Origin of the sequence: Marinobacter arenosus, from assembly GCF_019264345.1 — a bacterium.
Taxonomy (GTDB): Bacteria; Pseudomonadota; Gammaproteobacteria; order Pseudomonadales; family Oleiphilaceae; genus Marinobacter; species Marinobacter arenosus.
This window is the reverse complement of the sequence record NZ_JAHVAO010000001.1, coordinates 229802-287472: the sequence shown is the minus strand read 5'-3', so window position 1 is coordinate 287472 and position 57671 is coordinate 229802. Positions and strand designations below refer to the sequence as shown.

54 protein-coding genes and 2 tRNA genes (1 of these 56 cut by a window edge) are annotated in these 57671 nt (G+C 57.3%); 27 read left to right on the top strand and 29 right to left on the bottom strand.

Features of this window, described 5'->3' with window-relative positions:
• Both KXD86_RS01345 and KXD86_RS01340 read left to right on the top strand, forming a co-directional pair.
• A protein-coding gene (locus tag KXD86_RS01345) for an MbcA/ParS/Xre antitoxin family protein (protein WP_218634294.1) crosses the window boundary here: on the top strand, positions 1–340 show its 3' portion. Its footprint begins 26 nt before the window's first position; 340 of the gene's 366 nt are visible here — the last part of the coding sequence; its start codon lies beyond the left edge, outside the window; it ends in the stop codon at positions 338–340.
• A complete protein-coding gene (locus KXD86_RS01340; protein ID WP_218634293.1) occupies positions 337–1131 on the top strand; it encodes an RES family NAD+ phosphorylase in 795 nt (264 codons plus the stop codon). Before KXD86_RS01345 ends, KXD86_RS01340 begins: the two co-directional genes overlap by 4 nt.
• Before the next feature lie 51 nt (positions 1132–1182).
• On the opposite strand, the gene KXD86_RS01335 is transcribed toward KXD86_RS01340, so the two are convergent.
• The 15 genes from KXD86_RS01335 to KXD86_RS01265 form a co-directional block, all read right to left on the bottom strand.
• Positions 1183–2109, bottom strand: a complete 927-nt coding sequence (locus KXD86_RS01335) for a tetratricopeptide repeat protein (protein ID WP_218634292.1) — start codon at positions 2107–2109, stop codon at positions 1183–1185.
• Between the two features lie 66 nt (positions 2110–2175).
• Complete coding sequence (locus KXD86_RS01330) at positions 2176–3138, bottom strand: type II secretion system F family protein (RefSeq protein WP_218634291.1); 963 nt, start codon at positions 3136–3138, stop codon at positions 2176–2178.
• A gap of 12 nt (positions 3139–3150) precedes the next feature.
• Positions 3151–4134: a type II secretion system F family protein gene (locus KXD86_RS01325; protein ID WP_218634290.1), complete on the bottom strand. Its 984-nt coding sequence runs from the start codon at positions 4132–4134 to the stop codon at positions 3151–3153.
• A 3-nt stretch (positions 4135–4137) separates the two neighbouring features.
• Entirely contained in the window at positions 4138–5499 is a 1362-nt protein-coding gene (locus KXD86_RS01320; protein ID WP_228739290.1) for a TadA family conjugal transfer-associated ATPase, read from the bottom strand.
• Positions 5500–5509: 10 nt separating this feature from the next.
• Positions 5510–6694, bottom strand: coding sequence for a CpaE/TadZ family protein (locus KXD86_RS01315; protein ID WP_218634289.1), 1185 nt, complete (start codon positions 6692–6694; stop codon positions 5510–5512).
• Positions 6695–6718: 24 nt separating this feature from the next.
• Positions 6719–7207 carry a TadE/TadG family type IV pilus assembly protein gene (locus KXD86_RS01310; RefSeq protein WP_218634288.1) on the bottom strand — a complete coding sequence of 163 codons (489 nt, stop codon included), beginning with the start codon at positions 7205–7207 and terminating at the stop codon, positions 6719–6721.
• Positions 7204–7665, bottom strand: coding sequence for a TadE/TadG family type IV pilus assembly protein (locus KXD86_RS01305; RefSeq protein ID WP_218634287.1), 462 nt, complete (start codon positions 7663–7665; stop codon positions 7204–7206). The genes KXD86_RS01310 and KXD86_RS01305 overlap by 4 nt, the downstream gene beginning before the upstream one ends.
• 53 nt (positions 7666–7718) lie before the next feature.
• Positions 7719–8927, bottom strand: a complete 1209-nt coding sequence (locus KXD86_RS01300; RefSeq protein WP_218634286.1) for a pilus assembly protein TadG-related protein — start codon at positions 8925–8927, stop codon at positions 7719–7721.
• A gap of 35 nt (positions 8928–8962) precedes the next feature.
• On the bottom strand, positions 8963–9235 hold the full coding sequence (locus KXD86_RS01295; RefSeq protein ID WP_218634285.1) for a hypothetical protein: 273 nt from the start codon (positions 9233–9235) through the stop codon (positions 8963–8965).
• 10 nt (positions 9236–9245) lie between these two features.
• Positions 9246–10739: a type II and III secretion system protein family protein gene (locus KXD86_RS01290; protein ID WP_218634284.1), complete on the bottom strand. Its 1494-nt coding sequence runs from the start codon at positions 10737–10739 to the stop codon at positions 9246–9248.
• Positions 10740–10786: 47 nt separating this feature from the next.
• Positions 10787–11590 carry a Flp pilus assembly protein CpaB gene (gene cpaB / locus KXD86_RS01285; RefSeq protein WP_218634283.1) on the bottom strand — a complete coding sequence of 268 codons (804 nt, stop codon included), beginning with the start codon at positions 11588–11590 and terminating at the stop codon, positions 10787–10789.
• Positions 11591–11595: 5 nt separating this feature from the next.
• Entirely contained in the window at positions 11596–12918 is a 1323-nt protein-coding gene (locus KXD86_RS01280; protein ID WP_218634282.1) for a DUF8689 domain-containing protein, read from the bottom strand.
• A 33-nt stretch (positions 12919–12951) separates the two neighbouring features.
• A complete protein-coding gene (locus KXD86_RS01275) occupies positions 12952–13473 on the bottom strand; it encodes an A24 family peptidase (RefSeq protein ID WP_218634281.1) in 522 nt (173 codons plus the stop codon).
• Between the two features lie 76 nt (positions 13474–13549).
• A complete protein-coding gene (locus KXD86_RS01270; RefSeq protein WP_218634280.1) occupies positions 13550–13744 on the bottom strand; it encodes a Flp family type IVb pilin in 195 nt (64 codons plus the stop codon).
• A 142-nt stretch (positions 13745–13886) separates the two neighbouring features.
• Positions 13887–14717, bottom strand: coding sequence for an AraC family transcriptional regulator (locus KXD86_RS01265; protein WP_218634279.1), 831 nt, complete (start codon positions 14715–14717; stop codon positions 13887–13889).
• A 550-nt stretch (positions 14718–15267) separates the two neighbouring features.
• Here KXD86_RS01265 and KXD86_RS01260 point away from each other — a divergent pair.
• Positions 15268–16314: a Gfo/Idh/MocA family protein gene (locus tag KXD86_RS01260; protein WP_218634278.1), complete on the top strand. Its 1047-nt coding sequence runs from the start codon at positions 15268–15270 to the stop codon at positions 16312–16314.
• 39 nt (positions 16315–16353) lie between these two features.
• Positions 16354–17172, top strand: a complete 819-nt coding sequence (locus KXD86_RS01255; protein ID WP_218634277.1) for an SDR family NAD(P)-dependent oxidoreductase — start codon at positions 16354–16356, stop codon at positions 17170–17172.
• Here the strand turns inward: KXD86_RS01255 and KXD86_RS01250 are convergent.
• The 7 genes from KXD86_RS01250 to KXD86_RS01220 all read right to left on the bottom strand — a co-directional run bounded on the left by KXD86_RS01250 (position 17159) and on the right by KXD86_RS01220 (position 27489).
• Positions 17159–18529: an NADH:flavin oxidoreductase/NADH oxidase family protein gene (locus KXD86_RS01250; protein ID WP_312846239.1), complete on the bottom strand. Its 1371-nt coding sequence runs from the start codon at positions 18527–18529 to the stop codon at positions 17159–17161. The two genes, KXD86_RS01255 and KXD86_RS01250, sit on opposite strands and share 14 nt — an antisense overlap.
• Positions 18530–18587: 58 nt before the next feature.
• Positions 18588–21227: an AAA family ATPase gene (locus tag KXD86_RS01245; protein WP_218634276.1), complete on the bottom strand. Its 2640-nt coding sequence runs from the start codon at positions 21225–21227 to the stop codon at positions 18588–18590.
• The gene (locus KXD86_RS01240; RefSeq protein ID WP_218634275.1) at positions 21224–22345 is read right to left on the bottom strand and encodes a metallophosphoesterase family protein; all 1122 of its coding nucleotides are present in this window, start codon (positions 22343–22345) and stop codon (positions 21224–21226) included. Before KXD86_RS01240 ends, KXD86_RS01245 begins: the two co-directional genes overlap by 4 nt.
• A gap of 137 nt (positions 22346–22482) precedes the next feature.
• On the bottom strand, positions 22483–25353 hold the full coding sequence (gene fdhF / locus KXD86_RS01235) for a formate dehydrogenase subunit alpha (RefSeq protein WP_218634274.1): 2871 nt from the start codon (positions 25351–25353) through the stop codon (positions 22483–22485).
• 10 nt (positions 25354–25363) lie between these two features.
• Positions 25364–27079 carry an NAD(P)H-dependent oxidoreductase subunit E gene (locus KXD86_RS01230; RefSeq protein WP_218634273.1) on the bottom strand — a complete coding sequence of 572 codons (1716 nt, stop codon included), beginning with the start codon at positions 27077–27079 and terminating at the stop codon, positions 25364–25366.
• A gap of 169 nt (positions 27080–27248) precedes the next feature.
• A tRNA-Cys gene (locus tag KXD86_RS01225) sits at positions 27249–27322 on the bottom strand.
• A 91-nt stretch (positions 27323–27413) separates the two neighbouring features.
• A tRNA-Gly gene (locus tag KXD86_RS01220) sits at positions 27414–27489 on the bottom strand.
• A gap of 187 nt (positions 27490–27676) precedes the next feature.
• Between KXD86_RS01220 and KXD86_RS01215 the strand changes: the two genes are divergently transcribed.
• Genes KXD86_RS01215 through KXD86_RS01200 form a run of 4 tightly spaced genes read left to right on the top strand, consistent with a single transcriptional unit; the run spans position 27677 to position 31271 of the window.
• Positions 27677–28843 (top strand): MlaE family ABC transporter permease, encoded by a 1167-nt coding sequence (locus KXD86_RS01215; protein WP_376770942.1) that lies wholly within the window; start codon positions 27677–27679, stop codon positions 28841–28843.
• A 6-nt stretch (positions 28844–28849) separates the two neighbouring features.
• On the top strand, positions 28850–29677 hold the full coding sequence (locus KXD86_RS01210; protein WP_218634272.1) for an ABC transporter ATP-binding protein: 828 nt from the start codon (positions 28850–28852) through the stop codon (positions 29675–29677).
• Positions 29678–29682: 5 nt separating this feature from the next.
• Positions 29683–30621: an MlaD family protein gene (locus tag KXD86_RS01205; protein ID WP_218634271.1), complete on the top strand. Its 939-nt coding sequence runs from the start codon at positions 29683–29685 to the stop codon at positions 30619–30621.
• Complete coding sequence (locus KXD86_RS01200; protein WP_218634270.1) at positions 30618–31271, top strand: ABC-type transport auxiliary lipoprotein family protein; 654 nt, start codon at positions 30618–30620, stop codon at positions 31269–31271. The genes KXD86_RS01205 and KXD86_RS01200 overlap by 4 nt, the downstream gene beginning before the upstream one ends.
• On the opposite strand, the gene pgsA is transcribed toward KXD86_RS01200, so the two are convergent.
• The 5 genes from pgsA to KXD86_RS01175 form a co-directional block, all read right to left on the bottom strand.
• Positions 31229–31777: a CDP-diacylglycerol--glycerol-3-phosphate 3-phosphatidyltransferase gene (gene pgsA, locus KXD86_RS01195; RefSeq protein ID WP_218634269.1), complete on the bottom strand. Its 549-nt coding sequence runs from the start codon at positions 31775–31777 to the stop codon at positions 31229–31231. The genes KXD86_RS01200 and pgsA overlap by 43 nt on opposite strands.
• Positions 31778–31784: 7 nt before the next feature.
• On the bottom strand, positions 31785–33644 hold the full coding sequence (gene uvrC, locus KXD86_RS01190) for an excinuclease ABC subunit UvrC (RefSeq protein WP_218634268.1): 1860 nt from the start codon (positions 33642–33644) through the stop codon (positions 31785–31787).
• A complete protein-coding gene (gene uvrY, locus KXD86_RS01185; protein WP_218634267.1) occupies positions 33628–34287 on the bottom strand; it encodes a UvrY/SirA/GacA family response regulator transcription factor in 660 nt (219 codons plus the stop codon). Before uvrY ends, uvrC begins: the two co-directional genes overlap by 17 nt.
• A 100-nt stretch (positions 34288–34387) precedes the next feature.
• A complete protein-coding gene (locus tag KXD86_RS01180) occupies positions 34388–34639 on the bottom strand; it encodes a YheU family protein (protein WP_218634266.1) in 252 nt (83 codons plus the stop codon).
• A gap of 83 nt (positions 34640–34722) precedes the next feature.
• Positions 34723–36342 (bottom strand): methyl-accepting chemotaxis protein, encoded by a 1620-nt coding sequence (locus tag KXD86_RS01175; protein ID WP_218634265.1) that lies wholly within the window; start codon positions 36340–36342, stop codon positions 34723–34725.
• Between the two features lie 176 nt (positions 36343–36518).
• Between KXD86_RS01175 and KXD86_RS01170 the strand changes: the two genes are divergently transcribed.
• The gene (locus KXD86_RS01170; protein WP_218634264.1) at positions 36519–37223 is read left to right on the top strand and encodes an AzlC family ABC transporter permease; all 705 of its coding nucleotides are present in this window, start codon (positions 36519–36521) and stop codon (positions 37221–37223) included.
• The gene (locus KXD86_RS01165; RefSeq protein ID WP_218634263.1) at positions 37216–37554 is read left to right on the top strand and encodes a branched-chain amino acid transport AzlD family protein; all 339 of its coding nucleotides are present in this window, start codon (positions 37216–37218) and stop codon (positions 37552–37554) included. The genes KXD86_RS01170 and KXD86_RS01165 overlap by 8 nt, the downstream gene beginning before the upstream one ends.
• Here the strand turns inward: KXD86_RS01165 and KXD86_RS01160 are convergent.
• The gene (locus KXD86_RS01160) at positions 37551–37955 is read right to left on the bottom strand and encodes a DUF1330 domain-containing protein (protein ID WP_218634262.1); all 405 of its coding nucleotides are present in this window, start codon (positions 37953–37955) and stop codon (positions 37551–37553) included. The two genes, KXD86_RS01165 and KXD86_RS01160, sit on opposite strands and share 4 nt — an antisense overlap.
• A 162-nt stretch (positions 37956–38117) precedes the next feature.
• On the opposite strand from KXD86_RS01160, the gene KXD86_RS01155 reads away from it, so the two are divergent.
• From KXD86_RS01155 to KXD86_RS01145, 3 genes are all read left to right on the top strand, one after another.
• Complete coding sequence (locus KXD86_RS01155; protein WP_218634261.1) at positions 38118–38579, top strand: (2Fe-2S)-binding protein; 462 nt, start codon at positions 38118–38120, stop codon at positions 38577–38579.
• Complete coding sequence (locus KXD86_RS01150; RefSeq protein ID WP_218634260.1) at positions 38576–40909, top strand: xanthine dehydrogenase family protein molybdopterin-binding subunit; 2334 nt, start codon at positions 38576–38578, stop codon at positions 40907–40909. Before KXD86_RS01155 ends, KXD86_RS01150 begins: the two co-directional genes overlap by 4 nt.
• A gap of 165 nt (positions 40910–41074) precedes the next feature.
• On the top strand, positions 41075–42022 hold the full coding sequence (locus tag KXD86_RS01145) for an AEC family transporter (RefSeq protein WP_218634259.1): 948 nt from the start codon (positions 41075–41077) through the stop codon (positions 42020–42022).
• Here the strand turns inward: KXD86_RS01145 and KXD86_RS01140 are convergent.
• A complete protein-coding gene (locus KXD86_RS01140; RefSeq protein WP_218634258.1) occupies positions 42019–42792 on the bottom strand; it encodes a fructosamine kinase family protein in 774 nt (257 codons plus the stop codon). The two genes, KXD86_RS01145 and KXD86_RS01140, sit on opposite strands and share 4 nt — an antisense overlap.
• 83 nt (positions 42793–42875) lie before the next feature.
• Here KXD86_RS01140 and KXD86_RS01135 point away from each other — a divergent pair, with 83 nt between their 5' ends.
• The 14 genes from KXD86_RS01135 to KXD86_RS01070 all read left to right on the top strand — a co-directional run bounded on the left by KXD86_RS01135 (position 42876) and on the right by KXD86_RS01070 (position 57361).
• Positions 42876–43154, top strand: a complete 279-nt coding sequence (locus tag KXD86_RS01135) for an acylphosphatase (RefSeq protein ID WP_218634257.1) — start codon at positions 42876–42878, stop codon at positions 43152–43154.
• Positions 43155–43164: 10 nt separating this feature from the next.
• Positions 43165–43764 (top strand): DUF938 domain-containing protein, encoded by a 600-nt coding sequence (locus tag KXD86_RS01130; protein ID WP_218634256.1) that lies wholly within the window; start codon positions 43165–43167, stop codon positions 43762–43764.
• Positions 43765–44420: 656 nt separating this feature from the next.
• Entirely contained in the window at positions 44421–46079 is a 1659-nt protein-coding gene (locus tag KXD86_RS01125) for a sensor histidine kinase (protein WP_228739289.1), read from the top strand.
• Positions 46079–47467 carry a sigma-54-dependent transcriptional regulator gene (locus KXD86_RS01120; RefSeq protein ID WP_218634254.1) on the top strand — a complete coding sequence of 463 codons (1389 nt, stop codon included), beginning with the start codon at positions 46079–46081 and terminating at the stop codon, positions 47465–47467. The genes KXD86_RS01125 and KXD86_RS01120 overlap by 1 nt, the downstream gene beginning before the upstream one ends.
• Positions 47464–48753, top strand: coding sequence for an ABC transporter substrate-binding protein (locus KXD86_RS01115; protein ID WP_218634253.1), 1290 nt, complete (start codon positions 47464–47466; stop codon positions 48751–48753). The genes KXD86_RS01120 and KXD86_RS01115 overlap by 4 nt, the downstream gene beginning before the upstream one ends.
• Positions 48754–48989: 236 nt before the next feature.
• Positions 48990–50270, top strand: coding sequence for an ABC transporter substrate-binding protein (locus KXD86_RS01110; protein WP_041645274.1), 1281 nt, complete (start codon positions 48990–48992; stop codon positions 50268–50270).
• 135 nt (positions 50271–50405) lie between these two features.
• A complete protein-coding gene (locus KXD86_RS01105) occupies positions 50406–51302 on the top strand; it encodes a branched-chain amino acid ABC transporter permease (RefSeq protein ID WP_092029951.1) in 897 nt (298 codons plus the stop codon).
• A complete protein-coding gene (locus tag KXD86_RS01100) occupies positions 51302–52252 on the top strand; it encodes a branched-chain amino acid ABC transporter permease (RefSeq protein ID WP_218634252.1) in 951 nt (316 codons plus the stop codon). Before KXD86_RS01105 ends, KXD86_RS01100 begins: the two co-directional genes overlap by 1 nt.
• The gene (locus KXD86_RS01095) at positions 52249–53052 is read left to right on the top strand and encodes an ABC transporter ATP-binding protein (protein WP_218634251.1); all 804 of its coding nucleotides are present in this window, start codon (positions 52249–52251) and stop codon (positions 53050–53052) included. The genes KXD86_RS01100 and KXD86_RS01095 overlap by 4 nt, the downstream gene beginning before the upstream one ends.
• Positions 53039–53695, top strand: coding sequence for an ATP-binding cassette domain-containing protein (locus KXD86_RS01090; RefSeq protein WP_218634250.1), 657 nt, complete (start codon positions 53039–53041; stop codon positions 53693–53695). The genes KXD86_RS01095 and KXD86_RS01090 overlap by 14 nt, the downstream gene beginning before the upstream one ends.
• An 8-nt stretch (positions 53696–53703) precedes the next feature.
• A complete protein-coding gene (locus KXD86_RS01085; RefSeq protein ID WP_218634249.1) occupies positions 53704–54861 on the top strand; it encodes an iron-containing alcohol dehydrogenase in 1158 nt (385 codons plus the stop codon).
• 33 nt (positions 54862–54894) lie between these two features.
• Positions 54895–56364 carry an NAD-dependent succinate-semialdehyde dehydrogenase gene (locus KXD86_RS01080; RefSeq protein ID WP_218634248.1) on the top strand — a complete coding sequence of 490 codons (1470 nt, stop codon included), beginning with the start codon at positions 54895–54897 and terminating at the stop codon, positions 56362–56364.
• A 71-nt stretch (positions 56365–56435) separates the two neighbouring features.
• A complete protein-coding gene (locus KXD86_RS01075; protein ID WP_376770941.1) occupies positions 56436–56876 on the top strand; it encodes an acyl-CoA thioesterase in 441 nt (146 codons plus the stop codon).
• 20 nt (positions 56877–56896) lie between these two features.
• Positions 56897–57361, top strand: coding sequence for a DMT family transporter (locus KXD86_RS01070; RefSeq protein ID WP_218634247.1), 465 nt, complete (start codon positions 56897–56899; stop codon positions 57359–57361).
• Positions 57362–57671: the final 310 nt, after the last annotated feature.

Below are 57671 nucleotides of genomic sequence, written 5' to 3'. Positions count from 1 at the left end.
ATCCACCCAGGACAAGGTACTGCTCTCGAAAGCATTACTGAATGCCGGAAAGGCCTTTGGCTTCAATCAGACCGAGCTGGCAGACATTGTTGGCCGAAACCGGACGGGACTGGTTCGGGACGGCATTGACCCGGAGAGCAAGTCCGGAGAACTGGCCCTGCTCTTTATCCGGCTCTACCGCAGTGTCTATGCGTTGACGGGTGGCGAGCCCGACGCCATGAAACACTGGATCAACACCGAGAACCGGTATTTCGAGGCGATCCCGCGTGAGTTGGTCAAATCCGCGGAGGGGCTCGTCCGGGTCAATCACTACCTGGATGCCATGCGGGGTAAGCTTTGACGCACGAAGCCCGGATTGCCCGGTGTCTTGAACCGTTACAGGGTACCGTCTATCGGGTTGTTGAATCCCAGGAAGAGATCGCCACCACCCGGCTTGTCGACAACATTCCGGAGCAGGCACGGCTGGAGGAACTGCTGGAAAAGACCAAGCCAGCCCGCGCCAGGGGAACGGGCCGCCTCCACTACCTGCTCGCCACACCCTTTCGCTACCCGCCGCTAAAACACGGCTCGCGCTTTGGGCAGGCCTTCGAAAAAAGCCTTTTCTATGGCGCCATGACCGTAAACACCGCGCTGGCTGAAACCGCGTTCTATCGGTTCGTATTTATCAGTCACGTCGCCGTGCCCTTTCCCAAACCCTTGCGGACACTCCATACCGTGTTTGGGGCCAGAATCCGAACCGAGCATGGCGTTCGGTTGCAGGGCAAGGCCTGGAACGAGCTTCACGAAGATCTGACGCACCCATCCAGTTATGCAATGACCCAATCGTTGGGCAGCGAAATGCGTGCGTGCGGGGTAAAGGCGTTTCAGTTCCTGTCAGCCCGCGCCCTTCAGGCCGGATTGTACTCCTTGCCCTACCACGCCCGCGACGGCATGGAGGGAGTGAACGCCGCCCTGTTTGAGCCCGGCGCACTGAAGGACCACACGCCACGGGAAAAGATGCGTTTAATCGTTGTGACTGCCACCGACTCGGTGTCGATGAGTCTCACCGCGGAGGATGGCTCCAGGGAGGTACTGGAATTTTCCCGGGGCCAATTCCTCATCGACGGACGGTTGCCCGATCCGGCCATCTGAAACGATCAGATGGCCGGATACGATCGATAGGCTGGCTGGGTGACGAGACAATCAGGGATCGTTCCTGGCGATCAGCCGCCGGACCTGCTCCAGATTTTCATTGGCCGTGACGTAGTAACTCGGCGACGCCTCTGCAGCCAGGGTAAAGAACCGCTCCGCATCCGCGAATTTTTCGCCGCTCATACAGATGTAGCCCACGGTGTTAAGAGCCTCCGCTTCGGACATCACCTCTCTTAGCACCTCAAGCGCCTCATCGTAACGCTCCTGGCGTGTGTAGAGTTGCCCCAGATTTTGCCAGGCTCGCTTATGCCAGGGATCAACATTGAGGGCGGCAAGGTAGGCCCGCTCGGCCAGATCCCATTGGCCCGCCAGGTAATGCGAATAGCCCAGGTTATTCTGAATGCGCGCACTCAAGGGAGACAGCATCAAGGCGTCGTTATAGTGCTCGCCCGCCCGGACGAAATCGCCACGAAGATCGGCAAGGATGCCAAGCGCGTTATGGGCTTTACCCAACTTTGGATCCAGACTGACCGCTTTCTCCAGCACGATACGGGCCCGATCTGGCTGGCGCATCTGCATCAGTACCAAACCCATGCCCTCCAGGGCGCCAGCGTGGTCGGGGTCATGTTCCAGGGCACTCTGGAATGCGGTATGAGCCTTGCCCAACTCCTCTTTCTGGAGGTTAATGGCGCCGATTTTATAAAAACTCTCCGGATTGTCCGGTTCCAACTCAAGGGTTCGGATGTACTCGAAAATGGCCTGGTCAAGCTCACCCCTGGCGCGGGCGGCGTCACCGCGGGCAATGCCCTCGGCCGCCGATTCAATCGGCATCAGTGTCGAAAATGTCAGCTCCGATTTGCCACTGTACAAACCGGAGAAATCCCCCTCCGCGCCTGTGGGCGTCGATGCGCATCCGGCCAGAAACGCGCACGTCAGAACGATACTGCTTCCTTTCATCATCCAGTTCATGCCTTTCATGGGGCGTTACTCCTGTGTCCTATTGAAAGTCTCATACCGTTTCGGCACGGCTTTGAATCAGCCCTGTCATTGAATGTTAAAATGATCCATCAGCCCGACAATCGCCGGCCCAATGGCCACCACAAAGAACGCCGGGAACATGCAGAAAACCAGAGGGAAAATCAGCTTCGTGGAAATTTTTCCGGCTTCCTCCTCGGCTTTCTGCATCCTTTTGTCGCGAAACTCTTCGGAATAGATCCTCAGGGAATCCGCAATGCTGGTGCCAAACCGAAGACTCTGGCTCAAGAGGGTGACGAGACCCGCAATTTCCTCCAGGCCGGTACGATCCGCCAGGTTGTGGAGGGCCTCCGACCGTTCAACACCCGCCCTCATTTCCGCATTCACCAGGGCGAACTCCTCGGCCAGTTCCGGATGGCCCACGGACACCTCGTCAGCCACGCGCTGAAGGGCCGGCTTGAGGCCAAAGCCGGCTTCTGTGCAGACCACCAGAAGGTCGAGAGCGTCCGGGAACCCGTGGTAAAGCAGCCGCTTACGGCGCTGAATCAATTTCGCCAACACATAGTTCGGGGCCGCGACACCGATGAGCACCGCCGCTGCGGCGGACTGCAGGGCCAGGGCCGACGTCACTGAAGGTAGCCAGTTAATGACCAGCAGAATCAATAAGGGAAGGCCTATGAACAACAATGTCTTGATCGCATAGAAGTTGGCCAGGGCGTTATCGCTCCGAAATCCCGCATGCATCAGCTTTTCCCGGGTCCGGCTGCGCTCTCCTTCCTTCTTGGGCAATACGAAGGGAGCCACTTTGCCCATCAGGATGACCATGGCCCCCGTTTTAGCCGGCGCGCCCTCCTGCTCGGTGCCAACTACCTCTTGCAGGCGGTTCCGTACCGGATTGAAGATCGTCGAGATGAGGAATATCCCGGCGAGGCCAGCGCAGAACACCGTCGCCCCCATCAAAGACACAAAGACCCATTCCGCTATCTGCTGGTTTTGCAGCGTAGAGTTGAGAAGTCCAATCAGATAATCCATGGCGTTTCTCCTTCACACCTTGAGATTAAGGATCTTCTTGATCCAGAACACACCGAGCACGATCAGAACCAGCGCAACCAGGATGATATCCCCGCCCCGCGGGCTTTCCGTGAGCATCGGCATGTAATCGGGATTCACCACGGAGATGACCAGAAACAGGACAAACGGGGTGAGCGTAAGAACCCAGGCAGAGATCCGGCCTTCCGCCGAGAGTGTTCTCACTTTGCGCTGGAAGCGGAATCGTCCCCGGATGACGGCAGCAATTTTCTCCAACACCTCCGCCAGGTTGCCACCGGACTCACGCTGCACCAGAACTGCCGTGATCAAGGCCATAACCAGAATGCTCGGAACGCGTTGTAACAGTCCCATCAACGCCGTGCGGACGTCGCCTCCGTAATTGATCTCGTTGAAGGTGGTCCTGAATTCTTCCTTGACGGGACTGGGCATTTCCGTGGACACGAGCCGGATGGCTTCAACGAACGGGTGACCGGCCCTGAGCGCCCGGATAATGACGTCGACAACGTCCGGTAACTGCTCCTCGATCCGTGCGATTCTGCTTGCCCTTTTTTTGCGGATGTGGAGAAACGGCAGAATCGATCCCAGTGGTGCTCCCACGGCCGGTGCCCAGTACGCCTTGTTCAGACTCCAGGCAATACCGGCAGTCAGGGCGCCCATTAGCAGGGCAAGCAATACCACCCGGTAGGCTGGTGTCTTCATACCGCTCTGGGCGATAAGATTTCGCAGGGGCTCGAGTACATCGAGCATTTCGAGACGCTTTTCCAGCGGGTTCAGGTTCCGCGTGTAATGCTCTCGAAGCAGGGATACCCGTTGCTGGTTGACAGCATCGTCCATCATCGTTTTCATGCGCCGTCGCATGCGTTTTCGGGCACTCCGACTCTCACCGAAAACGGGAATGACCAACCCCTGGGAAAGCAGGAACACCGCGGTAAACACGAGTGCGACAAATATCCATAGATTCTCGCCGAGCACTTCCATGGCTCAGTCCTCCAGGTCCGGGTTATAGAGAGACAACGGGACCACAATCCCGCGTTGTTGGAGGTGTTCCTGGAACCGAGGCACGATGCCGGTTGCGGCGTAACTGCCGATAACCTTGCCCTTCTCGTCCTTGCCGCGACGGCGGAACGTGAATAGCTCGGACATGGTAATGACGTCGCCTTCCATGCCGTTGATTTCCTGGACACTCACCAGCCGTCGGGTGCCGTCCTCCTGACGCTCGACCTGAAGGACCACATCAATGGCAGAGGCGACCTGGGTTCGAATCGCCTTCATGGGCATGCTTGCACTCGCCATGGACACCATGTTCTCGATCCTGGTCAGGGCATCGCGGGGGGAATTCGCGTGCAGGGTCGTCATGGAGCCATCGTGCCCGGTGTTCATGGCCTGCAACATATCCAGGGCTTCAGCCCCCCGGACCTCGCCAACAATGATCCGGTCCGGCCGCATACGGAGACTGTTTCTGACCAGATCCCGCTGATTCACCTCACCTTTGCTTTCAATGTTGGGAGGACGAGTTTCCAGCCTTACCACGTGGGGCTGCTGTAGTTGCAGCTCGGCGGAATCCTCAATGGTCACGATCCGCTCGTCATGGGGAACAAAACCGGAAAGCACATTCAGTAATGTGGTCTTACCCGAACCTGTGCCACCAGAGATCAGGACATTAAGCCTGCCCTGGACGATGGCCTCGAGAAGTTCGGCAATCGGTGGCGTCAGGGTGCTTTTCTCAATCAGGGCATCCACAGACAGGCGGCCAATCGAGAATCGTCGAATCGACAGTAACGGTCCGTCGACAGCCAGCGGCGGAATGATTGCGTTGACCCGCGACCCATCCTGCAGTCGGGCGTCCACCATCGGCGAGGATTCGTCGATCCGTCGCCCAACGCTCGAAACGATCCGGTCGATCACATTGAGCAGATGAGCGTCGTTGCTGAACGTGACGTCCACCTTCTCAAGCTTGCCGTTTCGCTCCACGTAGACGCTGTTGAACCCGTTTACCAGGATGTCCGCTATGCTTTTGTCCGCCAGCAGAGGCTCCAGTGGGCCGAGCCCCAGGATGTCGTCGAGGATCTGTTTGAGTACCCGCTGCCGGGAGTTCAGGCTCAGGGGCACCGAATCCTCGTTCATGATTTGTTGACCGATCGCCAGAATCTGGTTTTCGGCCTCCTCACGGCCCAGCGTGCTTATCAATGAAAGATCCAGCACCTTCATCAACTTCTGGCGCAGGTTTTTCTTGCAGATGCGCTCCTGCTCCTCTTCGACCCGCCGGGCCTGCTCACCATCGTTGCTGTGGCCATTGATGCCGAATCGCGCGTAGGAGATATCGTTCATTCCGTTGGTAGTCATGTCATCCACCTCATGTCCGGGCCAGTTTGCGAAGAACCCTGCCTAGCCCGAACTGGCCAGATTCGGCTTTCTTTCCACTCAGACTTTCGGCCAGGTTCACGATGCTTCTGCTCACCGGTGAAGATGGCGCGAATTCCAGAAGAGGCGTACCGAGATTGGCGCTCTCGGCCACCTTCGAAAAATCATTCGGGATGCAGCAGATGTCCTCAATTTCGAGACTCTTCCGGATATCCTCGAAACTCAGGTCGAGACGCTTATCCCAGCGATTCACCACCACTTTCATGCGAGTCGGGGGGATGCCCAGATAGGTGTTGAGGTACCGCACCATTTGTCGCGCATCCTGCACGTGGGCAATGCTCTGCTGAACCACCAAAAGAATGACGTCGGCGGATTCCAATACCACCCCGGCCACCGGATCGATCTGTCTTGGAAGATCCGCAATCACATGGTCGTAACCCGACTGAACGACCGAGATCAGCTTCTTCAATTGCCCTTCTTCGATGTCACCAGGCACGATCAGTTGCTGCGAGGTATCGCCCAGAATGTGAAGCCCGCTTTTGTGTTTCAGCATGTGGCCTTCAAGCGCCATGGCATCCATGTTGTCCGAGCGCACGATGGCATCAACCAGACCACCGTCGGGAGGAAGATCGAACAGGGAGGACAGGTGACCAAACTGGAAATCGAGGTCCAGTAATGAAACACGCTGCCCGATCCGAGCGACAAGGCTGTGTGCCAGGGTTGCCGCGATGATGCTGGCCCCGGAGCCACCCTTGGCGTTAATGACGGCGGTTAGTTTGGCGTTATTAATACCCGCATCGGCCCGGAGGCCCTCCGCAATGCGGTTCAGCGAGTTCCTGAGATCGTATTCCGGCATCGGGAAACTGAAGTAATCTCGCGCACCCACTCGTAAAGCCATTCTCATGACTGCAATGTTCTCCGGCCCGACGACAATCGTTGGCGGGCGTCGGGCCATGGGCCGCTCATCCAATGCCCTGAGCTCCTCCTCCCAGGCACCCGTGAGACAAAAAACAAGGGTTTCCGGCATCTCTGGCAAATTATAGAGAGGGTCCGAATTGCCATTGCTGATATGGCGCAGGCTCAGGATGTGCGAGGTTCCGCTGACCATCAGCTTTTCCATCTCTGCTAATTGGCTGGCATCCCTTCCCGCCAGCAACACTCTCATACTTGGTTTCATACAGCTTTCCTCATCCCTGCTGATTCAGCTCACTGTTCCGAAGCAGCCAGTTCCTTCAGGTGAAACGCCCAGGCTTTCCCGGGGCAAAACAGTCACGAACGACGGCAAATCAAATTCCTGGAAGAAGAACGGAATGATCAACCGATGGCGCACTGAGTTGACCTCACTCCGCACAAACACGATATCGAGGTAATTGATGGCGGGATCGACAGGCGTGCCATTGGCATCCAGGTAATCGATCTGAATGTTTGATTCGTTCAGCGCCGGCAGGACGGGACTGGAGCCGGTGGAACCCGCCACATCGAACATCCCGATGCGGCGAATCGCACTGTGATTTACCGGGCAGACCACCGCCACCCGGGCGCTCTGTCGGCTGACCTCGCCAAGGGTGTTCCAGACAAACATCAGTCGGCCGAACTCAACGGATCCGAACAGCAATACAAAGAAGAGAGAACCAACCAATGCGAACTCAACAGTATGGGCACCACGCTGTGCCCTGGCGCAGATAGTCATAAGGCCCTCATCTCTACAGTGCTTTGCATTTGAAAAGACAGGGTCAGGGGCTCGCCGCCATAGAAAGCGGGGATCCTTCCGACCAGCGGGACGTAGTTGTAATTGGCCGAAACCCGGATATGGCTTGCGTCTGGGCTGGAAACCGTCACATCGGCGGCTGACCACTGTGGTAGCAGGGGATCCCCCGTTCCGGCAACGTTGCCATAAACCACCAGATTTCCGGTTTCCTGAACGCGCCCGGTTTCGAGGTAGATGATTCCGACACTGCCAATGAGGGCCCCGGAGGCCATATGCCTGGCGCCATCGCGGGTAGCCCGCGTCATGGTGTGGTATTGATGGAACGCCCAGCCTAATTCGGTGACGGCAAACACAACCACAATCAGCAAGGGCGCGGAAACCATGAACTCGATCGCCGCAATACCACGCTGCTTACGTTTGTCCGTTGATAACTTTTTCATCGCCTGGCCACTCCCTTGAAAACAGATCCTGTCCTTTTCGTCTCAAAAACTCGTCAACTGTCCCGAGTGTCCGGATCCTTATACAACTGAATCACGTGGGGACCTGGCCCTGTCACCGGGTTCGGCCCGGGGACACCGCTGCCGCCACAATCATCCTTGAATTGCCCAAAAAACACGGCCTGCCCCGTTTGCTCCATCTTTGTGATCATGTAGAAGCAGGCGAAGCCGAGGAGGTCGACAGAGCTCTGTCCGCTGGCAAGACCATCACAGTGTCCGACCGGAAGGGTCAGAATTCGGCGACCGGGAACGCCCGATGGTGGCAGGGCCGGATCAACGTTGGCCATTTGGCCGAGGTACCAATCGAGGTCGAAATCTGGGGCTACACCGGTCTCGTAGTCCGATTCGGTATAAGCTGCATGGTCCGGGAACCAATCGGGCGGGTATTCATCGGCACTGACAGGTCCGTTGTAGACACCCACACGGGTATTGATGCCTTGCGCAAAGGGGCCCACGGTATTGCCGGGCTCTGTCTCAATGGCCTCCCCGGTGCTCAGGCAACTGTCGTATTTGCCCGCTGCCGATTCCCGCACATCCGCTCCGCCAGCATCTCCATCAAGGCGCACGAGATAGAAGTTCCCGTTTCCCACCGACGAGGCGTCCCCAGCGCCGATTTTCAGCATTTCAACGTCACCTCGGGAATAGCCGTAGGTGGTGCCTGTCGGGGCGGTCTCTGGAGGCGTACCACACACCATCATTGGCGCAACATTGCAGACGTTGCCGAGGGTCGGGCTCGGACCAGCGACGGCTGATCCTGGTATATCCGTGCTGTTGACGCCAAGCAGAGGGGCAAACCAGTGATCGACATCAAATCCTGTAGCCCGTACCCGGACGTACTGCGCCGGCACGGTGGCGGGAATGAACGGATTCAGTGTTGATGAGAACTCGACAGCGAGTGTGAGCGTTCCGGCGGTAAGCGCATTCCCTAAGGCCGTATTTCCCGGTTCGTCCGCATTGCTCGCAAAGGTATCAAGACCGGCCGCCTCGGCAACCAGTGTGTTACCGGTTTGGTCGAGCACCTTGGCCGCGCTGAGCGCGGCGGCATCAAGGCTATTCTGCAACCGCGTTTTCTGGAGGTGGGCATGGCTCATATCCAATGCCAGCCCTGCCATTCCGAGAATGGCCAGCAACGATATCGCGACCAGCGGCAAAATAGCGCCCTGCTGTTTACGATATTCCGGTTTCATCCAGCTGATACCCTGCATGATGCTGCCTCCTTGTCATCATCCACCCACTGGTTTTACAGCTCAGCGCCACCCATTCCGTCATAGATGCGTTGCGGTGAAGGTGGAGTTGTTCGGTTGCGTTCCACCGCACCGGTGGCACGAGCGCCATCCATCGTGGGAATCGCGGGCGGCTCCTGGCCCGGCGGCACATACTTCTGAGAGGCCACCATGGTGCGAACAGAGTTTCCGAAATCCCACTCGGAGGACGGCGATGCACATCCACCCAAGGACACCGCCACAACGATGGCGGACAGTACGAATCGTGGTTTGCTATTCATCAGTTTCATGGTGTCCACCTTAGAGTTCGTGTCCGAATTGACCTTCAACGCCGCCCTTACGCATGGGTTTGGATTGCGGGCGATCCCCTGCTCCCCAGCCCTCGGTAAATCCAAGCAGGTAGAATTCGAGAGAACTGGGTTCAACAAAGCGGTCGGTCGGGAGGGTGAATTTTTCGCGATCGACGGGCTTGGCAAAGTGCGGCGTCACAAGAATCACCAACTCGGTTTTGCCCTGGATGTATTCCTGACTCCGGAAAAGCTGTCCAAGCACCGGAATATCGCCAAGGCCCGGGAATTTGTTCACGCGCTCCCGGAGCGTTTCGTTAATCAGACCAGCGACGCCGATGGTTTGACCGTTACCCAGCTCAACCGTGGAAGAAGCGCTTCGGCTAGTCAGTGAGTTAATAAAGAAAGTTGCCCCGGCGTCTTCGATATCCAGCGCAATCGAGTTCTGGTTACTCAGCTCACTCACCTTGATGTTGAGCTTCAGACTGATGGTGCCGGAGTCAAGAACGGTGGGCAGAAAACCGAGACTGATCCCGAAGTCCTTGAACTCAATGGTGACCCTATTTTCATCGCCAGCTACCGGAACCGGGAACTCGCCACCGGCGTGAAACGTGGCTTCCTGTCCGGTGAGGGTCGTCAGGGTTGGTTCGGCCAGCACTTTCGCCAAGTTGTTCTCTTCCGCGGCTTCAATCACCAGGTCAAACAGCGTGGTACCGTCGAGGAAACTGGCGAACAGGCCGCTGGTGTCATAGCCAAGTGGCTCCCGGACGATCGCGGTGACATCACCGGTAATTCCGGCACCCCCACCGGCAATCGGTGCCCCGATCAGAGCGGTCGCGCCTCGACTGGCGCCCGAGGTGACGTTCTTGGCCACGTTGAGAACCTCGAACCGCGCGCCAATGTTTTTCAGGAGATCCCGGGACACTTCGGCCACCTGAACCTCGAGCATCACTTGTTGGGCACCACCCACCTGCATCATGTTCAGGACATTGCCCGGGACCTCACCACCGCCCTGAAAACTGCGAGCCAACTGGACGGCAGTATCAACCCGGGGCGCACTGCTCACCTCCCCACTCAGGACGATATCTCCCTGGGCGGAGCGAACTTCGATGGTTTCATCGGGGAGAATCTGGTGCAGCCGGGCTTTCAGCCCCTCCAGATCGTGGGTCACCTCAATTCCGAGGACACTGACGACGGTATTGTTGTTATCCCAGAGGGTCACATTGGTCGAACCCAGCTTCTTACCAACCACGTAGAGTTGCCGTGACCGGAGAATAAGGATATCCGCTATCTCCGGATTCCCCAGCGACACTTTCGCAATGGGCTCATCGAGATAAAGAATCTGGGACTGATTGAGAGCCACATCGACCATCTGCCGCTCAATGCCGGAGGACACCATGACCTGGGCGCCCAGACCCGGAGCCAATGCCAGCAGGCAGAGCCCCATCACTCCGGCTTGAAGCCACTGCGTCCGGTTCTTCCTTGCCATTTTCATGATTGTTTTCATCACCAACTTCTCCCTGCGTGACGTCCTTTTCTTCGCGGACAGGTCTCTTACATCGATACTTTTGAGGTGCTTACATCGGTTCCCCGGATTACAGTGACCCGCTGAGAGGTCGCAACCACCCGCTTTCTGGGGGCTGGCTTTGGCTTCGGTGCTTCAGCGACGACTTCCGGCTTGACTTCAGGTTTTGGCTTTTTGCTGTCATCCAGAGGGTTTCTCAGCGCCAGCTGAACCATGCCTTCCTGGGTAGCTTCAACGAGGAGCTCAGCTTCGACCGGTGAGAGTTCGAGAGTCACTGCCCGTACGATGACCGGCTTGTCCTTTTCGGGCGAGGCGCTTTGATCGACCGCCAGCACTTTGACGTCTTCCAGCAGCGTTTCGGTCCGGTAGTCTCGGCGATTACCCTCCGGCTTGGCCGCAACGACATCGACACGGTTACCCGGCATCAGGAAGCCGGCGACCCCGACAACATCATTCACCCGAACGGTTACCGCTCGCTTGTTGCGCCCAATGACTGCGGATAACGCACTGCCCCCACCAAATGGCGCGACCTTTTCCTTCATCACAATCTCATCGGGATAGATCGTTCCCATTGCGACGGTCCCGGTCAGGCTCTCAATGTCGTTGTAGGCGCTTGAAGGCACCAAGTGGCTTGGCATGGTTTCGATCCGCAGATCGGTTTCCTCGAGCTTTTTCCCAAAGGGTATCTGCATGGACGCCACCACCACCGCTATTCCAGCCTCCTCTTCTGAGACGGTCAGCCGTTTTATCGCCCAGCCCTTGGCCACAAACGCGGCTGCAAGGCCCATGGCAAGGGCAAAGGTCAACATGACAAAAGTCCGTTTTTTAAACATAGCGATCACCTCTCATCCGCAAACTGCACAAAGTAGGTTTTCCAGGCCCAGCGAATGGCTTCGATACTCAATTCCGGAGGCTCGCCCCGGTAGCGACAATAGTCACTGACCAGGCTCAAGAGATCCCGGGGATGGCATGGCAGCAAAGCGCTTCCCTGCATGGGGTACAGCTCCGTCATCATGTAACGGGTTACTTCAGGGTTGTTTTCAATTCCGTACTGCTCACACACCTGCGCCCACAGTTGCAGGTATGGGGCACTTTCCAGGGTGTTGAAGCGGATCTTGTGACCAATCCGACGCAGAAACGCTTCATCGGCCAGATCCAGAGGGTTCAGGTTGGTGGAAAACACCAGCAGCATGTCGAAAGGCACAGCAAAGTGTTGGCCGGCCCGGAGGTGGAGAAAGTCCCGCTTCTCCTCCATCGGGACGATCCAGCGATTCAGTAAGGACAACGGAGGCATTTTCTGACGCCCCAGGTCGTCAATCAGGAACATGCCGTTGCTTGCTTTCAGTTGCAGCGGCGCCTGGTACTGTTTTCGGTCGGCATCAAAGGTCAGGTCCAGGAGATCCATGGTAAGCTCGCCGCCGGTGACAACCTCCGGACGATGGCAGAGTTGATAGCGGGGATCGTGGCCATCCATCAAGTGAACGGGATCCTGCTCCGAGCGGTTTACCGGATGGTGGAATTCCGGATCAAAAATGGCCACCACACTGCCCCCAACCAATATGGAATAAGGCACAAAGATCGGACCGTTCAACAGCTTGACCAACTGCCGGGTTATGTAGCTCTTTCCACTCCCGGGAGGTCCGTAGATAAACACGGCACGGCCGGAGTGTACCGCCGGGCCCAATTGATCAATGAGCGACTCTTCCAGAACCGTGTTCTGGAACAGGCGCCGAATATCCGCAGACGTCACCGAGCAATCGGAAACAGATTGCGCCCGGATCAGCCTGGCGTAGTCGTCCAGGGGGACCGGCGCAGGCCCGGCATATCCGTCCCGTGACAAGGCATCCAAAGCAGCCGAGAAGCCTCGGTCGGTCAACGCATAGCGAATGCCCTGGCCACCGGAATCGGCGCCCTTTGCCTCTACCCGGGCTTCCTTTCGGAGCATCAGGAGAACCGGTTCGACGACTGCGCCCGGAAGACAAACGTTTTTGGATAGTTGGGCCAGAGTCTGGTTGCCAAGGTGATGAAGATGCTTCAGCACCAGGTCGGCAATGAAGTAGGTGTCGAGCCCGGTCTCTTCGATGTTGTGAGGACGTGGGCATCTGGCCGCACGGTGAACAGAAAGAGAAGGCTCATCCAGAGATAGATAGTCTGCGTCCATTGCTAAACACTCCCAGAGGCTGCCGTGCCGGTATCAGGCCAAATACCAGATTGAAAAGAACGATCCACAGGCAATGGCCAGGGCGTATGGGAAACGCTCAGCTGCCGCTTCCCCCACGGCCGGCGCCAGATAGACGGGCTTTCGCGATGCCAGCATGACCGCCATTCGGCCATAACGGCGACAAAACGCACCGAGCCCACCCCGCAACCCGATAAAAACCAGAGCAATCCCGCCACCAAAGGCAATGGTCGCCAACACACTGACGAAGGCGGTCTGGGGGCCTAACAGCACGCCCACGGCGGTCATGAGCTTCACATCGCCGGCTCCCATTGCTCCAAAAATGTGGAGGGGCAGAAAGCACAACAGCCCCACCAACCCGCCTCCAAGACCGACCAGCAATCCCTGCCAGTGCCCTACTACAGCTTGTCCAGCCAACCCCACTACAACCAGACTCAGCGTCAACCAATTCGGAATTCGGTGAGCGGTCAGATCGGTTACGACGGCAATCACAAGCGCAACAGCGAGGACGGGCAACATCCAGTTTGTATCGGTCATGAGAGTCCACACTCCTGTGAGCTGGCGGTACGGAATCTGGATGATCCCGTAGCCACCCCTTCCTTGGTTTAGCTCCTCATGGAGCCGCCGGCGCTCCGTCTCTGATCACACCGGTGATCTCGTCGATCGCCAGACCGATTTCAGTTGACAGAGCGGCAAAGGCCGCAACGGTTCCAATGACGATAAGAGAACCCGCTACCGCATACTCGGACAGTTCCAGACCTTCTTCATCGCGAAGAAACTGAGCAATTTTTGACTTGAGGTTTTTCATCATCTAGCTCCTGCTATTGATTATCTGAGTTTCCTTACGGCGGCGTTTCCGTTCGCCGTAAGGTCAGATTAGTCAGGAGTGTTACAGGTGGGTTAGGACTATTCTGGGCAAAAAACAGGAGAATCTTGCAGAAAGTTAATGTTCAGGGACGCAGGGCCACCGGGACATTAAGGTCGGTTTGTTCATGCTCAACCCGTGTATTCAGCCACTTACGTCGATACTGGGACGGTGTCATCCCGGTGTGGCGGTGAAACATCCGGGAAAAATAGGACGCATCCCTGAAACCAACCGTCCAGCAAACATCCGAGACGGTCGCACTGGCATTACGAAGAAGCTCACCGGCTCGGTCCAGCCGGCGGCGCATGATGTAATCCTGGAACGTGATTCCATAGAGCTGCTTGAACGCCCGACTCAAGTGATAGCTGGTTGTGTTGCACCGGTCTGCGATGTCGCTCTGGCACAATTTCTCGTGCAAGTGTTGCTCTATGTGGGCAACGGCCAATTCAACAAGCTTGTCCTCTGCCCGATGCTTCTGAAAACGGGCATCGTCCGGCAAACGCTGCGGCGGGATAACGAGATTCCGACAATCTCGTATTCTCGGCGTGGCCATCATGCTGGCCAGAATCGATAGCGACGACAGAACCGCCTCCGGTGCAACCGGTTTGACAAAGTAATTCCACACGCGTGCCCGCAATGCCCAGACCGCCAGCGCTTCAGAGTGCTGTTCGGTAAACATCAGGATTGGGATCGAGGGATGATCGTGTTTCGTCTCGTTGAGAAGAGAGAGTGTCGAGATATCGGGAAAGTCGAATTCAAAACAGAGAATGACATTCTCACCGTTTGCACCAATGTCATCCAGTCCGGCATTTTTGTCACGGCGCTCCAAAGGGAACCTTGTATCAATAATTCTGGCAAGCTCTTGGTCAGCTCCGTATTGGGTGGCATCCAAAAGCACAATGGTAGCCTTTTCCATGGTACGCACTCCGTCGCATTGACCCTGACATCTGTCAACTTTCTTTACGACCGGTTCTTTTTGTTGTTAACCAGCCGTTATATAGGCATAGGTAGTGCCCAGCTACATGTCAAGCTGAATATTGATGGATCTGTCGCATTGGTTTCGCTGGAATGGTTGAGCGAGAAGCCCTTCTGCGGGCGTATCAACGGGTTAGTAACAATCACAAAACAGGAATCCTGAGGAGCCGTTCAATGAGAAGTGGCCAAAAAAACAGCGACTGGAACGTCTGGACAATCTTGGCAAGGTCAAAGGTCGTCGTTCAAGGGCGTACCACCGTTACTCCGGGGCTGGTTTTTCGGTAATGTGGTTAGCCAAGAGGACAACTCATACCCATCAGAAAACGAGTCCCATTGGGTATGTCATGGACCCGAGCGATTGGCAGCAGAGTGTTAACTCGGGTTCAGAGTCAGGATGCCCAGAATGCCTTCCAATACCGGGGGCAGTATCGGCTTCCGGGGTATAAGCTCAAACGGATCGTGGACCAGGAAAACCTGATTGGAGACTGACTATGGAAAATCGCAAAATCCGCTGGGGAATCATTGGTACCGCCGAAATTGCCACCAAGGTGGTGGCGGGAATGCACGATGCCAAAAACGCTGAGGTCGCCGCCGTTGCGAGCCGTGCTCTCGACCGTGCCCAGGCCTGGGCAGACGAGCACAACGTGCCGCAGGCTTTCGGTTCCTACGATGAGCTTCTCGCTGATGACAGTATCGACGCCGTGTATCTTCCTGTTCCGACAGCGTTGCGTAACGAATGGATCAAGAAAGCAGCCCGCGCCGGCAAGCACGTTTACGCCGAAAAGCCCCTGGCTGACGGCATCGAAAAAGCCATCGAAGTCTGCAAAGAGAACGGCGTCCAGTTCATGGACGGAACCATGTGGCTGCACAGCACGCGCACGCAAGAGATCGAGAAGCGTATTGCAAACGGCGACATCGGCGATGTCAGGCGTGTGACCAGCGCGTTCACCTTCAAGGCACCCTCCAGGGAATGGTATGAAGGCGGCAACGGCCGCACCGACAAATCCCGGGAACCCATGGGCTGTTTTGGTGATCAGGGCTGGTATCCAATCAGTGCCACACTGTGGAGCTACGGGTACGAACTGCCCGAGCGCGTCCAGATGAACTTCGTCTCAAAGAACTCCATCGATACCATCGTCGCCTGTGGTGGCACCCTGTGGTTTGCCAACGGCCGTATGGCAACCTTTGATGCGGGTTGCGAACTCGCGCACCGCTCGCAGGTAGAAATGGTTGGCGACGCCGGCCTTATCCGCATCGACGATCTGGTTGGCGGACAAGGCAGAAGTGGCAATTTCGCCGCCTACGGAGAACGATTCACCGGAAGCTCGAGGTACATCCTGGGTGACGTGGAGGGCAAGGACACGGTGCAGGAGGTGGAGCCGTGCGACCACGTGGTGAAGCTCGTCGAGAAGTTCTCGGACATTATCCTGACGGGTGAGCTGGAGGACACGTGGCCGAAGCGCAGCCTGGCCTGCCACCGGGTAATGTCTGCGCTTTTCGAATCCGCAGAATCGAACGGCGCGGTTGTCTCCCTTTAAGACACGTTGAATGGATGAAATTCGGATGCGCAGACTGCGATGACAAAACTGGCCCTGATAACCGGCGCCAGCGCCGGCATTGGCCGTGAGGCCTGCGACCTTTTTGCCCGGCAAGGCTACAGAGTTATTGCCCTCTCACGACAGCCAACAGGCGTGGAGTCCGCAGCCCTCGAGATGACACTGGACCTTGAGTCCTTTGATCAGATCGAGGGCCTTGCAGGCGAGCTGGACAGCGAAATCGCCGCGGCCGAAAGCGTAATCCTGGTCAACAACTCCGGCTATGGGCAATTCGGCGCGCTTCGCGACCTGTCCGAATCCATGTGGAGCAAGCAATTCAGCACACACGTGTTCGGCCCCATCAAGCTGGCAGCTGTCTGCCTGGAGCTCTGCGAACAACACGGCATACCCTTGCGGGTCATCGCGGTTAGCTCCGTGCTCTCCATCACGCCCCAGAAAATGAAAGGCGCTTACTGTGCCGCCAAATCCGCGATGAACACGGGCCATGAAAGCTTCTGGTTTGATGAACAGGGCAGCAAAAGCCTGGAAAGTGTTTCGCTGGTGCTCCCGGGGCCGGTGAAGACACGCTTCAGAGAACATGCACTCGCGGCTTTGCAGCCCCTGCTTGGCCGGGCAAGCGCCGTGCACTGGGAAAAGTACAAAGCGATGGAAGCAGCGCTCGCGCCAGGCGCCAGCATCAAGCCTTTTACCGCCAGTGCATCGGACGTCGCGAAAAAGATTTACAGGGCCGCAGAGGCGACACGACCCAAACCCAGATATCTGGTTACACCACAGACCTACCTTGCCGAATTTATCACCCGGTTTATTCCCCGCTCGATCCAGAGAATCATCTTGCAATAAGCCGGGCCTTCTTCACCCGCCGGGCCCGGCTCAGTTCATCCTTCACGTATGCCCCGACGGCCTTGAGGAGACCCAGCTCCGGGTCAGCCTCTTTGCCATCCGCCAACCGGAAAATCTGCTGGTAATACCAGGCCTGGCCGCCCAGTACATTTATGATTTTGAGTGGCATCAGCGGACTGGCCGGAGAGAAAAATCCGCGCTGGGCAAGCTTGACGTGATCTTCGTGGCAAACGGTCTTTTCGATGCGCCCTTCAAGCAGATCCCTGGGTGTATCCGGATCCGTGCAGAGCGGCCGGCCAAGGCCAATCACGTCGGTTTCGCCGCTGGCAATCGCCTCTTCCATAAACGTGCGCGTCCGGAATCCACCGGTGACCATCAGCGGGCAGTCGCACACCTCTCGAATCGTCTGGGCATAATCCAGGAAGTAAGCTTCCCGTTTGCGAGTGCTTTCCCGCATGGCCGGCCCGTCGCTCGCGGTTTCGGAATCGCCACTGTACCCGAGCAGCCGCGGCTGTTCGTAGGTGCCGCCGGACACCTCCAGCAGATCAATACCCTCTTCATTGAGCCAGCGCACCACACTCACAGACTCATCGAGTGAAAAGCCGCCCTTGCGGAAATCGTCGGAATTGAGCTTCACCGCTACCGGAAACTCCGGCCCCACAGCTTCGCGAGTCGCGCGGACCACCTCGAGCAGGAAACGGGCGCGATTTTCCAGCGAGCCACCCCAGCGATCGGTGCGCTGGTTGGTGACCGGCGACAGAAAAGACGACAACAAATACCCATGGGCCCCATGCACCTGAACGCCGGTGAAGCCCGCCTCCTTGGCGATCCGGGCCACGTTGGCAAAGCGCTGGATAAAGTCGAGGATCTCCGGCTCCGAGAGCGCCCGAGGGCGCGCGTAGTTGCCCATCAGCGATAGCTGCACCGCCGAAGGCCCCATCGGGCGCGAGGTAACGTAACGCGGCGACTGCCGTCCGGCATGGGAGATCTGCATCCACAAATGGTTGCCGTTGCGGGTGCCCGCCTCAGCCCAGGCACGCAATTGCGCCATACCCTCGGGCTCGCCCTTCCCTTTTGTTAAATCGGGCGCCGGATCAATCGCCACGTTACCCGGCCGCTCCAGCACCCGGTGATCAATCATCACGTTGCCGGTAATCAACAGCCCTGCACCGCCATCGGACCAGCGCCGATAAAGGGTTTCATGGCAGTGAGTAGCGTGTAGCCGGTCGTCTGCCAGGCCTTCGGTCATGGCAGCCTTGGCAATGCGGTTAGGCAGGACTGCTCCGCAGGGGAGTTTTAGGGGTTGGGCGAGGGGCGATGTGCTTTGGGAAATTGAATCGTCAGAATCGAACGACACGTTTATTTACCTCTGAATGAAAAAGCTTTTGAACAACGCAACGATCCCACGGAAGAGACTAAGCCACCAACTCCTTCGATGCCTGAATATCCACAGGCGGCACACCCAGGTCCTGCCACTTCTCTGGATGGCAGGTAAACAGCAATATCTGATGCCGGCTGGCCGCATCAAACAGGATGCGCTTCATGTCTTCCAGGCGGTCGCTGTCACTATGTACCAGGGTGTCGTCCAGTATCACCAGAGTCGGCCTTCCTGCTTCCCGCAGCAGATCGGCATAGGCCAGACGGCTGATCAGGCCCATCTGTTCGCGGGCGCCAAAGCTCAGTTCGGTGATCAGCCCAAGCTCGGTGCCCCTGCTAAAGGTGCCCGGCCGTAGCTGTTCATCCACTTCCAGCGAGGCTTCCGGGAAAAGCACAGAGAGATAGTGGTTGAGGTGTTTTTGCAGGGGCGCCTGCAGGCGGCGTGTCAGGGCCTGGCGTTTTTCAGTGAGCAGATTGAGCAACAGGTCCAGCGCCTGGGCACGGCGGTGCAGTTCCTCGTACCGCCGATTGCACTGGTCGAGCTCCGCCTCTTTCTCGTTGAGCTGCTCTTCCAGCCCTTCCGCGCCCCAGGCTTCCAGCCTGACTTTGATATCGCGGAGTTCGCGGCCACGGTTTTCCTGGGTCTGACGCAGCTGGTTGACCGCGTTCTGATAGCGTTCGATGTCCTGTCGGAGAAACTCCGGGCGGGCATCGCGGATTTCCCGTTCGCGACGCTCAAGGCTGGCTTCCAGTTCGGCCTGCTGCTTTTCGAGGTTTGCCAGGTCGGTGATTATCTGGCGAAGTTGCTGCTGGCGTTCCGGGCTCTTTTCTTCATCCGCCAGCCGCTGCCATTCCGTTTTGGCATTGTCCCGCGCCTGCTTCAGGGCCGACAGCCTGGACTGATGCGCTCGCTCATCGGATTCCGCTTTATCCAGGGCGGCGCTGGTCTGGTTAAACGCGGCCTCGGCTTCCTCCAGGGTGGCAACTGTTTCGTTCGAATCCGGTTTCGGCGTGGATTCCAGTTGTTTCCTGGCTTTTTCCAGTTCGCTTTCGGCCTCGCTTTGCTCAAAGACGAGTTGCTCCATGCCCGCCGGGGCCACGGTTTTGAACAGATCTTCAGCGTGCTTTACGGCTCTTTCGGCAGTTTCGAACGTGGAAAGACGATCCTCTGCCTGTTTCACCGATTCGACGCCAAGGGTCTTCAGCTGTTCCGCGAGGTTCTCCTCCAGCGCCTTGAGCTTCCTCCGCGTGCTGGCCAGTTCCTCCCCGCCGGGGGTTATGCCCAGGGTACCAACGCCGGGAATAACCAGCGTCGATTCTTCCAGAAGCTGCTGTTCGCCTTGCCCGACAAGCGGTTCGTTGTTCAGCGTCAGTGATGCGTCAGCGTCCAGCTGCCAGCTCAACCGGGTGGCGATGGTCTGTGAACGAATGGTCTCTTCGTTGAGCTGGCTCCCGGTCGCTCGCAGTTTTTTGACCAACTCTGGATCGATCCGGTTTTCCCTGACCTGCTGCCTGGCTTGCTCCAACTGCTGTTGGTATTCCCTGGCTTTGGCGAGGTTCTGGCTGATCACTTGTTGTTGCTGTTCCAGCCGCCTTAGATCCTGCTCCAGCCGCTGCCGGGTTTGCAGCAGGCCCGCCAGTTTCCGTTGCTTTTCTGCCTGCTCGTAGGCAGTTCTGGCTTCGGTTAAACGGCCTGTGACGGCCGGCGTCTGTGCTTGAGACACGGAGAGGTCGTGCTCAGCGCGATCCAGCTCTGCCTTTCGGCTCTCCAATTGGCGACTGAGCCCTTCCAGATGCTCTTTGTTCTGCTGCAACAATCGATGGTTTTGCTCCTGCTGTGCAAACGTGGCCTTCTCCTGGTTTTGCTCCTGCTCCAGGCGCTCAACCTTTTGATAGCGCGCCCTGGCTTCCTCCAGATGGCGTTGAGCGTCTTCCCAGGGCCGTTCGGCTTCCGCCTGCTCATAGTCCTGGGTCAGTTTGCCAAGCCGGTCGACCTGCTCCTGGTATTTATGAACTCGCTCCTTCAGCTCTTCGATTTCAAGTTGGTACTGGGCGCGGTCTTTTTCCAGTTTCAGATAATCGCCCCGGGGCTTGCCGGTTCCGGTCAGCAGGACGTCCCGCTGGCTGCGAACGGTCTCGATCAGATCATCTCCCCCGGAACTGGCCACCTCTCCGACCATGGAATTCAGGGCGGATTTCAGATGATCTCCGGCGTGTTCTATGGCCTGCTCAATGTCCTGCCCGGTGCCCTGCTCGACCCACAATAATCCCGGTATGCCCCAGTGCTCGGCTTTACTGGCGCCCCGTTTCGGGTACTGGTAGCCCAGCAGTTCAGCCAGTTTTTCTTCCGCATCGTCTTCACTGTATGACTCGGTGCCAACAACCAGGTCGCACCGTTTGCGCTGCAGAAAGCTTTTGGTGAGCCGCCAAACGCGGTTGTCGTGCTCGAAATCCAGCTCAATGGTGGGCGCCGCGGCGGAGTCGCCCCACGGACGTAGGTCATCAACGGCCGTTGAACGATAGCGTTCGAAAAACGCCGCTCGGATGGCACGTACCAGCGTGCTTTTACCGGACTCGTTGGGGCCGTGAATCAGGTTGAGGCCGGGCTGCAGGTTGTCCAGAACAAAGGGTTTGCGGAACTGGCGCAGCTGTTCGATGCGCATTCGCTGCAGCTTCATTGCCCCGCCTCCTGTTCACGTTCCCGCAGTAACCCCGCCAGGATAGCCAGTGCATCCCGGGCGGTGTCATCCTGCGCGCCTTCTTGCCGATCGCGCAGGCTCTCGACCACTTCGCCCACGTAGCCATCCGCTTTCAGAGCCGCGATGTCTTCGTCCGTCGGGGCAAGCTGAAGCCCACTTCGCTCGCAGCGAAGGCTGCGGAATCGTGCTTCCGCAACCGACAACGCCTTCAACAGGGTTTCCTCGCCGGCCAGGGTCACCGAGCCTTCGAGGCGCAGATCAACAACGGCGGATTCGGGCAAGGTGTTCAAACGTTCCAGCAACTGTTCAAGATCGGAGTGTACCGCGAGGGTTTCCTGCCATTGGTGCCATTGATACCGACCGGTTGGTAGTTGCGTCACTGTCGGTGCTGCCCCTGGCTCGGAGACCTCAACGATCAGGGCATTGCCTGCTTCGTTGTTACGAAACCTTTCCGGCTCGGGCGTCCCGCTGTACCAAGTGCGCTCATCAATCTGTTTGGTACCGTGCCAGTCGCCCAGGGCGAGGTAGTCGAGCCTGCTGGCTTCAGCACGGTTCGGTGCGATGGGGTTGGTGGAATCAATCTCGTCCGGCAACAGGCCCTGGACACTGCCATGGGCCAGGCCGATTCTGATGGAACCTTCCGGCGTCTCGTAACCACTGAATGGCTCGGTGAGATCACCATACGTGTGGCGCTGGGTCAGCGGCGCGCAGAGGATGCTGAGGCGCTCGGGTTCCAGATCTATCACGCCAGGCTGCAGCGCGAGATGCACATTCTCCGGTACCGCACCCAGGCGCTGGGCTCGCGTCCAGACACTCTCTGCCAGAGCGGCGTCGTGGTTACCCGTAAGCATGACCCAGGGACCGGCAAATCCCTTCGTGGCGTTGAATACCCGCCGTATGGTGCGGTCGGACACCGTTTGGGCGTCAAAGACGTCACCGGCGACCAGTACCGCATCGCAGTGATGCTCATTGGCCAGCCGTGCAAGCGTTTCAATGGCCTCGAACCGGGCCTCGACCAGGGCGGCACCGTCCTCCGTTTCGAAACGGGTAAACGCCCGGCCCATCTGCCAGTCTGCCGTATGCAAAAACTTTGGCATTTTATGTCCCTGAGAAATCTGGAAATTTTGGCGCTATTTTAGACCAACTGTGCACACTTTACAGACGCGATGCGACGACGACTGTCGTTCGGGCAGAATTCGAACAGAGCTTGGGCAACGCCAGTTGGTTTCGAAGACTAGGCCGGGCTCAACCTGCACGCCGCGTACTTGAATTCCGGAATCTTGCCGTCCGGATCCAGCGCCGGGTTGGTGAGCACGTTGGCTGCCGCCTCCACGAACGCGAAAGGCACGAACACCATGCCTTCGGGCATGGTCTGGTCGGCCCGCGCCGTCAGGGTAATGCTGCCACGTCGCGTGGCGATTTGGATGGCATCACCCGGTGCGACGCCCATGCGATCCAGCTCTGCGGATGCAAAGTAGGCTGCGGCCTCGGGCTCTCGCTCGTCCAGCACGTGGCTGCGACGGGTCATGGCGCCCGTGTGCCAGTGCTCCAGCAATCGCCCGGTTGTCAGCACGATGGGATAAGCCTCATCCACCGGCTCGTCCGGCGGCAGCGGCCGGGTTGGCGAGAACCTGGCCCGGCCTCCCGCTCGGGGAAAGGCGTCAGCGAAGACAACATCCTGTCCCGGCGCGTCATCAGCGGGACATGGGTAGGTGACCGATCCTTCGCGCTGCAGCCGCGACCAGGAGATGTGATCGAGTGAGTGCATGCCCTGCTTCATTTCTTCAAACACTTGCTCGGGGCCGGCGTAGTTCCAACCAAGCCCGAAACGTCGGGCCATTTCCTGGATAACCCACCAATCGGGTTTTGCCTCCCCTGGCGGCGAAAGCGCGGCTCGACCCATTTGCACCTGGCGGTTGGTGTTGGTGACGGTGCCCGTTTTTTCTGACCAGGCGGCGGCAGGGAGAATAACGTCAGCGAACTGGGCCGTCTCTGTGATGAACAGGTCCTGTACCACCAGGTGCTCAAGGGCACCGAGCGCGGCCCGGGCGTGGGTCAGATCCGGGTCGGACATGGCGGGGTTCTCACCCAGGATGTACATGCCCTTGATGGTGCCCGCCCTGATCGCATCCATAATCTCCACAACGGTGAGGCCCGGATTCGGGTCCAGTTCGGTGCTCCAGAGTTCTTCAAAGGCGGCCCGCAGTTGGGCATCCCCGACCGGTTTGTAGTCCGGTAATACCATAGGGATCAAGCCGGCATCAGACGCGCCCTGCACGTTGTTTTGCCCACGCAGCGGGTGAAGGCCGGTACCGGGCCTGCCAGTTTGGCCGCATGCCAGTGCCAGCGAAATCAGGCAGCGGGCATTGTCGGTGCCGTGCACGTGCTGGGAGATGCCCATGCCCCAGAAGATCATCGCGCGGTCCGCCTGGGCATAGGCGCGGGCCACTTCGCGAATGGTGTCCGGCGCAACACCGCACACTGGGCTCATTACCTCTGGCGTCATGGGCGCAACGCTCTGGGCCAGGGCTGCGAATCCTTCTGTGTGGGCATCAATGTAGGTCTGATCTAACAGTTCCTCATCGATTATCACGTGGAGCAAGGCGTTCAATAATGCTACATCACCACCCGGAGTGAATCGCACGCTCCGCCAGGCATAGGCGTCCAGCGCCTGGCCCCGGGGATCGATGATGATCAGTTTGGTGCCGTTGCGTACTGCCTGCTTGAAGTAGGTGGCGGCCACCGGATGATTCACCGCCGGGTTGCAGCCGATGAGGATAACCACATCGGCCTGCAGCGACTGCATGAACGAGGCCGTGACGGCGCCGGAACCCAGGCATTCCATCAGGGCGGCCACGGAGCTGGCGTGGCAGAGCCGCGTGCAGTGGTCGACGTTGTTGGAGCCAAAACCGGTCCGTACCAGCTTCTGGAACAGCCAGGCTTCTTCGTTGGAGCACTTGGCGCTACCGAAGCCGGCGAGCGCAGCGGGTCCGTGCTCGGCTTTGAGTCGGGTTAATCCGTGTACCGCCAGGTCCAGCGCCTCGTCCCAGCTTGCCTCTCGAAAGTGGGTTAACGGATTGGCGGGATCAAATTCCGGGTCAAGCCCCTTGGGGACGCCCTCCCGGCGAATCAGTGGGCGGGTCAGCCGGGCCGGGTGCGCGGGGTAATCGAAGCCAAAACGCCCTTTTACGCACAGCCTTCCCTGGTTGGAGGGGCCATCCCGGCCTTCCACAAACAGAATCTTTCCTCGCTGGTTGCCTGATGCTGCTTCGGCACCCACAGGTTCGTCCTTGACGTGATAGGTGAGCTGGCATCCCACACCGCAGTAGGGGCAAACCGAATCCACGGTGCGGTCCGCCACCGCGGAGTCTCCCCGGCCCTGATCATCCATCAGGGTTGCCGGCATAAGCGCCCCGGTCGGGCAGGCCTGCACACATTCCCCGCAGGCAACGCAGGTGCTATCCCCCATGGGGTCATCAAAATCGAAGATGACCTTAGACGCGGCCCCCCGGTGTGCCAGTCCAATCACATCGTTGCCCTGCACTTCCCGGCAGGCGCGTTCGCACAAGCCGCAGGTAATGCAGGCGTCCAGGTTAACGTTCATGGCCGAATGGGTGGCGTCGTGGCCGCCGGCGTGAGGCAGTGAATCGGAACGGGGTTCAACATGGTGGACCGTCGGCCCTTCGCGATCTGAACGTGCCGGTAGACGCTGACGCACGGCACCGGCATCAATGGCCAATTGATCCACCGTATCCCACAAGTGGCTGGACCGATCCGGGCTTTCCTCTCTCTCAGGCTGATCGGCCAGCAGCAATTCGAGCACACCCTTGCGAGCCGCCTGAACCCGAGGCGAGCCTGCGCTATGAACGACCATGCCGGGCGTAGCTTCCCGAATACAGCTCGCCGCGAGCACCCGCTCACCCTCCACTTCCACCATGCAGGCCCGGCAATTGCCATCGGCACGGTAGCCCGGAGCGTCCTTGAAACACAGGTGGGGGATTGTCTCGCCTGCCCGCTTGGCGACCTGCCACAGGGTTTCACCGGGAAAGGCCTGGACTTCGACATCGTCCAGGGTCAGGGTAAAACTTTCGTTGGAATCATTCATGGCGGCCTCCCTACCCTTTGGCGATCAGGTTTTGGCTGGCAAGTTCGCCGCGGAAATCCCGCAGCAGGCTCAGCACCGGATTGGGTGCGGCCTGACCGAGCCCACAGATAGACGCATCGACCATCACACCGGCCAGTTGCTGAAGCGTCGCCTCGTCCCAGGCATCCCGCTCCAATAACGTGAGCATTTTCTCGGTGCCTACTCGGCAGGGGGTGCACTGGCCGCAGGACTCATCCGCGAAGAAGCCCAGAAGATTGGCGGCGGCCGCTTGTAGATCGTCCTGATCGGACAGAACAATCACAGCAGCAGAGCCAATAAAACAGCCGTGTTCCTGGAGGGTGTCGAAGTCCAGGGGGATGTCGGCTTTGCTGTCCGGCAGTATGCCGCCGGACGCTCCGCCGGGCAGATAGGCCAGCAGGCGATGGCCTTCGGCCATGCCGCCGCAGTATTGCTCAATTAACTCATTGAGGGTGATGCCGGCAGGCGCAACATGCACGCCAGGGCGTGCGACCCGCCCGGAGACCGAAAAGCTGCGAAGCCCCTTACGACCGTGTCGGCCCTGGCTGGCGAACCACTCGGCACCCTGGGCGTGGATACGCGGAATCCAGTAAACGGTCTCGACGTTGTTCACCAGGGTGGGCTGGTTAAACAGGCCTTTCTGGGCCACAAACGGCGGTCGATGGCGAGGTTTGCCGGGCTTGCCTTCCAGGGATTCGATCAGGGCGGATTCCTCGCCGCAGATGTAGGCGCCCGCGCCACGGCGCAGGATCACAAAGCCCTTTTCGACGATGCCGGCTGCTTCCTGCTCAGCGATGGCCTCTTTCAGCACACGGTGCAGGCCGGGGTATTCGTCACGCAAATAGATGTACAGGGCCTTCGCCTCAACCGCCCAGGCGCTGACCAACGCCCCTTCCAGAAAGGTGTGGGGTTCGCGTTCCAGATAGTAGCGATCTTTGAACGTGCCCGGTTCACCCTCGTCGGCATTGATCACCGCGTAGCGTGGGCCCTGCTCTGCCCGCACGGCCTGCCACTTGCGGAAGGTGGGGAATCCGGCTCCGCCGAGCCCGCGCAGGCCCGCTTGCTCAAGTTCTTCCATAAGGGACTCGACGGTAACCCGGCCGTCGCGACAATCCTTCAGTAACTGGTAACCGCCTGTCGAGCGATAATCCGCCAGCTTCTGCCAGTGGTTTTCGTCGGGTTGAACCTGCTTTTGCTCGACCGCCGCACCAACCGTCTGGGCAGTGGCGTTGCCTACGTGATGGTGCCCCACGGCCACAACCGGTGCTGTATCGCAGCGCCCCATGCAAGGCGCGTGGACCACGCGCACCTGGCCAGGGTCAGCCCCATCGGCCAACGCCTCGTACAGTGCGCCCGCCCCCGCCAGTTGGCACGAAAGCGAATCACATACCCTCAGGGTTATTGCCGGCGGTGGGGTTTGGTCGTCGTGGATAACATCGAAATGGGCGTAAAACGTGGCAGTTTCATAAATGGCGGCCATGGGCAGATTCATGAATGCCGCCAGGGCCCGGAGCCGGGGCATCGAGAGGTAACCGTCTGCGTCCTGCAATATATGCAGGTGCTCGATCAGGCGATCGCGGTCTCGCAACGACGCGTCCACACGTTCGTCACCGATGAGGCCCCGCAGTCCCGACAGTACGGTCGGTTCCAGTTGACGGCCACGAAGCGAGCCGCGCCGGGGTTTGATCTTCTCTTCGTCCGTTTTCATTGTTTTTGACCAGGCCCCGAGTTCATAAGACAGCCGTGTTGGCTGGCCTGACTATTTACGAGTCATTGAAGCATATCAGGGTGTGGTGCAACCAGCAGATCGTAAATCGACTGGATAGGGAGACAGACCTGCCAGGAACTCAAGAGGTACTGGAAAACAAGGGAAATAATGGAGGCGCGGGTCGGAATCGAACCGGCGTACACGGAGTTGCAGTCCGCTGCATAACCACTCTGCCACCGCGCCGGGAAAAAGTCCGAAAGGAGTAGGACTTTCATGCTCTCAGGTGGGCATTGAGAGACTGTGATGACTTTTCAACCAGTAACACTGGAAAAATTGGAGCGGGAAACGAGATTCGAACTCGCGACCCCAACCTTGGCAAGGTTGTGCTCTACCAACTGAGCTATTCCCGCTTGGTCAACGAGGGCGTATTCTACGGATTCGGCCGTTTGCGTCAACCTATTTTTTCAACTTTCTGTTTTATATCGATTTCTGGCCAATTTCTGTTCGACAGGTTACAGAGCCCTCACTGGCAGATACTCGCGGGAGTCTCTAAGCTTGTGATTAGTCAGTAAAACAAACAACGGATTGTCAAATAACGTGACCAGCTCCGCCAGTGAGGAAAACCCTGTGTTCGCGGCGAGCGCTTCAACCCCCGGTGAAGCTGTCGTGGACGGCACTTCCCTCGTCATTCGTGGCGACTGGACGCTGTCCGATTACGAACATCTGAACGGGGTCGTCTCCTCCGCGTTGGCGAGCCTTCCCGGTATCAAGACGTTCAATCTGTCGGGACTCGGACGGCTGGACACGGCAGGCGCGTCTCAACTGGTTTCCCTGATCGGCGCTGAACGCCTTCATGACCTGGCCTCCCGCACCGGCGCTGTAGCTCCCGAAAAATCGGCGCTGCTCTGCGCCGTCTGTTCCGCCATGGCGAACCGGCCCGAACCCGCGCCCCAGCAGATGTCCAGAATGACCCGCTTCCTTGCCGACACAGGTCAGAAGACCGACGGCATCTATCAACTCCTCAAGGCCCTTAACGGCTTCATCGGCCAGACACTGGCCACCCTGTTCTGGGTTCTGCCCCGCCCCTGGCGTTGGCGCATGACCCCGTTCGTCGCCGCCATTCAGGAAACCGGACTAAACGCATTACCCATTGTCGCTCTGCTCACCTTTCTGGTCGGTGCCGTTGTCGCATTTCTGGGGGCTACCGTGCTGGAGAGCTTCGGTGCGACCATCTACACCGTGAATCTTGTTGGGTTTTCGTTTCTGCGGGAATTCGGGGTCCTGCTGGCGGCCATACTTCTTGCCGGGCGGACTGCCAGTGCTTTTACCGCCCATATTGGCGCCATGAAGGTCAACCAGGAGCTTGATGCCATCCGGACTCTGGGCCTTGACCCGATTGAGCTCCTGGTGCTGCCCAGGGTATTGGCAATGATGGTGAGTCTGCCGATCCTGGCCTTTATCGGTATGATCGCCGGCATGGTGGGTGGTGCGGCTGTCTGCGCTCTGGCTCTCGACATCTACCCAGCCCAGTTCATCGCCATCATCGAGCGAGACATCGAACTCCGGCACTTCCTCGTCGGACTGTCCAAGGCGCCGGTTTTCGCTTTCGTGATAGCCGTCATCGGCTGCCTTGAGGGCTTCAAGGTCAGCGGCAGCGCCCAATCGGTCGGCGAACACACGACCTCCAGTGTGGTCCAGTCCATTTTCATGGTGATCCTGCTGGACTCGATTGCCGCGCTGTTTTTCATGGAAATGGGGTGGTAGGCGCATATGAAACACCACCAGCTTGAACCGCACCCGTCCGCCATAGGCCCAACTGTCATCCAGGTACGGGACCTCTGCAATCAGTTTGGTACCCACATCATTCACCAGAACCTGAATCTGGACCTGATGACCGGGGAGATTCTTGGCGTGGTTGGCGGGTCAGGCACGGGGAAGACGGTACTGCTGCGAAGTATTGTCGGGCTCAACACCCCTGCCTCCGGCCATATCCGGGTGTTCGACAGGGATCTTGAAAAGTTACCGGCCCGACAACGTTCCCTGGTGGAGCAGCGGCTCGGTGTCCTGTTCCAGGGCGGTGCCCTCTTCACGTCACTGAACCTTCAGGAAAACATCGCGGTGCCCCTGATCGAGCACGCGGGGTTGAACCGTCGCGAAGCAGAATACCTGGCGCGGATGAAACTGGCCCTGACAGGCCTACCCCCCGAGGCCGCCCTGAAGTACCCGGCCGAACTATCCGGCGGCATGGTGAAGCGCGCCGCCCTGGCCCGCGCACTCGCACTGGATCCGGAAATCCTGTTTCTCGACGAACCTACCGCCGGACTCGATCCGATTGGCGCAGCCGCCTTCGACCGGCTCATTGTTACCTTGCGGGATGCGCTCGGGCTCACGGTTTTCCTGGTTACCCACGATTTGGATACCCTGTACGCAACCTGCGATCGTATCGCGGTGCTCGCCCAGAAAAAGGTCCTGGTAGCAGACCGACTGGAACGGGTTGCCGCGTTTGATGATCCGTGGATACAGGACTACTTCAACGGGCCACGAGGACGCGCTGCAGACAGCGCCTTCCGGGCCCAATCGCAAAGGTCCAAGGAGTAAGCACTATGGAGCCCAAGGCCCATCATGTGATCATTGGCTTGTTTACGGTTACGGCGTTCGCTGCAGCCCTTGTGTTTGCCCTGTGGCTGGGCAAATCCTCAGCCGATCGTGACTGGGCCTACTACGAGATTGGGTTCAACCATCCGGTCAGTGGTCTTTCCGAGGGCAACCCGGTGCTTTACAGCGGTGTACAGATCGGTGACGTCGTTGAAATGACGCTGGATCCGCAGGATCCCAGCCATGTCCGGGTACTGATTCGAGTGGATCAGCAGATTCCGATCCGGGCAAACACACAGGTCGGGCTGGTGCTGGCTAACATTACCGGCAGTATGAGCATCCAGTTCAGTGGCGGCACGCCGGACAGCCCCGAGCTCAAGGGAGACCGGGAGAATCCCCCGCTCATCACAGCCAAACCCTCCGCGTTTGACAGTCTATTGGCCAATGGCGAAGACCTGCTGCAAAAAGCGGAGTCGCTGCTCACCAACGCCAACCGAATGTTCTCCGACCAGAACACCGAGAACCTGACCGTGATCCTTGCCAACACCCGCGAGGCCACCGACGCCCTGCTTGACCAGCGAGAGCACCTGAACGCCCTGCTGGAACGGCTCGATTCGGCGGGCAAACGGGCGGGCGAAGCCGCTGTGAAAGTTGCCAGGGTGTCCGATAATGCCAACGACATCCTTCAGAACGAAGGCCGGGCCGTACTGACGTCACTGGACGAGGCACTGCGAACCATCCAGGCGACGTCCTCCCGGATTGACCGGCTGACCCGGGAAAACGAGGGCGCCATGGACTCAGGCCTTCAGGGAATGGGGGAACTGGCGCCAGCGTTACGTGAATTGCGCAGCACCCTCCGAAACCTCAACCAGTTCACCCGCCGACTCGGGGAAGACCCCACCCGCACCATCTGGGGCGGTGAAACCATTCAGGAGCTGTCACAGTGAACGGAATTCTGCCTTCGTCGATGCTCATCGCAAGCGTGCTGGCCCTGTTGAGCGGCTGCACGGTATTCCCAACGCCAGAGCCTCCCCGGGTCATGGATTTCTCCGTGCCGAACCCCACCTTTCGGGCCGAGGAAACGCGCCCCTACTCGTTTCGTGTGGACACGCCCTACGCCTCCTATCCCATGAGTAGCAACCGCATCCTGGCCAAGCCTACGCCCTGGGAGTTTCAGGTCTACGACGGTGTCCGTTGGCGGGATACGGTCCCGGTCATCGTCCGTGATTTACTGGTCAAAACCATTCGGGCCAGTGGCGGCTTTGAAAACGTCATCAGTGACACCAATCCTGCCGATGCCGACTGGACTCTGGTCAGCGAGTTGTCTGCGTTTCACACCGAAAACAATCCCGAGACGGTGATTGCGGTGATTGCCCTGCATGGCCAGGTCATCAACAACCGGTCCCGCGCCACCCTGTGTTCAGACAGTTTCCGGATTGAACAACCGGCGGAAGGACCCGACATCGAAGCGGTGGTCGAGGCGTTCAGCCTGGCCGGTGAACGGCTTTCACAAACCATCACCGAGTGGGCGGCCAGGTGTAATGGCGTGGGAAATCAGGAGGCGGGAAACAGGTCCGACCAGGCCGCCTTGAGGTAGAGCCCCATGGACCAGAGCGTCAAACCCGCCGCGACGTAAAGCAAGCCGATGGAAACGTCTGCCCAGACAACCCCGGGAGGAAAGGCCAGCAAGCCGACAATGGCAGCCATCTGGGCCGTGGTCTTTATCTTGCCGATGTAGGACACCGCGACGCTGGCGCGGCTTCCGATCTCCGCCATCCACTCCCGCAACGCCGAAATCACGATCTCCCGCCCGATAATAACGCTTGCGGGAATGGTCAACAGAATCGCCGCGTGCTCCTCGATCAGCACGGCCAGGGCCACTGCCACCATCAGTTTATCGGCCACCGGGTCGAGAAATGCCCCGAAGGGTGTGCTCTGATCCAGTTTCCGGGCCAGGTAGCCATCCAGCCAGTCGGTCAGGCCCGCGAGGGCGAAGATGCAGGCGCTAACCAGGTAACTCCACTCCACGGGCAGGTAGAAGATGATCACGAAGACCGGGATCATGATGATTCGGGAGAGAGTGAGTATGTTGGGTAAATTCATGCTGTCCTTACTCGTCATGCAACGCTGCGTAGATGTTTTCCGCCAATGACTTGCTGATGCCCTGAACCTTGGTCATCTCATCCACACTGGCTTTGCGGATTTCCTGTATCCCGCCAAAATACCGGATCAGGTCACGTCGACGCTTGGGGCCGACGCCCTCGATGCCCTCGAGGGTCGACTGACGCCGTTTTTTGTCCCGTCGGGCCCTGTGGCCGGTAATCGCGAACCGGTGGGATTCGTCGCGAATGTGCTGGATCAGGTGCAGCGCCGGCGAGTCCGCTGGCACCCGGAACACATCGCCGGTCATGGCATCGATCAACTGTTCCATGCCCGCCCTACGGGTTACGCCCTTGGCTACACCGATCAGCGGTATGTCCGAAATTCCCAGTTCGTCAAAGACTTCCCGGGCAATGTTCAGCTGCCCTTTACCACCGTCAATGAACACCAGATCGGGCCGTTTGCCCTCACCCGCCACCATCCGTTTGTAACGACGGGTCAAAACCTGGCGCATGGCCGCGTAGTCATCCCCGGCCGTAATGTCCTCGATGTTATAGAGGCGATAGTCGCTTTTCAGCGGGCCATTCTCGTCGAAAACCACACAGGATGCGACGGTATTTTCCCCATGACTGTGGCTGATGTCGAAACATTCCATCCGGGAAGGCGTTTCAGCCAGCTCCAGCAGGTCCCGCAGGGCGAGTAACCGTCGATACACCGTTTCCTTGCTCGCCAGATGCGTGAGTAAGGTCTGGCGGGCGTTCGTCATCGCCAGTTCAAGCCAGCGGCGGCGCTCACCCCGTACGTTGCCACGAATCCGCGTTTCCCGGCTGGCGGCTTCGGAGAGCGCTTCCGCCAGCAGCTCCTGGCCGTCAACGTCCACCGGCACCAGGATGTCCCGGGGTATTTCCCGCCGGGTGTTGCCACCAAAATAATACTGCCCCAGAAATGCGCTTAACAGCTCGCCTTCGGTTTGCTCGATTGAATAGCGAGGGAAATAGTCTTTGGTGCCAAGCACACGGCCACCACGAACGATGATGACAACAATGCATACAATACCGGCATCCTGGGCAATCGCAATCACATCGGCGTCCCCACCTTCGCCATCCACCGACTGTTGCTCCTGAACGTGGCGCAGGTGGTTAATCTGGTCCCGATAGGCTGCAGCCTTCTCGAATTCGAGGTTTTTCGAGGCCGCCTCCATGGCATTCATCAGGTCATGAAGAATGGCCGGATTCTTACCTTCCAGGAACATCGTGGCATGCCGGATATCCTCCCGGTAGTCCTCTGGACTGATGTACTCGACACAGGGCGCCGTGCAACGATGAATCTGGTACTGCAGACACGGACGGGTTCTGTTTCTGAAATAGCTTTCACTACAGGATCTTATGCGGAATACCTTCTGCAGCACATTAAGGCTTTCCTTGACCGCTCCGGAACTTGGAAACGGCCCGAACCAGGTACCGCCGCCCTTTTTCGTGCGCCCTCGCCGAAAGGTCAGCGAGGGGTAGTCGCTGTGCGAGGAAAGGTAAATATAGGGGTAGGATTTATCGTCCCGAAGCAGGATGTTGTACGGTGGCCGAAGGGACTTGATCAGGTTCTGCTCAAGCAGAAGTGCTTCGGTTTCGCTTCCAGTGATGGTGACCTCGATCGAGGAAATTTTGGCCACCAGGGCTTCGGTTTTCGGCGCCAGACCGGTCTTGCGAAAATAACTGCTGACCCGTTTTTTCAGATTTCGGGCCTTACCAACATACAGAACCGAACCGTCTTCGTCGTACATACGATAGACGCCAGGCCGTTCCGTAAGCTGTTTCAGGAAGTTCTTGCTGTCGAACTCCGCTGGGTAACTGGCGGGGTCAGACCTTGTCGGCATCAAGCAACCCGAGCCTGACGGCCATCAGGGCCAACTCAACATCGCTGGAGATTTCCAGCTTCTCGAATATGCGGTACCGATAGCTGTTTACCGTTTTCGGGCTCAGGCACAGCTTGTCCGAGATGTCCTGCACTTTCTGGCAATCCACGACCATCATGGCAATCTGCATCTCGCGCTCGGACAACCGCTCGAAGAGGGAGAGCTCCCCATCGTCGTCCCGGTCGCCGCTCAACTGTTTGAGCGCCATTTTCTGGGCGATTTCGGGGCTGATGTAGCGCTGACCGGCGTGGGCCATACGAATGGCGCGCACCATTTCTTTGATATCCGCGCCTTTGGTGATGTAGGCGGTCGCCCCGCTCTGCATGACGCGGGTTGGGTAGGGGTCATCTGCGCAGGCCGTGACCACAATCACACGTACCGAGTCGTCGATTCGGAGAATACGGCGGGTTGCTTCCAGCCCTCCGATCCCCGGCATTCGAATATCCATCAGGACGATGTCTGGCCGTTCCCTGCGGACAGAGTCAATGGCTTCCTCTCCTGAGGACGCCTGCCCTATGACTTCCAGGTCGGGGTTATCCGCCAGCATCCGGGTAATCCCGGAACGCACCAGCTCGTGGTCATCGACAACCAATACCCTGATCAAAATTCACCTCGTAACCGGACTACGGGAAAACAGCGGGATTGTACCGAGTACCTTATCATCCGGGTAGCACCAACCCGAAATTCCTTAGTTAGACCATACCTCATGAGGGCGTGCCCAGCCCAGCAGTATTCTCCACCGGGTCGAACCAGACAACCAGGTCACCCCGTTTCACCGCAGTCCGGACGCGGTCTCGCTCAGCCAGGGGCTGTTCAGTATCGTTCAGCCCGTGATACCGGGTGCAATACTCCTCAACCAGACCGCTGATCTGATCGTCGGTTAATAAGTGGCTGTCTACAATGAACTTTTCCTGTCTCGGATCCGGCTGGGGCTGATGGGATGCGTCGTCGTCCATGGGTCCTCCTGTTTCTTTGAACATGGTAAGGACTCTGGTCGAGCGAGAGAAGCCCTTTGTTACGAAATCCGGCGATCAACCCATCAAGACGCATCATTGGAGGTTTTGAAGTGAGCCGTTAGCTGGCGCATCGACAACGAGTCCCGACGCAGGGCCTCACTGATCGACCGGGTGTTCTCAATATTGGCGACCAGGAAATCCGCACTCTCATCTAGCATCGCACTGCGACGCCCTACCCGGCCGATCTCATCCCTCTGGGCCAACACCGCGGCACTGATCTCAACGCTGTGGGTCTCAAGCTGCTCGAACCGTAACCCAAGGTTTTCAAGGTGGGTGCCCAGGGCCAGCAAGTGCTCCCTGTTTTCGGTTCCCGCGGCGCGCATTTCAGCCAGCAAGCCATCAACGCTGCCAACACCGTCAACCAGATCCCGAACCCACTGCGAAATATCGCGGGTAGAATCCGATGTTCTCCGTGACAGGGTCCGGACCTCATCGGCAACCACGGCAAACCCGCGCCCGTATTCCCCGGCCCTTGCAGCCTCGATGGCGGCATTCAGTGCCAGCAGGTTGGTCTGCTCGGCAATGTCGGCGATCACACCAATGACCTGCTCAATTTTAGCCGTGGACTCATTCAGTGCCTGAATCGACGCCGAAACCCGCCCGATCACATCAACGGTCTTTTCAGCGGCCCGGTCGCTGATGACCAGTCGCTGCTGCACTTCCGCATTGGCCGACACCGCCTCACTGACCGTTTCAGCGGACCTTTCCGCGGCGCAATCAATGGCGGAAGCCTGATCCGCGATGGCCGCCATCGACTGGCTGACGTCCTGGATCTGCATGCGGGTCTTTTCAGACGCCTGCTGCAGGGATTCAGCCCCCTCATCGAGGATGCCGGAGCGGGTGTTAACCCCATTGGCGGCGCCACGAACATCGGCAATGAAGTGCTCGAACCGATTCACCAGAGCTCCCAGCGCCCGACTGACCCCGGCGACTTCGTCTCGTCCAGTGAGAACGGGAACCCGAGTCAGGTCGCTGTTTTCCTCCATGACCTTCAGCTCCATGGCGATGCGCTGAAGGCGCTGGATGACCGAACGCCGCAACCACAGGGTCATCAACACCACCAACACCAGGAAAGTCACCGACCCAGCAACAAGAAATCGCTGTTGACTGGACAGAAAGGCCAACAGCTCATCGGCCTGGGCTCTGACCTCCGCCCGACTTTCCAGCTGTTGCTGGCTAATCGCTTCCAGAACCGGCCCGAGCGCGGGAAACAGATCGAAATCCACGACTTGCCCGACCCGGTAGTAGCTCTTCTGCTGAATACCCTCCTTCATGGAGGCCATCAACGCCAGGACGCGTTCGTAATCCTGCGCGTGCTCCTCGGCCCACTCCCCCAGCGCCACATTGTCCTGGACAGCCTTCCAATTCGCAGGAATCGTCTGCTCCAGATCCGCAAAGGCCGGTTCGATCTCATCCCAGAGCAACAGCTGGGCTTTTACCTTGTAGGCCAGGTCCTGGAGTTGGCGGTGCGATTGCTCTAGATCCACCAACAGCCAGGATTCCTTCAGGTTGGTGCGGATCAGCGTTCCAGAGGCGTCTTCAGCCTTCAGGATAATGGTCCAGGACAGGGCCGCCAGCCCAGCAAGGGCAAAGACGCAAAGAAACGCGAAACAGAGAATACGGGTACGAACAGTGCCTAGCATGACAACTCCAACAGCGGGCTATGGCCTGGAGATTATTCCCGTTTCGTGACACTTTTATTTCGACTTTGTGGTCTGAATGTCAATTCCACCTAGGTCCCGCCACCTCCGCTCAGAGCTCGCTTCAAAAATCCGCCTCGATTGCCTATTATCCCCGGCTCACTATAGGTTGGATGCTAATGAAGAACGCCGTTTTCAAACTGACACTGCCCATCCTGTTCGGCTACCTGCCGCTTGGCATGGCCTTCGGCGTGCTCTTCACCACCCAGTTGGACCATGCCTGGTGGATCGCCCCGCTGATGGGCATTCTGATCTTTGCCGGCGCCGGTCAGATCCTTGCGGTGAGCCTGATCGCCGCTAACGCAGGGCTCGTGGAAGTGTTCGTTGCCATGTTCGTCCTGAACGCCCGGCATCTGTTTTATGGCCTGTCATTACTGGGGCAATTCCGGGGAGCGGGTTGGCGCAAGCTTTACCTGATCTTTGGGCTGACGGATGAGACCTATTCACTCCTGACCAGTCGCACCCGGGGACCGGACAAGGCGTACGAACAATGGCTGGATTTTCGGATTACCGCCTTCAACCAATGCTACTGGGTGATTGGGTGTACCCTGGGGGCCCTACTCGGTGACAACGTGGCGTTTGATAGCACGGGTATCGAATTCGCCCTGGTGGCCCTGTTCATCGTACTGACCCTGGAACAGTTAAAGGCACTGGGGGAGAGTTTTCCGGTCTGGATCGGTGCCGCGGCGGCGGGCATGGCGATGGTGATGGTTCCGCCAGCGCACCAACTGATTGGCGCGATCGCCATGGTCACCCTCGCCCTGCTCCTGCATTACCGGCGAACGGCGTTGACGCTTGGCAAGGAGGGCATGAGCCATGAATGAGACAACCTATATCGCCGCGTTTATCGCTGTCGCGGCCGTGGCCACGTTCGCCACCCGGGTCATCCCGTTCCTGTTCTTCGAGCGTCACACTGAACACCCACTCGTCCAACACCTTGGTCGCTACCTGCCCGCCGCCGTTATGGCGCTGCTGGCAGTGATCTTCCTCCAACGCTCAACGTCCTGGACGGGTGCCCTGCCCGGACTCGACGCCCTGCTCCCCGGGATTCTGGTGATCTGCATACACCTGTGGCGGGGCAATGCGTTGCTATCCATTGCCGCCGGTACTGCCTGCTACATGATGTTGCAGCAAACCGCCATCCTGGGAGCCTAGGGCCGGTCTTCCAGATTGGCGACGAGCCGGGAATCCCGAACAGCCGCTGTCCGATGCTTGACCACCCCTTTGTAGTCCGGGCTTTCAATCATCGCCAAGAAGGCATCAATGGACGGGTAGCGAACCAGCAGGACCTGGTCCCAGGACTCTTCCGGGGGTGCAATAAGGGACCCGACGCTGTGGCCGGACCAGATCACTTCCGCGCCAACGGCCTTTACGCAGGCAGCTGCCTCTTGCATGTACAGTTTATAGGCCTCTCGACCCGACCGCTCTGTCGACTCGTCGGTGTAACTGGCCCGATCCCGGAACCTCAGGAGGTTTAGCATGACCACGGGTTGGTCTTTGGGGGTATCCGCGAGCACCTTCTGGAGCTGCTCGGGCGTAGGGTTTGCGGCGTCCATCCTGGTCCTCGTGTTTTGCGGTATCCGGCGCCTACTATAGCCCAGCCTGCAGGCGGGAATGCAATCCATTTCATTACCTTTCGTTCAGGCTGAGCCTTTTACGTCTCTGCGTCGTAGGGCTAGGGTTAGGGAGCGCCTAAATCCATTCATCGAGAGAGTCACATGGCCACGCTTACGATCAACGGAAAGAAGCACGAACTCGACGTTCCGGACAACATGCCCCTGCTCTGGGTCATTCGCGATGTCGTCGGAATGAAAGGAACAAAATTTGGCTGCGGCATGGCGCAATGCGGCGCCTGCACGGTCCATCTCAATGGAACGGCGATTCGGTCCTGCGTCACACCAGTGTCGGCCGCCTCCGGAGAGATAACGACCATCGAAGCCATGGCGGATGATCCCGTCGGTCAGAAGGTCCAGCAGGCATGGCTGGACCTTGGCGTGGCCCAGTGCGGCTATTGCCAGGGTGGCCAGATCATGAACGCTACGGCCCTGCTCAAGCAGACCCCCGAACCGGGCACACAGGAAATCATTGATGCCATGGCCGGAAACCTGTGCCGCTGTGGCACCTACAACCGGATTCTCGCCGCGGTTGAACGGGCTGCCGGCAAGGAGGTGAAATCATGAGTGCAGACCACGATAAACTCATGCTCGCCAACGTCAGCCGTCGGGGATTTCTGATGGGCCTGGCAGGCAGTTCCGCACTCGTGCTGGCCGCGCGCTGGGATCTGGCGCTGGCCAATGAAAAAGCCCAGTTCGGGGCCGGCGCCATGCCCGGAGGCTGGGTTGATGACCCGAACGTATTCATCCACATCGGACCTGACGGCATCGTAACCATTGTCAACAACCGTTCCGAAATGGGCCAGGGAATTCGCACAAGCCTGGTCATGGTGGCGGCGGATGAGCTCGGGGCCGACTGGGATCAAGTCCGGGTCCGCCAGGCCGAGGGAAGCCATGCCAGATTCGGCAACCAGAACACCGACGGTTCCCGCAGTATGCGGCACTGGTTCGACCCGATGCGCCGGGCTGCCGCTGCCGCAAGACTGATGCTGGAACAGGCCGCCGCCGACCAGTGGCAGGTGCCTGCGTCCGAAGTCAAAACCGCGGTTCATACCGTTCGCCATATCCCCTCCGGCAAGGAACTCGGCTTTGGTGAGCTGGCCGCAGCGGCCCGTGAACTGGAAGTACCGGGGCGAAAGGCCCTCGTTCTGAAATCCCATGACGAGTTGCGGTTCATCGGCAAGGAGACGGGACTGATCAACGGGCAACTGAAAAGTGCTCACCCCAAGGCCATTGACGGTGAGGACATTGTTTCGGGCAAGGCGATCTACGGCGCCGACGTACCGGTAGAGAACCCGCTGTTCGCCGTCATTGCCCGCCCGCCGGTGTACGGTGCCACGCTGGACAGCATCGATGATTCCGATGCCCTGAAGGTGCCGGGGGTTGAGAAGGTCATGACCATCGAAGGCACAGGCCAGCCCGCCGCCTTCAATCCTCTCGGAGGGGTTGCCGTCATCGCCTCCAACACCTGGGCCGCCATAGAGGGCCGGAAGGCACTCAAGATCAACTGGAATAACGACAAGGCGGGGGACAACGCCAGCTATACCTCAGAGGCCTATCGTGAGGCCCTCGAAAAAGCCGCTCAATCCCCCGGCAAGGTCGTTCGCAATCATGGCGATGTCGATGCTGCGCTGGAATCCGCGCAGAAAAGGGTGTCTGCCACCTATTACATGCCCCACATGGCACAGGCACCGATGGAGCCGCCGGTCGCTACCGTGCTGGTGCAAGACGGAAAAGCCGAGGTTTGGGCTCCGGTTCAGAACCCGCAAGCCACCCGGGATACCGTCGCCGGCCGGCTCGGCCTGGATGCCGAAAACGTCACCGTTCACGTCACCCTGCTGGGCGGCGGGTTCGGCCGCAAATCCAAGCCGGACTTCGCCATCGAGGCTGCCAGTATCGCCGAGGCGTTCAACGGTCGGCCGATCCGGTTGCAGTGGACCCGCGAGGATGACATTCACCACGCCTACTTCCATGCCGTTTCCGTGGACCATCTCGAAGCGGGACTGGATGCGGAGGGCAAGGCGACCGCATGGCTGCATCGAACCCTCTCACCCAGCATCGGCTCCCTGTTCGCGCCGGACCCTGAACATAAGGGCGAATTCGAGCTGGGCATGGGCTTCAACACCATGCCTTTCAATGTGCCGGCATTGCGCCTGGAAAACCCTCCCGCGCCAGCCCATGTCCGCATCGGCTGGTTCCGGGCGGTTTACAACCTTCCCCATGCCTGGGCGATCCAGAGCTTCGCACATGAAATGTCCGTTGCTGCCGGAAAAGACCACCGAGACTACCTCCTGGAGCTGCTCGGACCCGACCGGCAAATCCAGAATCTTTCGGTTGGCGACGGCTGGAACTACGGTGAAGATCCGGATCTTTACCCGATCGACATCGGGCGAATGCGAGGCGTTATCGAACGCGCGACCGAGGAAGCAGGATGGGGCAAGGACCTTCCCGAAGGTCGGGGCATGGGCCTTGCGTTCCACCACAGTTTTGTTTCCTACACCGCCGTCGTGTTCGATGTCGAGGTGGACGCAGAGGGCAACCTGATGATTCATCGGGCCGACATTGCGTTTGATTGTGGGCCGCAGGCCAACCCGGAGCGGATTCGGTCGCAGTTGGAAGGCGCCTGCGTGATGGGGATCGGCATTGCCCTGCAAAGCGAAATCACCTTCAAGGATGGCGTTGCCCAACAAGGCAATTTTGATCGGTACCTGATACCTCGCATGCCAGACGCCCCGCGGGTGGTTCGTGTGCACCTGGTCGATAACCCCGACGAACCGATGGGCGGCGTGGGCGAACCCGGTCTGCCGCCGGTGGCGCCAGCCCTCTGCAATGCCATTTACGCCGCAACAGGTAAACGGATCCGTCGATTACCCGTGGGTGATCAACTGAAAGCCTGAACACTATCTGTCTGTCGGCAGGAGCCAGTGACACGGGGTCCCGAGCGGACCCCGTTTTTGTGGTGATGAGGATAGCTTACTACCTAACATCCGCTTACAATATTCAGATCCTGCGGCGTGATTCGTTCCGCTCTTCATTCGCCAACCATCGGATCCAGATTCCGCATGACACTGACTGCGATTTTCCTGCAAACGCTGGAGACGACCCTCCCTGTTTTTGCCATGGTCTTTATCGGGCTGGGACTGCGGCGCGTTGGCTGGATTGACAGTGCCTTCATCAACACGGCCTCTGCCCTCGTTTTCAAAGCCACGCTTCCGACCCTGGTGTTCCTGAGCATTATTCGCGCCGATCTGGACACCGCGCTGAATCCAGGCCTGCTGGTGTTCTTCCTGTTCGCAACACTCGCCAGCTTCGGCATTGCCTGGCTCTGGTCGCTGTGGCGAGTCGTACCCGAAGACCGCGGCGTGTATGTCCAGGGGGCTTTCCGCGGCAATTGCGGAATCGTGGGCCTGGCTCTGGCTGCCAACCTCTATGGGGATTTCGGACTGTCCGCGGGCGGCATCCTGTTGGGGCTCGTGATTATCTCTTACAACGCCCTGTCGGTGATTGTGTTGATTGCCTATCAACCGGGACAATCCGCCAGTTGGCAAAAAATCTTTCACGACATCGTTCGTAATCCGCTCATCATCTCCGTGGTGGTGGCGATCCCCTTTGCCTGGCTCGACGTTCGCCTACCGACCTGGGTCATGACGTCGGGGGATTACTTCGCCTCCCTCACCCTGCCCCTTGCGCTTCTGTGCATCGGCGCAACGGTGTCACTGAGCGCAATCCGCAGCGACAGCAGAGCCGCCTCCAGTTCCAGTCTGATGAAAATGGTTGTCCTACCCACCGTGTGCACCGTGGCAGCCTGGCTCGTTGGGTTCCGGGGGGCAGAACTGGGGTTGATGTTCCTGTTCTTTGCCAGCCCTACGGCAGCCGCAAGCTTCGTGATGGTCAAAGCCCTGGGCGGAAACGATCGCCTGGCCGCCAACATCATTGCACTGACAACGCTTATGGCCAGCATCACGGTCACCGCCGGCGTTTTCGTGCTCCGCAGCCTGGGGGTGGCTTAACCAGCTTCACGCGCCACCCGGCCCAAGGCGTCAAAACCGCGCTCACACCCTGACAGATAGCCACCGCCAAACAGGTTGTAATGATTCAGGTAGTGGTACAGGTTATAGATGTCCCGCTTCGCGTCGTATCGGGCTGTCCTCGGGTAGACGCGGTCGTAGGCCTGATAGAAGGCGGCACCGAAGCCACCGAACATCTCGGTCATGGCCAGGTCGGCTTCGCGGTCGCCACAGTAAATGGCCGGATCAATCAGCCACGCCTGCACCCCGTCAAACAGGGCATTTCCGCTCCAGAGATCCCCATGCAACAGGCTCGGATGATCACAATGATCACGGAGCCATTCCATCAGCGCCGGTCCATGTTGATCAAGTGATCTCTGGAACGCCGCCTTCACATTCGGGTCTGAAATTCTGGCGACCTGGTAACCCAATCTGTCCTGCACGAAAAACTCACCCCAGTTGGCCGTCCAACGATTTGGTTGCGGAGAAAGCCCGATATAGTTATCCCGACCCCAGCCATAATCGGGTTGCTCGATTTTATGCAGGTACGCCAGCCCCTCCCCCAGCTTCTCCAGGGTATGTTCATCCGGCGCCGTGGCCTGAATGGCCGTTATTTCCAGGCGTTCGCTGTCAACCCGCCTAATCTCAGGAATCCGGAGACCGCGAACACCGGCCTGCTCCAGGGCTTCAGCGAGTTGTTCCAGGCCTTCGGCCTCACAGATCAGAGCGTCCGGATAGGTCGTGACATTCCGTTTGGTGTAGATGCCTGACATTCGCTGCATTGCTCCTTGAACAAACACACGATCAAACGTTAGATTCATTGAAGCCTGCCATCTCCAACGAACAAGGACAAACTATGACCTCTAAACGATGGACGCTGCTGGTTTCAGGTCTGGTCCAGGGCGTTTATTACCGCGCCTCCGCCACAACCAGAGCCACCGAGCTCGGCTTGACCGGGTATGCACGCAATTTGTCGGATGGCCGTGTCGAGATCGTCGCCGAAGGCACCCAGGTTCAGCTCGAGCGACTGAAAGCCTGGTGCTGCGACGGCCCTCCCGCAGCCCGAGTGGATGACATTGACGTGGAGGAAGCCGCAGCCACCGGGGAGTACCCGGACTTCGGCATCCGACATTAGGCCCCCCGTCATGAGCGCGGAAAAACCATTCTCGCAGGCGTGCGAAAACAACAAGGCGCCGATTCTGGAAAAACTGGCCGGGATATTTATCCAGCCGGCGACCGTGCTTGAAATCGGCACGGGGACAGGCCAGCACGCGGTTCACTTTGCCCGCCACCTACCCCACATTCACTGGCAGCCAAGTGATCACCCGGCGAACTCCGATCTCTGCCTGCCATGGCTTGAAGAATCACGCCTTCCCAACCTCCATCCGCCTCTGGCACTCGATGTATGCGAGCCAGACTGGAGCATTCCCGCCATTAATGGCGTTTTCTCGGCCAACACGGCTCACATCATGGCCTGGCACGAAGTTGAATGCATGTTTGCCGGCATCGGTAGGGCACTGGGCTCCGGGGAGGCGTTCTGCCTGTATGGGCCGTTCAAGTACTCGGGTGTCCACACCAGCGAAAGTAACGCTCAGTTTGATCGCTACCTTAACCAACGAAACCCGGTGATGGGCATCCGCGACATGGACGATCTTGAGAAGCTGGCCGAAAGCCACCGGATGACTCTGGAGGAAGACTTCCAGATGCCGGCAAACAACCGGTTGCTCGTCTGGCGACGGCAATGACCGGATTTTTCCGGGGGCATAAAAAAAACCCCAGCAAATGCTGGGGTTTCTTATTGGCGGAGAGGGAGGGACACCTTTTCGCCCCAACTTTTACTCCAGTTGATTCAATTTTAGGTCTATCTAGAGCTGGAAGTTCCTACTCTAGTTGTCTCTGCTTTCGCAAAAAAACCGCATTTGGTCGAAGACCACGATTAACCCCAACGGACAATAAAGTCTGACTTGGTTAGATAGCATTCGCTACCTTTCGATCTCCAGTAGTTTTACCAATGAGATGAGCTTGTTTTGAAACATAAGCTCCCAGCCAAGTTGCTTACCAGCCAGTTCAAGATGGTCAGCACTTACACCATCCACCCCCACAATTCATTGGAAGACCTGACGCCATGGGATTATCTGGCGAAACACCAACGGGCAGAAAACTCTAATTCAGTGGTGCAACTGAAGCGGGGATGTTTACAGCGAAAGTTGGCCATATCACAAGATTTAATCACTCCCCTTGCTTGTCCTTACTCGCAGAAGACAGCAGGACATCTCGGTGGAATATTCCAAGACCGCCGAACTCCCGATATGATCGCTCCATGAAAAGCATAATAAAACACGACGCCTCTACCCCACCTCGTTTGAAGGTTCTCCGTCGAAATGGCCTAGCAAGGCGATATTTGTTCAGCGCACTATTGATCGCTCTGGTGCCGCTTGTCGTCCTCGCGTTCATGTACGACACACAGTATGTGAAAGCACTGGAAAAAGTGACAGAAAGCCGGACGAACGCTCGACTTGCTGGTGCGGAGAACCTCTTAAGAACATTTCTCCAAGAAAGAATCTATGAGCTTGAGGCTCTTGCCGACATACCTGAGGTTTTCGACTGGTTAACCACGGCCAGACCCAATGAGGAGCCAAGTGCGGAAGTAATGGCACAGCTTCGCCAGGCTCTCGATAGTCCTCATCTTTATGGGGTAGTGGTCAAACCCTCCAAGTTCGAGGTGCCACTATGGTACCTAACCCAGACTTTGCTGAACCAAGTGGAGTTAGACGAACTGCCCCTCACTCCATTTACCAACGGAGAAATAATCGGCCCCGCCCTACCAACCGATAGTCGGCCCGGTTGGTTTATTCTTAGACTCAGTCCCACAGGACTTAATCCGGCCCCGGATGCCTGGGTCGGCCTGGTTGTCCGCCTGGCGAGCCTTACCGATCAGGTAAAGGACCTAAGCCTCACTGGCTTGCAAAGTCCTCTTGTCGTAACGCCCCAAAGCGTACCTATTACGGCAGTAGGAAACATACCCGGAAAGACCTCCCATTCGGCCAAGGACATCAACTCAAATGATTTCATCGAGGGCTGGCATATACGCCTTCAATGGCTAGGCGACCCTCTGCTAGGTCCCTTGGAGTCAGCGAGATTCGGGTTGATCCTTCTGGCCTCTGGAGCAGCTTTGGCCGTTATTCTGTTGTCCCGTCACCTCTCTAAAAGATTGGAAAAGCAGGTTACGCCTTTGATTGAGGGAGCTGACAGGGTTGCTGGAGGAGATTTTGATACTCCGCTTCACACTGACGGTACAGCGGAAATAGGCTATCTGGCTTTCGCCCTCGAACGTATGCGTCTTCGTCTTAGGCGGCTAGTGAAGAGTATGGTGGACGTTGAGCGTCGTGCCATACTCGGACAATTCTCTGCGGGCGTTGCACACGAGATTAGAAATCCTCTCGCAACCATAAAGACTACAATTCAGGCCCTATCGAGGAAGGAGTCGGATCCCAAACGCCAAAAATTAATGGAATCAGTTGACCATGAGATCGACCGAGTAAACGACGTTGTCCAACTGCTCTTGGATTACGCTCGCCCGAGAGAAGCCAAGGCAAGCAAGGTTAATATTATCGACGTTGTTGAAACAGTAAAAATTCTCGCCGACGCAGTGGCACATCGCCATGGGATTGAGTTGGTGCAAGTTGAGCACGAACCGCTATACGCATGGGCCGACTCTTCACAGGTCCGCCAGATAGTTATGAATCTGGTGATGAACGCGATTCAGGCAATGGAAGGTATTGGGGGCCGGGTTACCATACGAACCAAGCAGCAGGGCTTGGCAGTTTATGTTTCTGTCACCGATAACGGCCCCGGTGTAAGCGCGGACCACCTGAGTCACCTGACTGAGCCTTTCTTCACAACGAAAACCAACGGCACCGGCCTCGGTCTGGCCATTTGCAGACAGCTCGCGCAAGCTAATCAAGGTAACCTCCGTTTCCAAAGCGTTTCTGGCGAGGGCCTAAAAGTAACTCTGAAACTACCGCTCTATTTGAACAACGAAAACCAGGGAACCGTTTAATGCGAACGCCTACCGTCCTGATCATCGATGACGAGAAAAATCTTGTTAGTAGTCTGATGTTTTCGCTCGAGGAAGAAGAAATGACGGTTTTTGCCGCCTATGACGGGAAAAGTGGACTCGCCGAAATTGAAAAACGGACACCAGACGTGGTCTTGCTCGATCTTAAATTGCCTGACCAATCAGGTTTTGAAGTTCTTGACCAGGTTCAGGCACTCCCGGCTCCGCCCATCACGATCATGATTTCGGCCCATGGCGATACTCGTGCTGCTGTTGAAGCAGTCAAGAAAGGGGCACAGGATTACATCACTAAACCGTTTGACCTCGACGAACTGATTCTTCTCATTCAGCGCAATCACAAGCATCGCCAACTCAAAGAGGAAGTGGCATATCGGAGAGAGCGGGAAGCTGACGTTCACGGTCTTGTTGGCAACTCCTCGGCCATGCGCAAGCTGCTCGATCAAGTCGATCGCATCGGAAAGAGCTCAGCGCGAACCATACTACTCCAGGGACCATCTGGCAGCGGGAAAACTCTCATTGCTAAAGCTTTGCACGCAACGAAAGACAAAGCCGCGCCATTCGTATCCGTAAATTGCGCGTCGCTGCCTGAAAACCTGTTGGAAGCTGAGCTGTTTGGCGCGGAAAAAGGGGCATACACCGGTGCCGATAAGCGCCGAACTGGCTTGGTAGAGTTAGCCAACGGGGGTACTCTTTTCCTGGATGAGATTGGTGAGCTGCCGTTACCCCTCCAGGCAAAGCTATTAACCTTCCTGGAAACACACCGTTTTCGCGCGGTGGGCGGCCAGAAAGAGATTGATGCCGATCTGCGTGTCATAGCGGCCAGTAACAGAGATCTACAGACTGAGGCTCAGGCGGGAACATTTCGTGAGGACCTGTTCTACCGTCTGAATGTTATGCCACTGACGATCCCGTCTCTGGCTGAGCGCAAGGACGATATCCCAGTGCTGACATCGAACTTCGCTACAGAGCTTGCGGCGCAAGAGGGTTGCAAGCCGATCAAACTTACACCCGAAACACTTACCAAACTCTGTAATTACGATTGGCCGGGAAATATCAGGGAACTCCGAAACACAATCGAGAGACTGACCATATTACATGCCGGTGAAAGCATTAACGTTGATCGACTGCCACCCGAAATCATTGCTTCAGCTGCTCAGACAAACACCTCAGTGACCGAAAAGGGTTCTGAGAGCAACAAAAGCCATGGATCCTTGACCAGTGAAATCGCAAAACGGGAAGCCCAGTGCATTTTGGACGCATTGGCTCAATCCAACGGCCGAAAGGGCGATGCCGCAAATTCCCTCGGAATTTCCAGACATGCATTGAAAAGAAGAATGCAGAAACTGGGGCTCACCGGAGACGAACTGTGATCCCAATTTCCCACGACCGATTTATCAGTATCCTTGTTGGAATCTGTCTGGTGGTCCTCGTCACATTTGCAATGCCTTCCAAGGCGCTGGAGTCTTTGGGGGCAAGCGAGGATACAGCGGATATTATCGTTGGATGCCTTTACCCCATGTCCGGACGAGCAGGTGTCTTGGGTCGAGATTCAGTGGTGGGTATACGGCTCGCGCTTCAATATATTGAACAGCAAGGATTGGCGACACTGCCACGGCTCAGGGTTTTGCTTGGGGACACCAAATCCAAACGTTCAACCGCCGTTACGATTGCAAAACGATTTGTCGAAGAAGAGCAAGCCTCTTTCCTCTGTGGCGTAGTTAACTCCTCGGTTGCCATTCAAGTTACAGAAATTGCTGCTTCCGCGAATGCGTTTTTTGTCGGTACAGACCACGCTTCATCCAGGCTAACCGATGAATTTTTCCACGATCGCTATTTCCGTGTGACGAACGACACCCGTCAATCGATGACTGCAGGAGCGCTCTTCATCAGAGACTACTTTGATGACCACTTGAAGAAAAAACCGCTTCGAATCTCGTACCTAGGTCCCGACTACGAGTACGGTTATCAGGTGTGGGCCGATTTTCGCGAGGCTCTGGATCGATTGGGCGTGAATTACGAAATTGCTGGTGCGCTCTGGCCGAGGTTGAGTGAGCCAGACTACAGCCACTATATCAACGAGCTGATACGCCAAGAACCCGACCTGGTCGTTAATAGCCTTTGGGGAGGAGATTTCGTTGCTTTCGTCACCCAGGCTACTGACACCCGGTTGTTTGACGTTTCACGCTTCGCAAACTTTGAGAAAGGAGGCGACTACGAGATTTTTGCTCACCTCGGGGATCGCATGCCTCTGGGATTGTTACTAGCATCTCGTCATCACAACAACTGGCCCGAAACTGATTTCAATCGGTGGTTTGTCCAAGAATTCCAACGGCAAACCGGCTACTACCCCTCATCCGGGGCGCAAGGCGCGTTCACCGGCATACTCGCAATTGCCGAAGCAGCACGCCAGGCAGGCGGGAATTACAAGGATCTCGAAGGCATCGAGCGAGCTTTCGAACAGTTGAGTCTGACTACGCCAGAGGATCCGCCAGGTTTCCAATCCTCGATGGATCCAGTAACTCATCAAATCCGCCAAGTAATGGCGATTGGTGAGACGGTGAAGGATCCGCGCTACCCTCCAGCTAAGGTAATGCTCGGTAATTGGCGAATCTATTACCCGACTGATTACGAGCAAGTTCATTCTGCAACAGAATGAGCGAAAATCGCTCATCTACGCTCACCCAACATGAGCGGATTGCGCTCATCGCCTTCAAAAAACTTTACGCTAAATGCTATCTTCAAAAAAAACAGCAACTTAGGAATGTAGGATTTCTGGCATAGAGCGTGCTATCAGACTCAGGCCGGCTTGAAAAACGTCGGGCAGGACACCGGAAAAAAACAACACTGGCTGTCCAACCAAACGACACAAGAACAACAGTCTGGAGATCTGATATGAAACGTCCCCTGCTTACCGCAGCGACGGTCGCCTGTGCCATGACTACAGGTGCCATGAGTCTCAATGCTTACGCCAATGAAGAATACAAACTGGGCCTTGTAACCTTTCTCTCAGGCGCCGCTTCCGGGCCTTTCGGAATTCCCGCAAAGAACGCTGCCGACCTGGTAATCGATGCTATCAACGACGGCACCCTACCCGCCCCTATTGAGGGCAAGGGAATTGACGGACGTATGATTACACCTGTCTACGTTGACGAAGCTGGTGGTGCGACAAAACAAACCTCAGAATTTCGAAACCTCGTTGAGCGCGATGGCGTCGATGCGGTCGTAGGCTACATCTCTTCCGGCGACTGTCTCGCCATCCCGGCGGTCGCTGAAGAGCTCAAGATGCTGACCGTATTGTTCGACTGCGGCACACCTCGGGTCTTCGAGGAGGCTGACTACGAGTATGTTTTCCGCACCCACTCTACCGCCAGCATGGACAACATCGCGGCGGCCCGCTACGTTCACGAAAACGTTCCCAACCTGGAATCTGTCGCAGGCATAAACCAAAACTACTCTTGGGGCCACGACAGCTGGCGCGATTTTACCGAGACTCTAAAGGTTCTTCGCGGCGGGGACATTGAAATCACTACGGAACAGTTCCCCAAATTGTTCGCGGGCCAGTACGGCGCCGAGATTTCTGCCCTGCAAGTGAACTCCGCAGATGTCATTCACACATCTTTCTGGGGCGGTGACACAGACGCATTCGTACTCCAGGCGGCCGCTCGTGGTCTGCTCGCGGACAACCAGGTAATCTTCACTGCTGGCGAAACTGCACTCAACAGCCTTGGCGAGCACCTGCCAGACGGCGCCATCATTGGTGCCCGTGGTCCCTTCGGTCCATTTGCTCCGGAAAGTGAACTGAACACTTGGTTCCAGACCGAATTCACTGAGCGTTTCGGCACACCGCCGACTTTCCCTGCCTACCACATGGCTCATGCGCTGATTGGCCTAAAGCTGGCTCAAGATAAGGCCGGAGTTGGTGCGTCTACTGAGGAGGTAATCACTGCCTTTGAAGGTCTCGAATTTGACGGCCCGGGCGGCCGGGTTGAAATGAGTCGAGGCAAGGGCCATCAGGCTGCAACAGAGATGGTCTACGGTCGCCTCAAACGCGTGGACGGTGAAATTACCTTTACCGACATTACCCGCTACCCGGCAGATTGTGTCAACCCGCCGGAAGGCGCAGAGACTGTAGAGTGGATCAAAGCCGGCATGCCAGGTGCCGAGTGTAACTGAGCCTACTGACCTAGCAACATGCTCATCGGGACCATCCGGTCCCGATGAGACTTTCCAACGATCTTTCACCCCTCCCCGACCGGAAGATGGCCCGGTCTGCAGGCGAGGTCTGTGCAAAGCATCGGGAGTCTTACAATGAAACAACTTCTTGCAATACTGGTGGATGGCTCGGTCTACGCCTCATGGCTGTTCATCATTTCTGCCGGTCTGACCCTGATTTACGGGGTCATGCGAATCCTCAATATGTCCCATGGCAGCTTTTACGCCCTTGGCGCGTACTCTGGTGCTGCTATGGTTGGTTGGTATTTTTCTACCGGTTCTGTTCCCTGGTTCAGTTTTGTCGCGCTGATCGCCGCCGCCCTTGTCGCCGGCATTTCCGTGGGGCTCCTGGTTGAACGTGGCCTTCTGCGGTTCATGTACGGCAGGGACGAGGTCGTCATGATTCTGGTCACCTATGGCGTCCTGCTCATCATGGAAGATGCCATCAAGCTGATATGGGGGGTTGAGCCCTACTTTGCTTACCAACCCTACACCCTACTGGGTCGAACCAAGTTCGCCGGATTATCCTTCGCTAATTACGATTTCATGCTTATCGGCGTGAGCATACTGATCGGTCTCGCGCTCTGGTATGGCCTGAACCGCACACGCAATGGAAAACTGCTTCGAGTAGTCATTCACGATCGTGAAATAGCCAGCGCACTCGGCATCAACGTTGCTCGAATCTTCACCATAACCTTTCTGATTGGAGCTGGTATCGGATCACTCGCTGGAGCTCTGACTGCCCCGGGTCTCTCCGTCGTGCCAGGCATGGGCATAGAGGTCATTGTACTGGCGTTCGCTGTGGTCGTGATTGGAGGCCTTGGAAGCATTACCGGTGCTCTGGTCGGTGCTCTGATCGTTGGCATGGCGCGAGCGGCGGCCGTGCATCTGTACCCAGAGGTTGAACTGTTCGTTATCTACGCGGTCATGGGCCTCGTGTTGGCATTTCGCCCACAAGGCCTGTTTGCCGTTGCCAACGCGAGGAAAATCTAATGAAAACAAGATCCCTAGCGCTCTTATTTGTTCTCGGGTTGGTAGTCATTGCTGGCGGCCTCCTGCTACCGCAGTGGATGTCCTACCTGTTTACCATCGCGATGGGCAAAGGCCTGGTAGTGCTCGGTCTGGTCCTTCTCATGCGCGCTGGCCTGGTTTCCTTTGGCCAAGGCCTGTACTACTGCGTAGGCGCCTACGTTGCCGGCATGCTGACCCAGTTCGTGGGAGTCACTGACATTCTCGTCATCATGCTTGCGTCTGTTGCAGTCAGCGTTGCCATAGCAGCCATCATTGGCCTGCTACTGTGTCGATATCGCGAGATCTTCTTCGCAATGTTTTCGATGGCGTTCTCGATGATTCTTTACGGCTTGCTGGTCCGCAATCAGTTCCTTGGATCTACCGATGGTTTTAACGTTGCCAATCCGAGCTTATTGGGATGGACTCCCGGTGCTGAAGCTTCATCCGACCTGGTTCTGATTGTCGCAGTATTCCTCGTAATCGTTCTTGGAGCTGTCGCATGGCGATACCTGAAATCTCTTTCCGGTTACGCCGGTGAGGCCGTTCGAGAAAACGAAATTCGATTGGAGTATCTGGGCGGCTCTGTGTTCCGTGTGGTGTATGTAAAGTACATAATCGCGGCGGCTCTGGCGGCTATTGGTGGCACTATTACCGCTCTGGTAAGTGGTCACGTTGATCCAGAGATGGCGTATTGGACCACTTCGGGCGAGTTTGTATTTATAGCCCTGATGGGTGGGACTGCTCATGTAGCCGCCCCGATCGTTGCAGCCGTTCTGTTCGAAGCGCTGCGCACTTATGCGTTCGCCGTGTCGCCTTACACCTGGCAAATGATTCTGGGCTTTGCCCTGCTAGCAATCATCCTGTTCATGCCGTCCGGTCTGTGGTCCCTGGTTGAACGATTCCAAAACAAGAAAGCGAGGAAAACGTCATGAGCGCTTTGTTGAAAACGGTCAATCTGGAGCGAACGTTTGGCGCAGTCACTGCCGCTACCGACATCAATATTGAACTGAATACAGGCGAGGTAGTTGGAGTTATCGGCTCCAACGGGGCTGGCAAGACTACCTTCATCAATATGGTAACGGGCTATATCCAACCGTCCGGTGGCGACATTCTCGTGCGTGGTAAATCCATCATTGGGAAGTCACCCAGGGACGTCTCATTGGCTGGCGTTGGTCGCTCCTTTCAGGTGCCTCAACTATTCCAGGAACTGACGGTTTTGGAGAATATGCTGATCGCGTTCGGTTTCTCAGTCGACCGCAAATTGAGCTTTCTGAAGCCGCTCAGATCCAAGGAAAAAGTCGAAAAGGCTCTCTCCGTTCTGCGCGAATATGAGATCGAGCAGTATGCGGAGGAGGTTGTATCTACTCTGCCCCAGGGAGTTCGCAAGCTGTTGGACATTGCCATGGCAATGCTCGCTGAGCCTGGGCTAATGCTACTCGATGAACCAACCTCAGGCGTTGCCATCGAGGATAAATTCCTGCTGATGGACACCGTTATGGCGGCTGTCCGGAAAAGTGATGCTGCAACAATGTTCGTGGAGCACGATATGGAAGTCGTTCTGCGTTACGCCGACCGAGTTCTCGCGTTTTACGACGGCCGGGTTCTAGCGGACGGTCCCACCCAAACCGTTTTGTCTGACGCCAAAGTCCAGGAATTAGTGGTTGGGCATCACCTCGATCTTGGCGAAAGCGAGGTCAGTACAAGCAAGGAGTCTGCCCATGTTAGAACTTAAGAATGTTACGACGGAGATTGCCGGCACCACTATTCTCCGGGACGTCAGCTTTTCCGTCAGCAAGGGTTCTATGGTTGGTCTGATCGGGCGCAACGGCGCCGGAAAGACGACGTCACTCCGATCAATCATGGGCCTTATCAAGCCGAAAGCCGGCCAAATACTGATCAATGGCGAAGACATGACCAATCAGGGTTCTTTTGAGCGCGCCGGCATGTCCATTGGCTATATGCCAGAGGATCGTCGTCTCGTGCCTGATCTTACGGTCGAGGAAAACATCATGGCACCGGCGTGGGCCTGCCAACTCGTTAACGCAGAGGCCAGGCTTGCGTGGATCTACGAAATGATGCCCGAGGTAGAGTCTTTCTCCGATCGCCGAGCGCTTCAGTTATCAGGCGGCCAGCAAAAGCTCGTTGCACTGGCCCGTGCAATGATGACCGGCACCAACTTGTTGCTACTGGACGAACCATTTGAGGGGGTGGCACCTGCACTATCAAGACGACTCGCCAGTGTCTTGAGCACGCTCAAAGATGAAGGCCTGACTGTTTTGCTGTCTGAATCGGACCAATCACACTCTGCAGATCTGGTCGACAAAGCGTTTCAGATTGAACGTGGCAGCGTTGAGCCGCTCACGTCTCTGACTTAGGGGGAAAAATGACTGCGTTTACTTTTAACACCACCAAAAGCGTTATTTGCGAGCCCGGCGCTATAAAGCGCCTGGGGGAAATCGTTAAAGAGCACATGGGCAATAAAGTACTGCTAGTCACAGATCCGGGGCTGATAAAGGCAGGCTTACTCGACGTAGCTACAAAGTCTCTCAACGAGGCAGGCGTGCAGTACGAGTTGTTCGACGGCGTGGTTGCCGACCCGCCCGTGTCGGTCGTAGAAGCAGCGTTAGCCGACGCCCGAGAAGCAGAGGTGGATGGGGTCATTGGATTTGGTGGCGGCTCATCCATGGATGTAGCCAAATTGATCGCGCTTCTTATTGGCGGTGGAGAAAAGCTTGACGACGTGTACGGTGTTGGTCAGGCCAAAGGCAACCGTTTGCCTCTGATTCAGATTCCAACCACAGCAGGAACAGGCTCAGAGGTTACCCCGATCTCAATTATTACTGTTGGTGAAACCGAGAAAAAAGGCGTTGTTGCGCCTCAGCTGCTTCCGGACATTGCTCTGCTGGATGCCGAGTTGACTCTCGGGCTGCCGGCTCACGTGACCGCGGCTACCGGAATCGATGCCATGGTTCATGCAATTGAAAGCTATACGTCAGCTTCCGCAAACAACAATCCGGTTTCCAAGGCCCTCGCTCGCGAAGCCCTCCGCTTGCTCGGAGCCAATATCGAGACAGCCGTGAAGGATGGCAGTAATGTCAAGGCTCGCTCTGACATGCTGCTCGGAGCCATGCTTGCCGGCCAGGCTTTTGCGAACTCGCCAGTGGCTGCAGTGCATGCTCTTGCCTACCCGATCGGCGGAATTTTCCATGTACCCCACGGCCTTTCCAACGCACTGGTGCTGCCTCACGTCATGCGTTTTAACGCGGAAAGCTGTGGCGAAGCCTATGCAATTCTGGCCACCGATGTCTTTCCGGATCTGGCAGCTGCACCTGCCGATAAGAGGGTGAATCAGTTCATCGACCGTCTTGAGGCTCTGAGTGCTGATTTGGGGCTAGAGCAAACTCTGCGTGAGGTCGGGATTGGGGAGGCAGATCTGGCCACCTTGGCTTCAGATGCCATGAAGCAAACTCGGCTGCTTGTGAACAACCCCAGGGAAGTGTCTGAAATTGATGCCTTGGCAATCTACAAGGCCGCTTTCTGATTCGGTCACACTGTTAATTGATTGAGGTAACTCATGTCTCTTGAATTAAAGAATCGCGAACTTCTGCGCGAACAGGCTTATATCAATGGCCAATGGATAATGGCTAAGTCGGGGAAGACTTTTGCCGTGACCAATCCGGCCAACGGTGATCAGTTGGCAACGGTGCCAGACATGGATGACACTGACACTCGTGTAGCGATTGAGGCGGCGGAAGCCGCTTGGCCCGCATGGCGTTCCACCCCCGCCAAAGAGCGCGCCAACATACTGCGCAAATGGTTCAATCTCCTCATGGCCAACCAAGAGGATCTTGCTCGTCTGATGACCGCTGAGCAAGGAAAGCCTCTGGCGGAATCCCGAGGCGAAGTCGGTTACGGTGCAAGCTTCATCGAATGGTTCGCCGAAGAAGCAAAACGGGCCTACGGTGATGTTATTCCCGGGCATGGAAAGGACAAGCGCATCGTCGTAATCAAACAACCGGTTGGTGTGGTAGCCGCTATCACTCCATGGAACTTTCCGATTGCAATGATTACTCGCAAAGTTGCTCCAGCTCTCGCTGCCGGCTGCCCTGTGGTAGTGAAACCCGCCGAGGATACACCCCTCTCCGCGCTGGCCATTACCGCACTGGCGGAAGAGGCCGGTGTACCGGCCGGTCTGATCAACATCATCACCTGCTCCAAACCTAATGCAGTTTCTGTGGGTAACGAGCTGACAGGTAATCCTATTGTGCGCAAAGTGTCGTTTACCGGATCTACGCCGGTCGGGAAGCTCCTGATGCGACAAGCGAGCGACACCGTCAAAAAGGTCAGTTTGGAACTCGGTGGCAATGCCCCCTTCATCGTGTTCGATGATGCCGACCTGGACGCGGCTGTTGCAGGCCTGATGGCCTCGAAGTACCGCAATACAGGACAGACCTGCGTTTGCGCAAACCGAGTATACGTCCAGGCCGGCGTTTACGACGCCTTTACCGAAAAGCTGAAGACTGCTGTCAGCAAAATGGTCGTTGGTCCCGGCCTTGAAGGCGAAACCCAGCAGGGACCACTGATCAACGACGCTGCGTTAAACAAAGTCAAACGGCACATAGAAGACGCTACATCGAAGGGTGCAAAGGTTGCTCTGGGCGGTCGAGCTCACGCCCTCGGCGGAACCTTCTTTGAACCCACTATCCTCACCGATGCCACTCAGGACATGTTGATCGCCCGCGAGGAAACGTTCGGGCCCGTGGCGCCGCTGTTTCGGTTTGAAACCGATGACGAGGCGATCTCCATGGCGAACGATTCAGAATTCGGCTTATCAGCCTATTTCTACAGCCGGGATATCCATCGGGTATGGCGCGTAGCGGAAGAACTGGAATCAGGAATGATTGGCGTCAACGAGGGCATTATCTCTACGGAGGTGGCTCCATTTGGCGGAGTAAAGGAAAGCGGCCTTGGTCGGGAAGGCTCCCACTACGGTCTGGACGAGTACATGGAGCTTAAATACCTGTGTCTGGGTGGCATGAAATAGAGCTTAAATAAACCAAGGCGCCCCGATGTCAGAAATCGAGGCGCCCACACTCATGCAATCGGAGGGCTAAGGTGAATCGTCACGATTTCACAGTTTTCTACCCCGTCTCTACCCGCTGGATGGACAACGATGTATACGGGCACGTGAACAACGTGACCTATTACTCCTACTTCGACTCAACGATTAATCGATACCTAATTGAACAAGGTGGCCTCGATATTCACTCAGCCAAAATAGTGGGGTATGTCGTTAGCTCATCTTGCCAATTCCGACGCCCCGTCGCATATCCTGATTCAATTTCGGTCGGTCTCAGGGTCTCGAAGCTCGGAAACAGTTCCGTTACTTATGAGCTCGGCATTTTCAGAGAATCGGAAGAAGAGGCCGCCGCCTATGGTCAAGTGGTGCACGTTTTTGTGGACCGTGACCAAAATTGCTCAGTACCGATACCCGCAAAAATTCGCCACTGTCTTGAGGAAATCTTGACCCCAAAGGTTAGTGCAGACGAAATTTAAGAGCCTGCTAAGGATAAAAAATGAACAGCTCATTTGCCTATGCCCTGCTCATGTTGGTCGCAGGAATAGGAATACCTGTGATGGCAACGCTTAACGGCGGACTCGGCGCGAGATTGCAGAGCCCGGCCCTTGCCGCAACGATTCTCTTTTTCGTTGCCCTGGTTCTGGCAATTTCTTATTTGATCACCACGGAGGGTTTTCCCGAGAAAATTTTTTTGGCCAATGTTCCCGTGTACTTCTACTTCGGAGGCTTCTTTGTCCTCTTCTATATCCTAACAATTACCTGGGTAGCGCCTAGATTCGGCATATCCAATGCAATTGCTTTCGTTTTGCTGGGACAGCTCATCGCAATGAGCCTCATCGATCACTTTGGCTTGATGGGCGTTCAAAAGTTCACGCTGAGCCTAAGACGGCTTGCGGGGTTGGGCGTGATGACAATCGGTGTTTTCTTGGTGCTAAATAAAGTTCCAGGCGGAGCCAAGTGAATAGCTGATTTAGCTTCTTTAAGTCCCGCTTCCAGACGAAGATGCGGCAAGCCCTTAAGCTCATACTAAAACTGAAATTACTAATCCGGCGGATTCCAATAACTATCCTTCTCAATATACAGTATCTAAGTTATTGATTTCTCGTGGCGACGTTTGGTGCGGTAAATACGTCGCACTTTTTCGCGAAATTTGAGGTGTTTATGGGCCCTACACCGTAATTTTGACATTGTAGAGGCCCCCAGTTCGCATCTGGGTGGCCCTACCAATTCCTGAAGAAAAGTCATTCGCCTTTAAGCCCCGTAAGAATTGG

Bases quoted from the DNA above. Each gene is read 5' to 3' on its own strand.
- KXD86_RS01140 (WP_218634258.1), bottom strand. From the start codon at position 42,792: ATGTCAGGCATCTACACCAAACGGAATGTCACGACCTATCCGGACGCT.
- KXD86_RS01155 (WP_218634261.1), top strand. From the start codon at position 38,118: ATGGCCACGCTTACGATCAACGGAAAGAAGCACGAACTCGACGTTCCG.
- KXD86_RS01085 (WP_218634249.1), top strand. From the start codon at position 53,704: ATGACTGCGTTTACTTTTAACACCACCAAAAGCGTTATTTGCGAGCCC.
- KXD86_RS01130 (WP_218634256.1), top strand. From the start codon at position 43,165: ATGAGCGCGGAAAAACCATTCTCGCAGGCGTGCGAAAACAACAAGGCG.
- KXD86_RS01165 (WP_218634263.1), top strand. From the start codon at position 37,216: ATGAATGAGACAACCTATATCGCCGCGTTTATCGCTGTCGCGGCCGTG.
- KXD86_RS01255 (WP_218634277.1), top strand. From the start codon at position 16,354: ATGACAAAACTGGCCCTGATAACCGGCGCCAGCGCCGGCATTGGCCGT.
- KXD86_RS01105 (WP_092029951.1), top strand. From the start codon at position 50,406: ATGAAACAACTTCTTGCAATACTGGTGGATGGCTCGGTCTACGCCTCA.
- KXD86_RS01295 (WP_218634285.1), bottom strand. From the start codon at position 9,235: ATGAAACTGATGAATAGCAAACCACGATTCGTACTGTCCGCCATCGTT.
- KXD86_RS01315 (WP_218634289.1), bottom strand. From the start codon at position 6,694: ATGAAACCAAGTATGAGAGTGTTGCTGGCGGGAAGGGATGCCAGCCAA.
- KXD86_RS01280 (WP_218634282.1), bottom strand. From the start codon at position 12,918: ATGGACGCAGACTATCTATCTCTGGATGAGCCTTCTCTTTCTGTTCAC.
- KXD86_RS01180 (WP_218634266.1), bottom strand. From the start codon at position 34,639: ATGGACGACGACGCATCCCATCAGCCCCAGCCGGATCCGAGACAGGAA.
- KXD86_RS01320 (WP_228739290.1), bottom strand. From the start codon at position 5,499: ATGACTACCAACGGAATGAACGATATCTCCTACGCGCGATTCGGCATC.
- KXD86_RS01175 (WP_218634265.1), bottom strand. From the start codon at position 36,342: ATGCTAGGCACTGTTCGTACCCGTATTCTCTGTTTCGCGTTTCTTTGC.
- pgsA (WP_218634269.1), bottom strand. From the start codon at position 31,777: ATGAATTTACCCAACATACTCACTCTCTCCCGAATCATCATGATCCCG.
- KXD86_RS01090 (WP_218634250.1), top strand. From the start codon at position 53,039: ATGTTAGAACTTAAGAATGTTACGACGGAGATTGCCGGCACCACTATT.
- KXD86_RS01260 (WP_218634278.1), top strand. From the start codon at position 15,268: ATGGAAAATCGCAAAATCCGCTGGGGAATCATTGGTACCGCCGAAATT.
- KXD86_RS01325 (WP_218634290.1), bottom strand. From the start codon at position 4,134: ATGGAAGTGCTCGGCGAGAATCTATGGATATTTGTCGCACTCGTGTTT.
- KXD86_RS01205 (WP_218634271.1), top strand. From the start codon at position 29,683: ATGGAGCCCAAGGCCCATCATGTGATCATTGGCTTGTTTACGGTTACG.
- KXD86_RS01275 (WP_218634281.1), bottom strand. From the start codon at position 13,473: ATGACCGATACAAACTGGATGTTGCCCGTCCTCGCTGTTGCGCTTGTG.
- KXD86_RS01160 (WP_218634262.1), bottom strand. From the start codon at position 37,955: ATGGACGCCGCAAACCCTACGCCCGAGCAGCTCCAGAAGGTGCTCGCG.
- KXD86_RS01245 (WP_218634276.1), bottom strand. From the start codon at position 21,227: ATGAAGCTGCAGCGAATGCGCATCGAACAGCTGCGCCAGTTCCGCAAA.
- KXD86_RS01265 (WP_218634279.1), bottom strand. From the start codon at position 14,717: ATGGAAAAGGCTACCATTGTGCTTTTGGATGCCACCCAATACGGAGCT.
- KXD86_RS01110 (WP_041645274.1), top strand. From the start codon at position 48,990: ATGAAACGTCCCCTGCTTACCGCAGCGACGGTCGCCTGTGCCATGACT.
- KXD86_RS01170 (WP_218634264.1), top strand. From the start codon at position 36,519: ATGAAGAACGCCGTTTTCAAACTGACACTGCCCATCCTGTTCGGCTAC.
- KXD86_RS01240 (WP_218634275.1), bottom strand. From the start codon at position 22,345: ATGCCAAAGTTTTTGCATACGGCAGACTGGCAGATGGGCCGGGCGTTT.
- KXD86_RS01145 (WP_218634259.1), top strand. From the start codon at position 41,075: ATGACACTGACTGCGATTTTCCTGCAAACGCTGGAGACGACCCTCCCT.
- KXD86_RS01095 (WP_218634251.1), top strand. From the start codon at position 52,249: ATGAGCGCTTTGTTGAAAACGGTCAATCTGGAGCGAACGTTTGGCGCA.
- KXD86_RS01270 (WP_218634280.1), bottom strand. From the start codon at position 13,744: ATGAAAAACCTCAAGTCAAAAATTGCTCAGTTTCTTCGCGATGAAGAA.
- KXD86_RS01100 (WP_218634252.1), top strand. From the start codon at position 51,302: ATGAAAACAAGATCCCTAGCGCTCTTATTTGTTCTCGGGTTGGTAGTC.
- KXD86_RS01335 (WP_218634292.1), bottom strand. From the start codon at position 2,109: ATGAAAGGCATGAACTGGATGATGAAAGGAAGCAGTATCGTTCTGACG.
- KXD86_RS01120 (WP_218634254.1), top strand. From the start codon at position 46,079: ATGCGAACGCCTACCGTCCTGATCATCGATGACGAGAAAAATCTTGTT.
- KXD86_RS01070 (WP_218634247.1), top strand. From the start codon at position 56,897: ATGAACAGCTCATTTGCCTATGCCCTGCTCATGTTGGTCGCAGGAATA.
- cpaB (WP_218634283.1), bottom strand. From the start codon at position 11,590: ATGTTTAAAAAACGGACTTTTGTCATGTTGACCTTTGCCCTTGCCATG.
- uvrC (WP_218634268.1), bottom strand. From the start codon at position 33,644: ATGCCGACAAGGTCTGACCCCGCCAGTTACCCAGCGGAGTTCGACAGC.
- KXD86_RS01080 (WP_218634248.1), top strand. From the start codon at position 54,895: ATGTCTCTTGAATTAAAGAATCGCGAACTTCTGCGCGAACAGGCTTAT.
- KXD86_RS01310 (WP_218634288.1), bottom strand. From the start codon at position 7,207: ATGACTATCTGCGCCAGGGCACAGCGTGGTGCCCATACTGTTGAGTTC.
- KXD86_RS01230 (WP_218634273.1), bottom strand. From the start codon at position 27,079: ATGAAAACGGACGAAGAGAAGATCAAACCCCGGCGCGGCTCGCTTCGT.
- KXD86_RS01135 (WP_218634257.1), top strand. From the start codon at position 42,876: ATGACCTCTAAACGATGGACGCTGCTGGTTTCAGGTCTGGTCCAGGGC.
- KXD86_RS01210 (WP_218634272.1), top strand. From the start codon at position 28,850: ATGAAACACCACCAGCTTGAACCGCACCCGTCCGCCATAGGCCCAACT.
- KXD86_RS01305 (WP_218634287.1), bottom strand. From the start codon at position 7,665: ATGAAAAAGTTATCAACGGACAAACGTAAGCAGCGTGGTATTGCGGCG.
- KXD86_RS01290 (WP_218634284.1), bottom strand. From the start codon at position 10,739: ATGAAAACAATCATGAAAATGGCAAGGAAGAACCGGACGCAGTGGCTT.
- KXD86_RS01330 (WP_218634291.1), bottom strand. From the start codon at position 3,138: ATGGATTATCTGATTGGACTTCTCAACTCTACGCTGCAAAACCAGCAG.
- KXD86_RS01150 (WP_218634260.1), top strand. From the start codon at position 38,576: ATGAGTGCAGACCACGATAAACTCATGCTCGCCAACGTCAGCCGTCGG.
- KXD86_RS01300 (WP_218634286.1), bottom strand. From the start codon at position 8,927: ATGCAGGGTATCAGCTGGATGAAACCGGAATATCGTAAACAGCAGGGC.
- fdhF (WP_218634274.1), bottom strand. From the start codon at position 25,353: ATGAATGATTCCAACGAAAGTTTTACCCTGACCCTGGACGATGTCGAA.